This is a genomic window from Maricaulis sp. (genome assembly GCF_030149235.1).
GTDB lineage: Bacteria > Pseudomonadota > Alphaproteobacteria > Caulobacterales > Maricaulaceae > Maricaulis.
The window spans coordinates 54,664-109,813 of record NZ_JASBRW010000004.1; the positions used below are offsets into that span (position 1 = coordinate 54,664).

Annotated in this window: 56 protein-coding genes (2 of these 56 running past the window's edge); 28 read left to right on the plus strand and 28 right to left on the minus strand. The window is 62.7% G+C overall.

Annotated elements, in window-relative coordinates; genetic code table 11:
• Nucleotides 1–440: the 3' portion of a PfkB family carbohydrate kinase gene (locus tag Q1V51_RS00550; protein ID WP_300551683.1), read on the plus strand. Its footprint begins 427 nt before the window's first position; 440 of the gene's 867 nt are visible here — the last part of the coding sequence; the start codon falls outside the window, past its left edge; it ends in the stop codon at nucleotides 438–440.
• 39 nt (nucleotides 441–479) lie between these two features.
• Nucleotides 480–1,619, plus strand: coding sequence for a serine hydrolase domain-containing protein (locus Q1V51_RS00555; protein ID WP_300551685.1), 1,140 nt, complete (start codon nucleotides 480–482; stop codon nucleotides 1,617–1,619).
• Here Q1V51_RS00555 and Q1V51_RS00560 read toward each other — a convergent pair.
• The 6 genes from Q1V51_RS00560 to Q1V51_RS00585 all read right to left on the minus strand — a co-directional run bounded on the left by Q1V51_RS00560 (nucleotide 1,616) and on the right by Q1V51_RS00585 (nucleotide 6,054).
• A complete protein-coding gene (locus tag Q1V51_RS00560) occupies nucleotides 1,616–2,047 on the minus strand; it encodes a hypothetical protein (protein ID WP_300551686.1) in 432 nt (143 codons plus the stop codon). The two genes, Q1V51_RS00555 and Q1V51_RS00560, sit on opposite strands and share 4 nt — an antisense overlap.
• A 77-nt stretch (nucleotides 2,048–2,124) precedes the next feature.
• Entirely contained in the window at nucleotides 2,125–3,090 is a 966-nt protein-coding gene (locus tag Q1V51_RS00565; RefSeq protein WP_300551688.1) for an alpha/beta hydrolase, read from the minus strand.
• Nucleotides 3,091–3,145: 55 nt separating this feature from the next.
• Nucleotides 3,146–4,051 (minus strand): EamA family transporter RarD, encoded by a 906-nt coding sequence (gene rarD / locus Q1V51_RS00570; RefSeq protein ID WP_300551690.1) that lies wholly within the window; start codon nucleotides 4,049–4,051, stop codon nucleotides 3,146–3,148.
• A 23-nt stretch (nucleotides 4,052–4,074) separates the two neighbouring features.
• Nucleotides 4,075–5,094, minus strand: a complete 1,020-nt coding sequence (locus Q1V51_RS00575; RefSeq protein WP_300551692.1) for an aspartate-semialdehyde dehydrogenase — start codon at nucleotides 5,092–5,094, stop codon at nucleotides 4,075–4,077.
• A gap of 76 nt (nucleotides 5,095–5,170) precedes the next feature.
• On the minus strand, nucleotides 5,171–5,479 hold the full coding sequence (locus Q1V51_RS00580) for a hypothetical protein (RefSeq protein ID WP_300551693.1): 309 nt from the start codon (nucleotides 5,477–5,479) through the stop codon (nucleotides 5,171–5,173).
• Nucleotides 5,476–6,054, minus strand: coding sequence for a hypothetical protein (locus Q1V51_RS00585; protein ID WP_300551694.1), 579 nt, complete (start codon nucleotides 6,052–6,054; stop codon nucleotides 5,476–5,478). The genes Q1V51_RS00580 and Q1V51_RS00585 overlap by 4 nt, the downstream gene beginning before the upstream one ends.
• 278 nt (nucleotides 6,055–6,332) lie before the next feature.
• On the opposite strand from Q1V51_RS00585, the gene Q1V51_RS00590 reads away from it, so the two are divergent.
• Entirely contained in the window at nucleotides 6,333–6,545 is a 213-nt protein-coding gene (locus Q1V51_RS00590; protein ID WP_300551696.1) for a cold-shock protein, read from the plus strand.
• A 68-nt stretch (nucleotides 6,546–6,613) separates the two neighbouring features.
• Here the strand turns inward: Q1V51_RS00590 and Q1V51_RS00595 are convergent, their stop codons facing one another.
• Both Q1V51_RS00595 and Q1V51_RS00600 read right to left on the minus strand, forming a co-directional pair.
• Complete coding sequence (locus tag Q1V51_RS00595) at nucleotides 6,614–7,612, minus strand: glycerophosphodiester phosphodiesterase family protein (protein WP_300551698.1); 999 nt, start codon at nucleotides 7,610–7,612, stop codon at nucleotides 6,614–6,616.
• A 70-nt stretch (nucleotides 7,613–7,682) separates the two neighbouring features.
• On the minus strand, nucleotides 7,683–7,940 hold the full coding sequence (locus tag Q1V51_RS00600; RefSeq protein ID WP_300551700.1) for a hypothetical protein: 258 nt from the start codon (nucleotides 7,938–7,940) through the stop codon (nucleotides 7,683–7,685).
• A gap of 74 nt (nucleotides 7,941–8,014) precedes the next feature.
• On the opposite strand from Q1V51_RS00600, the gene Q1V51_RS00605 reads away from it, so the two are divergent.
• Nucleotides 8,015–9,853, plus strand: coding sequence for a sodium:proton antiporter (locus tag Q1V51_RS00605; protein WP_300551702.1), 1,839 nt, complete (start codon nucleotides 8,015–8,017; stop codon nucleotides 9,851–9,853).
• Here the strand turns inward: Q1V51_RS00605 and Q1V51_RS00610 are convergent.
• Nucleotides 9,850–10,041 (minus strand): hypothetical protein, encoded by a 192-nt coding sequence (locus Q1V51_RS00610; RefSeq protein WP_300551704.1) that lies wholly within the window; start codon nucleotides 10,039–10,041, stop codon nucleotides 9,850–9,852. The genes Q1V51_RS00605 and Q1V51_RS00610 overlap by 4 nt on opposite strands.
• A gap of 129 nt (nucleotides 10,042–10,170) precedes the next feature.
• On the opposite strand from Q1V51_RS00610, the gene Q1V51_RS00615 reads away from it, so the two are divergent.
• The gene (locus tag Q1V51_RS00615) at nucleotides 10,171–12,153 is read left to right on the plus strand and encodes a PBP1A family penicillin-binding protein (protein WP_300551705.1); all 1,983 of its coding nucleotides are present in this window, start codon (nucleotides 10,171–10,173) and stop codon (nucleotides 12,151–12,153) included.
• Nucleotides 12,154–12,237: 84 nt separating this feature from the next.
• Complete coding sequence (locus Q1V51_RS00620; protein ID WP_300551707.1) at nucleotides 12,238–13,851, plus strand: hypothetical protein; 1,614 nt, start codon at nucleotides 12,238–12,240, stop codon at nucleotides 13,849–13,851.
• Here the strand turns inward: Q1V51_RS00620 and phaZ are convergent.
• Together phaZ and Q1V51_RS00630 are read right to left on the minus strand one after the other, a co-directional pair.
• A complete protein-coding gene (gene phaZ / locus Q1V51_RS00625) occupies nucleotides 13,848–15,116 on the minus strand; it encodes a polyhydroxyalkanoate depolymerase (RefSeq protein WP_300551709.1) in 1,269 nt (422 codons plus the stop codon). The two genes, Q1V51_RS00620 and phaZ, sit on opposite strands and share 4 nt — an antisense overlap.
• A 38-nt stretch (nucleotides 15,117–15,154) precedes the next feature.
• Nucleotides 15,155–15,844, minus strand: coding sequence for an SCO family protein (locus tag Q1V51_RS00630; RefSeq protein ID WP_300551710.1), 690 nt, complete (start codon nucleotides 15,842–15,844; stop codon nucleotides 15,155–15,157).
• Nucleotides 15,845–15,979: 135 nt separating this feature from the next.
• Here Q1V51_RS00630 and Q1V51_RS00635 point away from each other — a divergent pair, with 135 nt between their 5' ends.
• Together Q1V51_RS00635 and Q1V51_RS00640 are read left to right on the plus strand one after the other, a co-directional pair.
• Nucleotides 15,980–17,311: an ActS/PrrB/RegB family redox-sensitive histidine kinase gene (locus Q1V51_RS00635; protein WP_300551712.1), complete on the plus strand. Its 1,332-nt coding sequence runs from the start codon at nucleotides 15,980–15,982 to the stop codon at nucleotides 17,309–17,311.
• A gap of 110 nt (nucleotides 17,312–17,421) precedes the next feature.
• Nucleotides 17,422–17,931, plus strand: a complete 510-nt coding sequence (locus tag Q1V51_RS00640; RefSeq protein ID WP_366522677.1) for an ActR/PrrA/RegA family redox response regulator transcription factor — start codon at nucleotides 17,422–17,424, stop codon at nucleotides 17,929–17,931.
• Here Q1V51_RS00640 and Q1V51_RS00645 read toward each other — a convergent pair.
• Both Q1V51_RS00645 and acnA read right to left on the minus strand, forming a co-directional pair.
• Entirely contained in the window at nucleotides 17,928–18,671 is a 744-nt protein-coding gene (locus tag Q1V51_RS00645; protein WP_300551715.1) for a DUF1223 domain-containing protein, read from the minus strand. The genes Q1V51_RS00640 and Q1V51_RS00645 overlap by 4 nt on opposite strands.
• Before the next feature lie 78 nt (nucleotides 18,672–18,749).
• Nucleotides 18,750–21,425: an aconitate hydratase AcnA gene (gene acnA / locus Q1V51_RS00650; protein WP_300551716.1), complete on the minus strand. Its 2,676-nt coding sequence runs from the start codon at nucleotides 21,423–21,425 to the stop codon at nucleotides 18,750–18,752.
• A gap of 156 nt (nucleotides 21,426–21,581) precedes the next feature.
• Between acnA and ccmA the strand changes: the two genes are divergently transcribed.
• From ccmA to Q1V51_RS00675, 5 genes are read left to right on the plus strand one after another with little or no spacing between them, the layout of a single operon-like run.
• Nucleotides 21,582–22,229, plus strand: a complete 648-nt coding sequence (gene ccmA / locus Q1V51_RS00655) for a heme ABC exporter ATP-binding protein CcmA (RefSeq protein WP_300551718.1) — start codon at nucleotides 21,582–21,584, stop codon at nucleotides 22,227–22,229.
• Nucleotides 22,226–22,897 carry a heme exporter protein CcmB gene (locus Q1V51_RS00660; RefSeq protein ID WP_300551719.1) on the plus strand — a complete coding sequence of 224 codons (672 nt, stop codon included), beginning with the start codon at nucleotides 22,226–22,228 and terminating at the stop codon, nucleotides 22,895–22,897. Before ccmA ends, Q1V51_RS00660 begins: the two co-directional genes overlap by 4 nt.
• Nucleotides 22,898–22,949: 52 nt before the next feature.
• On the plus strand, nucleotides 22,950–23,678 hold the full coding sequence (locus Q1V51_RS00665; RefSeq protein WP_300551720.1) for a heme ABC transporter permease: 729 nt from the start codon (nucleotides 22,950–22,952) through the stop codon (nucleotides 23,676–23,678).
• Nucleotides 23,678–23,833 carry a heme exporter protein CcmD gene (ccmD, locus tag Q1V51_RS00670; protein ID WP_300551721.1) on the plus strand — a complete coding sequence of 52 codons (156 nt, stop codon included), beginning with the start codon at nucleotides 23,678–23,680 and terminating at the stop codon, nucleotides 23,831–23,833. The genes Q1V51_RS00665 and ccmD overlap by 1 nt, the downstream gene beginning before the upstream one ends.
• Nucleotides 23,833–24,348 (plus strand): hypothetical protein, encoded by a 516-nt coding sequence (locus Q1V51_RS00675; RefSeq protein WP_300551722.1) that lies wholly within the window; start codon nucleotides 23,833–23,835, stop codon nucleotides 24,346–24,348. Before ccmD ends, Q1V51_RS00675 begins: the two co-directional genes overlap by 1 nt.
• Nucleotides 24,349–24,555: 207 nt before the next feature.
• On the opposite strand, the gene Q1V51_RS00680 is transcribed toward Q1V51_RS00675, so the two are convergent.
• The 10 genes from Q1V51_RS00680 to Q1V51_RS00725 all read right to left on the minus strand — a co-directional run bounded on the left by Q1V51_RS00680 (nucleotide 24,556) and on the right by Q1V51_RS00725 (nucleotide 34,696).
• Entirely contained in the window at nucleotides 24,556–25,164 is a 609-nt protein-coding gene (locus tag Q1V51_RS00680; RefSeq protein ID WP_300551724.1) for a MarR family transcriptional regulator, read from the minus strand.
• An 89-nt stretch (nucleotides 25,165–25,253) separates the two neighbouring features.
• The gene (locus Q1V51_RS00685) at nucleotides 25,254–25,895 is read right to left on the minus strand and encodes a septation protein IspZ (RefSeq protein ID WP_300551725.1); all 642 of its coding nucleotides are present in this window, start codon (nucleotides 25,893–25,895) and stop codon (nucleotides 25,254–25,256) included.
• Between the two features lie 12 nt (nucleotides 25,896–25,907).
• Nucleotides 25,908–26,762 (minus strand): EamA family transporter, encoded by an 855-nt coding sequence (locus Q1V51_RS00690; RefSeq protein ID WP_300551727.1) that lies wholly within the window; start codon nucleotides 26,760–26,762, stop codon nucleotides 25,908–25,910.
• A gap of 3 nt (nucleotides 26,763–26,765) precedes the next feature.
• Nucleotides 26,766–27,695, minus strand: coding sequence for a signal recognition particle-docking protein FtsY (gene ftsY, locus Q1V51_RS00695; RefSeq protein ID WP_300551728.1), 930 nt, complete (start codon nucleotides 27,693–27,695; stop codon nucleotides 26,766–26,768).
• Complete coding sequence (mtaB, locus tag Q1V51_RS00700) at nucleotides 27,692–28,939, minus strand: tRNA (N(6)-L-threonylcarbamoyladenosine(37)-C(2))-methylthiotransferase MtaB (protein ID WP_366522678.1); 1,248 nt, start codon at nucleotides 28,937–28,939, stop codon at nucleotides 27,692–27,694. The genes ftsY and mtaB overlap by 4 nt, the downstream gene beginning before the upstream one ends.
• A 249-nt stretch (nucleotides 28,940–29,188) precedes the next feature.
• Nucleotides 29,189–31,030, minus strand: a complete 1,842-nt coding sequence (locus Q1V51_RS00705; RefSeq protein WP_300551732.1) for a DUF885 family protein — start codon at nucleotides 31,028–31,030, stop codon at nucleotides 29,189–29,191.
• Between the two features lie 77 nt (nucleotides 31,031–31,107).
• Complete coding sequence (locus tag Q1V51_RS00710) at nucleotides 31,108–31,935, minus strand: hypothetical protein (protein ID WP_300551734.1); 828 nt, start codon at nucleotides 31,933–31,935, stop codon at nucleotides 31,108–31,110.
• A 6-nt stretch (nucleotides 31,936–31,941) separates the two neighbouring features.
• Entirely contained in the window at nucleotides 31,942–32,808 is an 867-nt protein-coding gene (locus tag Q1V51_RS00715; RefSeq protein WP_300551735.1) for a hypothetical protein, read from the minus strand.
• Between the two features lie 82 nt (nucleotides 32,809–32,890).
• Nucleotides 32,891–33,769: an SDR family oxidoreductase gene (locus tag Q1V51_RS00720; RefSeq protein ID WP_300551737.1), complete on the minus strand. Its 879-nt coding sequence runs from the start codon at nucleotides 33,767–33,769 to the stop codon at nucleotides 32,891–32,893.
• 63 nt (nucleotides 33,770–33,832) lie between these two features.
• Nucleotides 33,833–34,696, minus strand: a complete 864-nt coding sequence (locus Q1V51_RS00725; protein WP_300551739.1) for an SDR family oxidoreductase — start codon at nucleotides 34,694–34,696, stop codon at nucleotides 33,833–33,835.
• A 238-nt stretch (nucleotides 34,697–34,934) separates the two neighbouring features.
• On the opposite strand from Q1V51_RS00725, the gene sdhC reads away from it, so the two are divergent.
• From sdhC to Q1V51_RS00745, 4 genes are read left to right on the plus strand one after another with little or no spacing between them, the layout of a single operon-like run.
• Nucleotides 34,935–35,327, plus strand: a complete 393-nt coding sequence (gene sdhC, locus Q1V51_RS00730; protein ID WP_300551741.1) for a succinate dehydrogenase, cytochrome b556 subunit — start codon at nucleotides 34,935–34,937, stop codon at nucleotides 35,325–35,327.
• A 2-nt stretch (nucleotides 35,328–35,329) separates the two neighbouring features.
• Nucleotides 35,330–35,707 carry a succinate dehydrogenase, hydrophobic membrane anchor protein gene (gene sdhD / locus Q1V51_RS00735; protein ID WP_300551743.1) on the plus strand — a complete coding sequence of 126 codons (378 nt, stop codon included), beginning with the start codon at nucleotides 35,330–35,332 and terminating at the stop codon, nucleotides 35,705–35,707.
• A gap of 12 nt (nucleotides 35,708–35,719) precedes the next feature.
• Nucleotides 35,720–37,507, plus strand: a complete 1,788-nt coding sequence (gene sdhA, locus Q1V51_RS00740; RefSeq protein WP_300551745.1) for a succinate dehydrogenase flavoprotein subunit — start codon at nucleotides 35,720–35,722, stop codon at nucleotides 37,505–37,507.
• A gap of 11 nt (nucleotides 37,508–37,518) precedes the next feature.
• A complete protein-coding gene (locus Q1V51_RS00745; protein WP_300527004.1) occupies nucleotides 37,519–38,298 on the plus strand; it encodes a succinate dehydrogenase iron-sulfur subunit in 780 nt (259 codons plus the stop codon).
• Nucleotides 38,299–38,353: 55 nt separating this feature from the next.
• Here the strand turns inward: Q1V51_RS00745 and Q1V51_RS00750 are convergent, their stop codons facing one another.
• A complete protein-coding gene (locus Q1V51_RS00750; protein WP_300551747.1) occupies nucleotides 38,354–39,199 on the minus strand; it encodes a 1-acyl-sn-glycerol-3-phosphate acyltransferase in 846 nt (281 codons plus the stop codon).
• Between the two features lie 146 nt (nucleotides 39,200–39,345).
• On the opposite strand from Q1V51_RS00750, the gene Q1V51_RS00755 reads away from it, so the two are divergent.
• The 4 genes from Q1V51_RS00755 (at nucleotide 39,346) to Q1V51_RS00770 (ending at nucleotide 41,600) form a co-directional block, all read left to right on the plus strand.
• On the plus strand, nucleotides 39,346–40,005 hold the full coding sequence (locus Q1V51_RS00755) for a hypothetical protein (protein ID WP_300551748.1): 660 nt from the start codon (nucleotides 39,346–39,348) through the stop codon (nucleotides 40,003–40,005).
• An 82-nt stretch (nucleotides 40,006–40,087) separates the two neighbouring features.
• Nucleotides 40,088–40,435 carry a helix-turn-helix transcriptional regulator gene (locus Q1V51_RS00760; RefSeq protein ID WP_300551750.1) on the plus strand — a complete coding sequence of 116 codons (348 nt, stop codon included), beginning with the start codon at nucleotides 40,088–40,090 and terminating at the stop codon, nucleotides 40,433–40,435.
• Nucleotides 40,432–40,929 (plus strand): arsenate reductase ArsC, encoded by a 498-nt coding sequence (locus Q1V51_RS00765; RefSeq protein WP_300551751.1) that lies wholly within the window; start codon nucleotides 40,432–40,434, stop codon nucleotides 40,927–40,929. The genes Q1V51_RS00760 and Q1V51_RS00765 overlap by 4 nt, the downstream gene beginning before the upstream one ends.
• A 17-nt stretch (nucleotides 40,930–40,946) precedes the next feature.
• Nucleotides 40,947–41,600 (plus strand): MIP/aquaporin family protein, encoded by a 654-nt coding sequence (locus Q1V51_RS00770; protein ID WP_300551753.1) that lies wholly within the window; start codon nucleotides 40,947–40,949, stop codon nucleotides 41,598–41,600.
• 216 nt (nucleotides 41,601–41,816) lie between these two features.
• Here the strand turns inward: Q1V51_RS00770 and Q1V51_RS00775 are convergent, their stop codons facing one another.
• Complete coding sequence (locus Q1V51_RS00775; RefSeq protein WP_300551755.1) at nucleotides 41,817–45,413, minus strand: autotransporter domain-containing protein; 3,597 nt, start codon at nucleotides 45,411–45,413, stop codon at nucleotides 41,817–41,819.
• A 343-nt stretch (nucleotides 45,414–45,756) separates the two neighbouring features.
• Here Q1V51_RS00775 and Q1V51_RS00780 point away from each other — a divergent pair, with 343 nt between their 5' ends.
• Complete coding sequence (locus Q1V51_RS00780; RefSeq protein WP_300551757.1) at nucleotides 45,757–47,256, plus strand: CoA-acylating methylmalonate-semialdehyde dehydrogenase; 1,500 nt, start codon at nucleotides 45,757–45,759, stop codon at nucleotides 47,254–47,256.
• A gap of 28 nt (nucleotides 47,257–47,284) precedes the next feature.
• On the opposite strand, the gene Q1V51_RS00785 is transcribed toward Q1V51_RS00780, so the two are convergent.
• Together Q1V51_RS00785 and Q1V51_RS00790 are read right to left on the minus strand one after the other, a co-directional pair.
• A complete protein-coding gene (locus Q1V51_RS00785; RefSeq protein WP_300551758.1) occupies nucleotides 47,285–47,632 on the minus strand; it encodes a hypothetical protein in 348 nt (115 codons plus the stop codon).
• Nucleotides 47,633–47,755: 123 nt separating this feature from the next.
• Complete coding sequence (locus Q1V51_RS00790; RefSeq protein WP_300551760.1) at nucleotides 47,756–48,181, minus strand: hypothetical protein; 426 nt, start codon at nucleotides 48,179–48,181, stop codon at nucleotides 47,756–47,758.
• A gap of 290 nt (nucleotides 48,182–48,471) precedes the next feature.
• Between Q1V51_RS00790 and Q1V51_RS00795 the strand changes: the two genes are divergently transcribed.
• The 5 genes from Q1V51_RS00795 (at nucleotide 48,472) to Q1V51_RS00815 (ending at nucleotide 53,586) form a co-directional block, all read left to right on the plus strand.
• Nucleotides 48,472–49,617, plus strand: coding sequence for an iron-containing alcohol dehydrogenase (locus tag Q1V51_RS00795; RefSeq protein WP_300551762.1), 1,146 nt, complete (start codon nucleotides 48,472–48,474; stop codon nucleotides 49,615–49,617).
• A complete protein-coding gene (locus tag Q1V51_RS00800) occupies nucleotides 49,614–50,042 on the plus strand; it encodes a thioesterase family protein (protein WP_300551764.1) in 429 nt (142 codons plus the stop codon). Before Q1V51_RS00795 ends, Q1V51_RS00800 begins: the two co-directional genes overlap by 4 nt.
• 140 nt (nucleotides 50,043–50,182) lie before the next feature.
• Complete coding sequence (zapE, locus tag Q1V51_RS00805; protein WP_300551766.1) at nucleotides 50,183–51,328, plus strand: cell division protein ZapE; 1,146 nt, start codon at nucleotides 50,183–50,185, stop codon at nucleotides 51,326–51,328.
• Nucleotides 51,329–51,432: 104 nt separating this feature from the next.
• The gene (locus tag Q1V51_RS00810; RefSeq protein WP_300551768.1) at nucleotides 51,433–52,857 is read left to right on the plus strand and encodes a S41 family peptidase; all 1,425 of its coding nucleotides are present in this window, start codon (nucleotides 51,433–51,435) and stop codon (nucleotides 52,855–52,857) included.
• 51 nt (nucleotides 52,858–52,908) lie between these two features.
• Entirely contained in the window at nucleotides 52,909–53,586 is a 678-nt protein-coding gene (locus Q1V51_RS00815; RefSeq protein WP_300551770.1) for a class I SAM-dependent methyltransferase, read from the plus strand.
• Here Q1V51_RS00815 and Q1V51_RS00820 read toward each other — a convergent pair.
• Nucleotides 53,583–54,449, minus strand: coding sequence for a LysR family transcriptional regulator (locus Q1V51_RS00820; protein WP_300551772.1), 867 nt, complete (start codon nucleotides 54,447–54,449; stop codon nucleotides 53,583–53,585). The genes Q1V51_RS00815 and Q1V51_RS00820 overlap by 4 nt on opposite strands.
• A gap of 125 nt (nucleotides 54,450–54,574) precedes the next feature.
• Between Q1V51_RS00820 and Q1V51_RS00825 the strand changes: the two genes are divergently transcribed.
• A protein-coding gene (locus Q1V51_RS00825) for a hypothetical protein (RefSeq protein ID WP_300551774.1) crosses the window boundary here: on the plus strand, nucleotides 54,575–55,150 show its 5' portion. Its footprint extends 36 nt past the window's final position; 576 of the gene's 612 nt are visible here — the first part of the coding sequence; its start codon is at nucleotides 54,575–54,577; its stop codon lies beyond the right edge, outside the window.

A 55,150-nucleotide genomic window follows, 5' to 3' on the forward strand; every position in this document is an offset into this window, starting at 1 on the left:
CGATCAAGGACCAGCTCCTGCCGCGCGCCGACCTGATCACGCCCAATGCGTTCGAGCTTGGAGAATTGACCGGGCGTAACCTGTCCGACCTCGCATCGATGGTGCGCGCGGCGCAATCGCTTGAACGCCCGGTACTGGTTAGCTCTCTGCCCCGCCATGGCGAGATCGGGGTGATGTATGTCGATGCCGGCGAGGCTTGGATTGTGACACATCCCCGCGCGCCCACGGCGCCCCATGGAACCGGAGACCTGCTCACGGCCAGCTTCGTTGCCCGTATCGTTGCCGGCGACACGCCGAAAGCCGCGCTCGAACATGCGACGGCGGCCACGGCGAGTGTCGTGATGCGGGCCAATGAATGGGGCGCGCCGGAATTGCCGCTGGTTGCCTCGAGAGACGTCTTGTCCACGCCCCTCATTGAAGTTGAGGCAGAGGCGCTGTGACCGCTTGAAGCGGCCTGCGGAACAGGCTAGCCCAGAGCCATGAGTACAGACACGCTTCCCCAGATTCACGGAACGGTCGCGCCGGGCTTCGAGCATGTGCGCGACGTATTTGCCAGCAATTGGCGCGAATTCGATGAAATCGGCGCCGGATTTGCCCTGCGCGTTAATGGCGAGCGGGTGATCGATATCCATGCCGGCTGGGCCGACCGCAAGAAGACGCGGCCGTGGACTGCAGAAACCCTGATTCCGGTCTATTCCTCCGGCAAGGCGATCGCGGCCCTTGTTGTCGCCAAGCTGGTTGATCGGGGACTGCTCGACTATGACGCCCCGGTCGCGGACTACTGGCCTGAATTTGCTGCTGGCGGGAAATCCGGGGTGACGGTCGCCCAGGCCCTGTCGCATCAGGCCGGACTGTCGGGAATTTCCGAGGAGATGGACCCGGGCGACTGGTTTGATGCGGCGCTGATCGAGGACAAGCTCGCGCGCCAGGTTCCCCTCTGGCCGCTTGGCGAGGGGTCCGGCTATCATCCGGTAACCTTCGGCTTCATCGCGGATGCGCTGGCGCGTCGCACCGATGGCCGGTCCATCGGCGCTATTCTGCGGGAGGATATTTGCGGCCCCAAGGGGATCGACTTCCATGTCGGCCTGCCCGAGGAAGAGCACGCGCGCACTGCCGAACACGCCATGCCGAAACAATTGCCGGATCTGGGTGAAATGAACAAGGCGACCGAGCTCGCCTTCCTCAAGCCCTGGTCCTCGCCTGGCCGACGGGGCGCCGCTGAGTGGCGCAAGGCAGAATTCCCGGCCGCCAATGCGCATGCCACGGCGGGTGCGCTGGCCCGGTTGATGTCAGTCTATGCGCTGGATGGCGAACTCGATGGCAAGCGCTTCCTGTCTGAGGCGACGCTCGATGCCCTGACCCGTGAACGCGTTAGTGGGCAGGACAGGGTTCTGCCCTTCGATCTGTCGCTTGCGGCCGGTATAATGCGCAATTCCCATGCCCGTCTGTTCGGCCGGACGCCGGAGACCGTTGGCCATTCCGGATGGGGCGGATCATGTGCTTTCGCCGACCCGGTCAAGCGGATTTCTGGTGCCTATGTGATGAACCGGCAACAGCACTATCTCGCCGCCGACCCGCGCGCCGTGCGTTTGATCGAAGCGGCCTATAGCTGCCTCTAGTCGACGCTTTCCGGCTCGTCCTGCTTTGCCGCCAGCGGCTCTGTCAGCCAGGCGAGGGCCTTTTCGCGTGAGGACATGACGCGGGTTTCCACCATCCAGCCAGTCGGGTTGAGGGCGCTCCACAGGCTGGCGACGAACAGCGCTACGGCTGGATGACAGACAATGGCGGTGCGGGGGTGCTCGCTATTGCGATGTTCGCGGTTCCAGGCCTTGAACGTGTCGCCATAGGCGATCAGCTCAGTCGGCAAAATGGATGTCAGGGCCGTGTCGAATCCAAAGCTGGCAAGTAGCTGCGTGTCTGGGCGCCAGCGCGGATCATCGGGCAGTTGGTTCATGGAGTGAAACAGGCCGGCGACCGTTATCCGCCCCGCTGTCGTCAGCTCTGCGACATTGGCATCCGGCAGAAAATCCCACTCATAATGAGCCATATACACCTCTCGGAACCCAAGAAAACCGAGTCACAAATATAGCGTAATGCAACCAGAAGAGAGGGCAAGCGAAATGCTTATTTTCGCGCGGGAAAGCGCCGGGTCAGCCATTCCAGCATAATGACGTTGAGCATGTCGGGTTGCTCCCACATCGTCCAGTGTCCGCAGCCTTCCAGCGTATTGAATTCAACGTCCCGGCACAGCGCCGGCATCCAGGCCGCGAGCTTGGGCGGCAGCATGAAGTCGGCATCGGCCGACACCATCAAGCAGGGCATGGTCAGGCGATGATCGACCCCGCCCATGCGTTCCCAGTTGCGGTCGAAATTGCGATAGAGATTGATGCCGCCAGCGAAACCGGACTGGCGATACGCCTCCGCATAGACCTTGCGGTCTTCCGGCCCGACCACGATGCGGTCCTCACTGCGACCGGTGAATTCCTCGAACAGTTTGGGAATATGGGTGATGCCGGGATAAAGGCCGTCCAGCTCATCGGCGGTTGGCGGCCTGCCGAACATGAAGGCAAAGAAGTCGTCTTCGCGCCCGGTGAAGACGCCCTCGGCATAGCCCTGTTCCTGGAAGCGCAGGATGTAGTGGTCCGGCCCGCCCATCGCCATGAAGGCAGCGCTCGGCGGCTCTGATCCGCGCGGCAGGTGTGGGGTATTCACGCCAATAACGCCGGCGACCCGCTCCTTGGCCAGCATGGCGGCGTGCCAGACGATGATTCCGCCCCAGTCATGGCCGACAAAGACCGCGGTTTCATGCCCGAGCGCATCCAACAGACCGGTCAGGTCGCTGACCATGGTGTCCATGGTGTAGCTGTCGACATCGGTCGGGCAATCCGATGCCCCGAACCCGCGCAGATCCGGTACGATGACCCGATAGCCGGCATTGGCGAGGGGTTCGATCTGGTTCTTCCAGGAATAGGCGATTTCCGGCCAGCCATGGGCCAGCAGCAAGGGCTGCCCGGTTTCCGGTCCGGCCAGGTGTACCGAGAGCGTGACGCCATTGGTCTCGATGCGGGTCGGGGCGGGAAAATCGGTCATGGAGCCTCCAGTTCTGCGCGCAGTTGAACCTTGTTGGCAGCGGCGCGCAAGCCGCTTACTCGCTAGCCGCCGAGGCCGGCCGGAGCTGGCGCCGGACCTGGCTCCAGGTGAAAGCGGCGACACCCGACCAGATCAGCCCGAAGGTGATCATGTGTACGGTGGTGAAGGGCTCACCACCGATCACGCCAATGATGAATTGCAGCGTCGGGGCAGTGAACTGCATCACGCCCATGGTCGACAGACGCAGGCCGCGGGCGCCGATTATGTAGAATAGCAGGGGTACGATGGTGACGCCGCCGCCGAGGAAGAGCAGCAGGGCTTCGCGCCAGCCAAGAAAGAAGTGTCCGCCACCCTGCGTATGCAGCCAGACCAGGCCGATAACCGCGAAAGGCAGGATGAAGACCGTTTCCCAGAACAGCCCGATCCGCCCGTCCACCTCGATGGTCTTGCGCAGATAGCCATAGGCGGTGAAGGAGCTGGCGAGGAAGAGGGACAGCCAGGGCACGGTCCCGCCGGCAATGATCAGGGTCAGCACGCCCAGCGTTGCCAGAGCGATGGCCGCGATACGCCAAGACCCGAGCGGTTCCCGCAGGACTACCACGCCCACCGCGACGCTCATCAGCGGGTTGATATAATAGCCCAGCGAGGCTTGCAGGACCTGTTCATTGGTGACGGCGTAGATGAAGCCCCACCAATTGCACGAGATCAGCGCGGCGGTGAGGATCAGTGTGTAGAGCGCCTTGCGATTGCGGAATACCGCGAACATTTCGCGCTGCTTGCTGGCGACCAGCAGCACGCCGGCCAGCAGCGGAACCGCCCAGATCACCCGGTGCATGACGATTTCCAGCGCCGAGGCGAAATCAACCAGCTGGAAGAAGAGCGGCGAGAGTCCCCAGAGCAGGTACGCCGACAGGCCCGCCGCCATGGCGGGCCGGATATCCGATTGCGGGGTGTTGCTCATGGGTGGGCGCCGCGCCTCAAAGCCTAGGCTTTGAGGTGGCCCCGGTTGAGCAGCAGCTCGGCGATCTGTACCGCATTGAGCGCAGCGCCCTTGCGCAGATTGTCCGCCACGACCCAGAGTGCCAGCCCATTCTCGACCGTCGGGTCTTCACGCACGCGTGAAACGAAGGTCGCGAACTCGCCAACACTTTCGACCGGCGTCACATAGCCCTCATCATCCTGCTTATCGACGACCAAGAGACCCGGGCTGGACCGCAGGAGGTCACGCGCTTCGTCGGCGCTGAGCTCATTGTCTAACTCCAGGTGCGCCGCGATAGAATGGCCGACAAAGACCGGCACCCGCACACAGGTGGCAAAAAGCTTGATCGACGGGTCGAGGATCTTCTTGGTCTCGACCACCATCTTCCACTCTTCCTTGGTGGCGCCGTCTTCCATGAAGACGTCGATATGCGGAATGACGTTGAAGGCGATCTGCTTGGTGAACGCGTTCGGGTCGACGCTGTCATTGACATAGATACCCTTGGTCTGGGTCCACAACTCGTCCATCGCCGCCTGGCCGGCGCCGGACACCGACTGGTAGGTGGCGCAGGACACGCGCTTGATCCCGGCCCGGTCATGGATCGGCTTCAGTGCGACCATGAGCTGGATGGTCGAGCAGTTCGGATTGGCGATGATCTTCTTGGCGGCAAAACCGTCGACCGCGTCCGGATTGACCTCGGGGACGATCAGCGGGACGTCGGGATCCGTACGCCAGGCCGAGGAATTATCGATCACGACAGCGCCGGCTTCGGCGATCTTCGGCGCCCAGGCCTTGGAGACATCGCCGCCTGCTGACATCAGGACCAGGTCAACCTTCGAAAAATCAAATGTTTCAGCGTCTTTGCATGTCAGGGTCTTTTCGCCGTAGGACACTTCCACGCCCATGGATTTGCGGCTGGCGAGGGCAAAAACCTCTTCCGCAGGAAACAGGCGTTCGGCCAGGATTTCGAGAATTTCCTTACCCACGGCGCCGGTGGCACCGAAAACGGCGAGCTTGAGTGACATGGATGCGTCCTTCTTTCGCGGGGCGATGGGCCGCCCCGTGCTTCTACCCGGAGATAACCGCTCGCGGACGCGGACGCTAGCTCCGACCCTGCATCTTTCGCCAGGCGCGCCAGGCAATCAGCCCGACCAGTAGTAGGGCGATGAGTTCGAGGGCGTTGGAACCGAATATCAGTGGACGCGTCAGCCGTTCCATCACACCCCAGGAGCCGCCATAGGAGGTGGCACCCTGGCGATGAAAACCGATATAGACGGCGACAAAAACGATCAGGGCCGCGCCGAATCCGGCCAGGCGGATCATGGACGCCGGATCTAGACCGCGACGATCCTGGTCGCGTTGCTTTTCGCGGGCGCGCAGGGTGCGCTCAAGCAGTCGGCGGCGCCTCATGGCGTCTCCTCGCTGTTGCGGTGGGCGGGGCCAAAGGCATCGAGCGCCCGTTCCGCGCCGTTATCCTGCAGGCTGCACTGGTTCACCGGGGTACGGAATGATGTCGACCCGGTATTGTTCCAGCAGGCCTCATTGATCGAGCAATAGCAGATCTGGATTTCAAGATCGCGCACCAGGCTCGCCATGTCGCCGCCGATACCCTCACCCTCGAAGCGGAAGGCGTTCACGACATCGCCGGCAGACATCACCGACTGGGTCAGCGAGGTCGTCGAGGATGAGGTCATCTGCTCGCCGGTCCCGGCCAGTTCGATTAGGGCCAGCGGCTCGATGTCGCCGTGCTCAGGATGAGACAGGCGGAATTCGTGGATAAAGGCCGGCCCAATACCCTTGTTCTCGACATCAAGGGCCATGACGTCTTCACTCAAAGAGATGGTCAGATCGACATAGGGCCAGACGCTGGTGTCGAATTGCCGGTCAGAAGATCGCATCTCCATGAAGGCAAAGAACATGGCCAGGGCCGACATGCCCAGGGCAGCAGCAGACAACAAATACTGGTTTCGGTCGTGACGCGTCATCCTGGCATCGAGTCCATGCAAACGGGCGGTTCCCGTCCGGGTATATAATAGTTTCATTTGCCAGTGCGCGAAAAACCTGCGCATATCGCCGGAACGGGCGGCCTTTCGGCCGGACGGAATACTGATTGCCTGCCCCGGCTAGCGCGTGTGCTGTTTGCGCTCCGGTTTGAATGACTTCAGCCTTCCCCGACTTCCACGTCCGTACTGCCCCGCCGGGACGCCGGTGGGTATCGCATATTTCGCCCGGACGCGGCGCGCATCAGGGAAGGTATCCCACCATGGCCAACGGTACGGTCAAATTCTTCAACCAAAGCAAAGGCTTTGGCTTTATCACTCCGGATGAGGGCGGCGCTGACGTCTTCGTTCACATCACCGCAGTCCAGGCTTCCGGTTTGCCGGGCCTCGATGACGGCCAGAAAGTCTCTTTCGAGACCGAGCCGGATCGTCGCGGCAAGGGCCCGAAGGCCGTCAATCTCCAGCTCGCTGACTAAGCGACGGATCGATTGACCGACAAGGCGCGCCGCAAGCAATTGCGGTGCGCTTTTTCTTTGCCTGCAGCTTATTCGCCGGCGAGTTGACGGCGAACGTCTACAGCTGTCGCCGGAAAGTCCGTGAAAATCCCGTCTGCGCCCAGCCGGTAGATCCATTCCAGCTCGGTGGCGGCATCAATACCCGGTGCCACCGGCTGATCATCGCGGAAGGTCCAAGGGTGGACACTCAGGCCCAGCGCATGCGCGGCGCTGATGAAGCCGGTATCGCTGCCATGGGGGCCCATGACGAGGGATTTCGCCGGCCCGACCCCGTCCGCGAAGGCCGCCATGTCGGCCAACGACACTGTCGGCATCAGCGGGTCAACACTCGGGTCGAGCTCGGCCATCGGGAAAACCAGCATCAGGAGCGGCGTATCGACTTCGCCATCGAGCCGGGCAAGAAAATCCGGCTCGAAACACTGGATACTCGTCATCGCATCGGCACTATCGAGACCGCGCTGGCGCAGGATCCGCACCAGTTCCGGCAAAGGATCAAGCCCGATCGAGACGAAATGGCCGGGGGATTTGACCTCCGGTTCTGTCGGGATTCCGGCCTCGGCCGCGAGGTCGAGAACCTCCTCAAACGTCGGGATGAGGAATTGGCCGTTGAAGTCCTGGGGCCTATCGGCGCGGGGTTGTCGGGCGCGCAGCGTGCGTAGCTCCTCGAGGGTGAAATCCTCGATCCACCAGTCATTGCGATCACCCTGGATACGCCGCCGGTCGGCGAATTCTGGCTTGTCGGCCACATCCGTCGTTGTTGACAGGTAGCGGTCATGCCGTGCGACCAGGACACCATCGGCCGTCATCACGAGGTCGGGTTCGATAATATCCGCACCCTGTTCGATGGCCAGGCTGTAGGCTTCCAGCGTGTGTTCCGGCAGTGCGCCGCTCGCCCCGCGGTGGGCGATCACGAGGGTGGGTTCGCCGCTCAGCGTCTGCCATTGGAAGGGCTCGGCCTCTTCAACGGGTGGAGTACAGGCCGTGAGGCACAAGGCGGCCAATCCCGAGCCGATCATCCGGTAAAGCATGCAAATCCCCCTCGCTAATGCGACAGCAATCTAGACTGCGCCGCCGGTCAGCGGGAGAGCGAAAATGCGATCAGGCGAAAAATCCCGACAGACCCGCCATCATGGCCTGGCCGGCTTCGCCAAACAGTCCGCCCATCCAGGCCCCACCTGCCCCCGCGGCACTGACCCCGAGTGTTGTCAGCATGCGATGCCGGACTACCCAGGTCGCAACGGATCGTGCGGTGCCGAAAACGGCCGGTGCACCAAACATGCTGACGCTGCCGCCGACGATGAGTGCAGTTGCCAATGACACCAGTGCGGTTTGTACTTCGTGCGGAACTGTGTCCATCTTAGCCTCCCCTGCCGCGCCGGTTCTGCCGCTGCGGCTCTGTCCAAACTGAAACGACGCGGCGAAACTAATTCATGCAGGCTGACCTTACCCTGACCATCGCGGTCATCGCCGGTTCAGGCATTGCTGCCCAATGGCTCGCCTGGCGTCTGCGCTGGCCCTCCATTGTCCTGATGATGGGCGCGGGGCTGATCCTCGGGCCTTATGCCAGCCTGGTACTCGGCCAACCCTTGCTCGACCCGTCTGCGAGTTTCGGTGAGTATCTGCGCCCGATGATCGCCCTCGCGGTCGCCGTGATCCTGTTCGAGGGCGGGATCACGCTGAATTTCCGCGAACTCCGGGACGTGTCCGCGCCGGTCCGCCGCATGGTCTTTCTCGGCTTTCCGCTGGGCTGGGGGCTGACGACCGCAGCGCTGTATTTTGTCGGCGGTCTGGCCCTCGATCTGGCGGCCATGATCGGGGCGCTCTTGACCACGACAGGCCCCACCGTCGTCCTGCCCCTCTTGCGCCAGGCAAAGCTGCCGCCGCGGATCGCCGCAGTGTTGAAGTGGGAAGGCATCGTCAATGACCCGATCGGGGCGCTCGCGGCGGTGTTCCTGTTCGAAGCCATACGCCAGACCGCTTTGGGGCATGACTGGGCTGCAGCTGCCGGCTTCCTGGCGCTGGGGGCGTTGGTTGGCGCCGTCCTCGGCTTTGCCTCCGGCTTTGCCCTGTCGCAGGCCTTCCGGCGTGGCTGGGTACCCGAGCCGATGAAGGCGCCGATGGTGCTGGCCGCGGTTCTCGTCTGCTATGCCGCGGCCGAAACCCTGGCCGATGAGACCGGCCTCGCGGCTGTCGCCATTTTCGGTCTGGTCGTGGCCAATTCCCGCCTCGCATCGATTGAGGAAATGCGCCGCTTCAAGGAGGGCATTGCCGCCATTCTCGTGGCCAGTGTTTTTGTGGTCCTCGCTGCCGATCTCGCACCGTCGGACTTGCTCGCGCTGAACTGGCACCATGCTGCTTTCATAGCGGCTTTCATGCTGATTGTCAGGCCTTTGTCAGTAGTTCTGGCGACCTTTGGGTCCGGGTTGAACTGGCGGGAGACAGCGTTCGTCGGGCTCATCGGACCGCGCGGAGTCGTTGCCGCCGCGGCGGCCGGGCATCTGGCCCTGACCCTGGTTGATGCCGGGCGGGCCGATGCGGCCATCCTCGCACCGCTGGTGTTCGCCACGATATTTGCCAGCGTCTTTGGTTGCGGTTTTGCCGTCCAACCCCTGGCCAAGGCCCTGAAACTGTCTGAGGATGGGCCCGACCGCTTGCTTATTGTCGGGGCCAATCCGTGGACGCTGGGGCTGGCTGATGCGCTCAAGAGCGCCGGCGTGCCTGTGACCATCGCCGACACCGGCTGGCGGCGGCTGCGCGCGGCTCGCCTGGCTGGCCACGATGTCTATTACGGTGAGGTCCTGTCGGAGGCGGCGGATTGGCGGCTTGAGCCGGCGCGGTTCTCGGCCCTGCTCGCTGCCAGCCCGAATGATGCCTATAATGCGCTCGTCTGCGTCGAATACTCGCCGGAACTGGGTCGGAGCTATGTCTTCCAGCTCTCAGGCATGGATGCTGAGGACAGCGAAACCAAAGATAGCGAAGATCCGCGCGCCATCGTCTACACGGCCCGTGGACGCACGCTGATCCGGCGCGGTCGCGGCTATGAGGGGCTGACGCGGGACTGGTGGGGTGGCTGGCGTTTCAAAGCCACCAAGCTGAGCGAGAGCTACACGATGGCCGATTGCCTCGCCGACGCGAACGGAGCCGGAGACCTCGTCCTGGCACGTATGCCCAACGGGAAGTTCGCGCTTCTGGGGCCGGGAAAGGAACCGCCGGCCGGGGCGGGCACGGTGATTATCCGCTTCGCCCCGCCAGAAGCTACAGACACCTAGTAGTAGACCGGGTCGTCGCCCGGCTGGCTGCCGCCTGGCTCTGCCGTGCCGCAATAGGGCCAGTTGCCCGCATTCGGATCGCCGTTCGGGCAAACCGCGTCGGTACCGTCATAAATCGCCATGCAGCCGGCCAGGCTTGCCGCACCGAGAAGCGCGGCGAGTACCAGAAATGAACGCTTGATGGTCATGATATTGTCCCTCTCTGCACCCATCGTGGCTCTGGACGGTCACAAGGGCAAGCGCGAAAGCGCGTGATTCATGGCGAATTAACCCCGATTGGCCAGTTTTAAGCCTTCGGTTTCCGTCGGGGATTAAGCATGCCGCGCTCAGCAAACGCCGACCGTTCGCAACGGCGCCGCCCAGTCGCGCCGCGCCGGCGCAAGCCGGGCCGGCGCAAGGGCGGTGTTGGCTGGTTCAAGGCACTTTTCGTGCTCGGTGCGGCTGTTGCCCTGGTCCTGGCGGTCTGGATTGTGCTGATCGCCCGGGATCTGCCCGACACGTCGGGTCTCGCGGATGTGGAACGAACCGCATCCATCAGCTTCTATGACCAGACCGGCCGACTGATCGCGCGCCGCGGCTCGGCCCATGGTCGCGCGGCGACGATTGATGAAATCCCTCCGGCTCTGATCGATGCCGTCCTCGCCGTCGAGGACCGGCGTTTCTATGGGCATTTCGGTGTCGACCTGATCGGTACTGTCCGTGCCCTGCTCGCCAACTTGCGTGCCGGCCGTGTGGTCCAGGGCGGTTCGACGCTGACTCAGCAGCTGGCCAAGAACCTGTTCCTGACCCCAGAGCGCACCATCCGCCGCAAGGTGCAGGAAGTGCTGCTCGCTTTCTGGCTCGAGCGGCGTTTCAGCAAGGATGAAATCCTCGAGCTCTATCTCAACCGCGTCTATTTCGGTGGCGGGGCCTGGGGTGTCGAGGCCGCCTCGGCCCGCTATTTCGGCAAGACGGTCTCCGAACTCAATCTTGGTGAGGCCGCGCTCCTCGCCGGCCTGCTCAAGGCACCGTCACGCTACAGCCCCGTCAATGATGCCGACCGGGCGGCAGCCCGTGCCACGGTTGTGCTGGATCTGATGGAGCAGACCGGCCGCATCAGCGCCCAGGAGCGCATTGATGCAGCCTCGACGCCGATTCGCGTGTCGCGCGGCGCCTCCAGCCCGGGTGCGCAATACTTCATCGACTGGATTGCGCCGCAAGTGCGTGAGCTGGCTGGCCCGGATCATGGCGATCTGCGGGTGACGACGACGCTCGACATTGTTGCTCAGCGGGCTGCGGAAGAAGCCCTCGCGCAAACCATGGCTGACCCGGACCAGGCGCGCGGGGCGAGTGAAGCCGCCCTGGTGTCGCTGGCCCACGACGGCGCTGTGCGGGCCATGGTCGGCGGCCGCAGCTATGCCGCATCCCAGTTCAACCGCGCCGTTCTGGCCCAGCGCCAGCCCGGCTCGGCCTTCAAGGCCTTCGTCTATGCCTCCGCTTTCGAGGCCGGCCTGACGCCGGACGATGTCCGCTCCGATACACCGGTCGCGGTCGGTGACTGGGCCCCGGCCAATTACAATGGTGAATACAGGGGCGATGTGACCCTGCGCGAGGCCTTTGCCCGCTCCTCCAATGCGGTTGCCGTTCGCATCGCCGAGGAGACCGGGCGCGGCCACATTGCGCGTTTGGCGAGCCGGCTCGGTATTGAGAGCCGCCTGCGGGTCGACCGGTCACTGGCGCTGGGGGCCTATGAGGTCAACCCGCTGGAGATGGCCGGTGCGTATGCCGCGTTTGCCAATGGAGGATACCGGGCCCAGCCGCACGGCATATTGCTGATCGAGGACCGTGCCGGCGAGGTCATCTACGAAGCCCAGCCCGTTGGGTATGAACGCGTACTCGATGAGCGAACCTATCAGCGCATGCGTCAGCTCTTCCGCTCCGTCGTGAGCTGGGGCACCGGGCGACGGGCCGCGGCCGACGGTATGACCGAGGGTGGCAAGACCGGCACAACGAATGATTTCCGCGATGCCTGGTTCGCCGGTTTTGGTGGTGAGCTGGTGACCGTCGTCTGGGCGGGGAATGATGACAATGCGCCGACCGAACGCGCAACCGGTGGCGGGCCGCCGGCCGCGATTTATGCCGGTTTTGTCCGCAATGCACCGCAATACGGTCTCGCCTCGGAGCCGGCCGGCGCCCCCCTCGCGCTGATGCCGGAGGCCAGCGAGCCGGTTGAGCCCCTGGCCGAACCGGTCGAAGAACCGCCCGTCGCCGAGGAACGCGATCCGATCGCAGCCTTCCTTTCAGGTCTTGGCGGCGACTAGACTCTAATTCCCGGCACAAGCGTCTGGCCACACCCTGTTGAACTCGCTAGTTATTTCACGAACGAATTCAACAGGGGGTTGCTTGTGCGCGTACTCGATCAGATTTTCATCGCCGGCTCGGCTTGCCTCATTCTCACATCGGTCGGCTGGACGCAGGCAGAGCCCTCGCGCAACGAAGCCCTGGCGGCCCTGGCCGCGATCGAGCTGGACCGGTCCCGTCCGGGTGTGCTGAGCTTTGACAGCACGCGCTATGAGGCGGGCAGCGTGATCCTGTCCAATGTGGTGATCTACAATACCGGCGCGGATGAAATCGAGCGCGACGCCAAAGGTCAGCCGCTCGATGACAATCCCTATCTCGGCGCCGACCTGCATATCGAGGAATTGCGTCTCGATGGCCCGCGCCTGAGCTCCGATGACAGCCTGCTGCTGGACGGTCTGGTGATGACGGGCTTTGCCCTCCTGGGGCACGAAAGCAGCGCGGTGTTGAGCCTTGAATCCATCCGTGTGGATGCACCGAGTCCTGACCTGGCAGCGGTGATCGGCGAAGCCTTGCGGGCTCCGAGCGTCGGCGGTGATGACGCGCAATTCGAAGGTGACGAGGTCTCCGCCCGCGAAGTGGTCTTTTCCGGTTTCGTCATGGAGGGCGTGGACGCGGAAGGAACGGATGTCCGCATGCGTATCGAGGACACGCGCCTGACCTATGACGCCGATGCAGCGGCCAGCGGCTTCGTGCTGCGTGACTGGCGTGTTGATACCGAGACCGCGGAGAGTGGCGCGCTTGCCTTCAATGTCGCGGAAATTCGGCTGGACGGTATCGGAATTGATACGATTGGTGGCTGGGGCGAATTCATTGATCAGGATGACCAGGCCGGCTTTATCGAAGCCTATTTCCAGACCTTGATGCTGCAGCCGGGTGAGCTCTACCAGGTCCTCAATATTCGCGATGTCTCGCTCAGCACCAGCGGTGTCGAACTGGCTCTGGACGCCCTGACCGTCAACAATCAGGTCAATGGTGCCCTGACTCGCTCACGGACCCGCTTGAACGGGCTGAGCCTGGTGCCCGATGCCGAGAATGAGGAAGGTGCGACCGTCGCCGCTGGGCTCGCCCAGATGGGTTATGACCAGATCACGCTGCAGGCTGAATTCAACACCAATTACGATGCTGAGACTGGCCGGGTCTGGACCGAGGGCGAGAATTTCTATCGCCTCGAAGACGGGTTCCGGCTCGATGTCGCCTCGGATACATCCGGCTATGACCAGCTCTCTCAAGTCATGGCAGTGGCCGCTGAAGCCGACCGGGATGACGAAGCCGTGGCCCAGGCCATCGGCCAGGATGCGCTCAGTGCGATCCGGATCAATGAGCTCGCGCTGACGCTGACCGATGAAAGCCTGCTGTCACGCTTCTTCACGCGCATGAGCGAGGAGCAGCAAATGCCGGTAGCAGACGCGCGATCCCAGATGGCCGGCGCCGCTGGCCTGATGGCGCTGGGCATGACCCAGTCTTTGGGGCCGGATCTCGGCATGCAGGTGAACCGGGCCCTGACGCGCTTCATCCAGGAAGGCGGGTCGCTGACCGTACGGGTCGCTCCGGATGGTACGCCCACGGTCATGGACATGTTGACGCCGGATGCGAAGAGCGGGGGCTTGAATGTGGCGGCGATGGGTTTGTCCGTGACCCACACGCCGCCGTCGGACTAGCCTTTTCGGGCGGCCAGGGCCTCTGCGCCCTGCTCGTCCCAGAAACCGCGCATTTTCGGCGCGATATGTTCGCGGAAACGACGCCCGTTGAACACGCCGTAATGTCCGACGGAGGGCTGAATCCAGTCCATTTGCAGCGCCTCCGGCAAGCTGGAGCATAAATCGTGCGCGGCCTGGGTCTGGCCGATGCCGGAGATATCGTCCTTCTCGCCCTCGACGGTCAGCAGGGCCACATCCTTGATGGCGGCCGTGTTGACCCGACGGCCATGCACTTCCTGCTCGCCCTTGGCCAGTTTGTGCTCCTGGAAGACGTCCTTGATGGTCTGAAGGTAGAATTCCTCCGACAGGTCCATCACGGCGAGATACTCGTCATAGAAGGTGCGGTGTTTCTCGGCGCTGTCGCCATCACCCTCGACGAGGTGATTGTAGAAATTCCAGTGCGCATCAACATGGCGGTCGAGATTCATGTTCATGAAGCCCGCCAGCTGCAGGAAGCCCGGATAGACCCGGCGCAGCGCGCCTGGATTGGGAGCTGGCACTGTGTGGATCAGGTTCTTGGCGAACCAGTCATAGGGTTTTTCCTCGGCCAGCTTGTTCGGCACGGTCGGTGATTTGCGCGTATCGATCGGCGAACCCATGAAGGTCATCGAGGCCGGGCGGCACGGATCATCATCTTCCGACATCAGGGCAATAGCGGCCAGAGTCGGCGGACCCGGCTGACACACGGCGACGACGTGCACATCAGGACCCAGAAGCGCGATCATCTTACGCACATAGCTGGTGAAGTCGTCGAGGTCGAAGCGGCCATCGGCCAGCGAGACCATGCGGGCGTCCTGCCAGTCGGTGATGTAGACCTCGCTGTCCGGCAGGAAGGTCTCGACCGTGCCGCGCAGCAGTGTAGCGTAGTGACCGGACATCGGTGCGACAAAGAGAACCTTGCGGTCCTGTTTGGGTCCGCGGATCGCGTCGAGGGCCTCATAGTCGCGGCGGAAATGCAGGAGATCACACCAGGCTTCTGACCAGACTACTTCCTCGCGTACGGCGACACGGTGGCCGTCAACGATGGTGTGGTCGAGCATCCATTCAGGCTTGCCATAGCGCCGGGTGACGCTTTCGAACAATTCTGCGGCTGCGGCCATGGTGCGCCCGGCGACAGTATCGCCCATCGGGTTCCACGGTGCCCGGATCATGCGGCGGGTCGCATTGGCGGCGGCGCGCCAGGGCGTCATCGCCATCCGGTTCATTTCATACATGCTGTAGAGCATAAAGCCTCCAGGGCGCAGCCGGCGGGATTACCTGTCCGTCAGGATGCGCCTTCTTCCTCAAGGAAGTCTTGCAACCCCCTCGCCACGGTTTCCGGATCTGTGCCGTGTGCGAAGATGTTGTAGAACTTACCTTCGAAATCCATGAAATAGATGATGGACGAATGATCCATCAGATAATCGTCACCTTCGCCCGAGCGGCGATAAGCGACGCGGTATTCTGCAGCGGCGGCCGCAACCTGTTCCTGCGTGCCGGTCAGCCCGATCAGATTGTCGGGGAAGGCGGGTGAGGACACGTATTGCGCCATTTGCTCGACGGTGTCGCGCTCCGGATCGATAGAGATCAGGATAGGCTGGAAATATGCCCGCTCCTCTTCGGACAGGCGCTCCAGCGCCAGGTCCATGATCTGCATTGAGAAGGGGCAAACATCGGGGCAATAGGTGAAGCCGAAATAGACCAGCATCGCCTTGCCGCGGAAATCCTCGTCGGTGACGGTCTCGCCGAGATGATTGACCAGGGTGAAGGGGCCGCCGATATCGGCCTCGCCGCTGACACGGACGGGTGCCGGACGGTTGACCGTATCGCCGCTTTCCATGGCCATAAGCGTGAAGAAGGTCAGCATCATGACCATTGGGGCGGCGAGGACCAGCAAAACCCAGGCGCGCTCGCGGGCCATCCCGCGGAGGAGGCGGCCAAGAGCCGATCCCTGCTTGTCACCATTTTCGGACATCAGAACTCCATGAGCTGTTCGCCTGTCGGCGAAGCATGATATGCGAGGTCCCCGCGCAAGCATGCTGCGGGTGCGAAACTAGGTTCGGCGAGTTGATATGTCCATCAAGTATGACGAATTTGTGCAGGGTTTCTTATGAGTGATGCGGATTGGGACCCTTATGGCGGGGATGCACATCTGACCCCGGTCTTCGGCCGTTTGCGCCTGCGTACACTGGTTATGTTGCGCTGGCTGGCGGTCACGGGACAGACACTGACCGTGCTCAGCGTGCACTTCATTCTCGGCTTTGAGCTGCCGCTCGGATTCTGTCTCGGCGTCATCATCGCCAGCGCCTGGATCAATACCTGGCTGACCCTGTCCGTGCGGCCGCAGCAATTCGCCAAGGACTGGCAGGCTTTCGCCCAGCTGGTCTACGATGTGCTCCAGCTCTGCGCGCTGCTGATGCTAACCGGCGGTTTGCAGAACCCGTTTGTGGTCATGCTCGCTGCGCCGGTCACCATCGCCGTCGCCGCCTTGCCGCCCCGCTGGTCGGTCGCGATCGCCGTTATTGCCATGCTCGGGACCGGCGCCATGTGGCTGTGGAGCCTGCCTCTGCCCTGGATTGATGGTCAACCGGTGCAATTGCCAGCCTTCTACATCCTCGGCCTGTGGTCCGCGATCTTCATCGCCGTGGCTTTCACAGCTGTCTATTCCTGGCGCGTCAGCCGTGAGGGGCGCTCGATGGCGACGGCCCTGGCGGCAACGCAAAGCGTTCTCTCACGCGAGCAGCGGCTGTCGGCACTTGGGGCCTTGGCTGCTGCCGCAGCGCACGAGCTCGGCACACCTTTGGCCACGATCCAGCTGACCGCCAAGGAAATGCTGCGCGAGCTGCAGGATAACGACCTTCTACGTGAGGACGCGGAGCTGCTGGTGACGCAAGCCCGACGCTGCCGTGACATCCTCAAGCGGTTGAGCCAGGAGCGGACCGCCTCTGACCAGCGCCATGACCGGGTGGAATTCCTGGCAGCGCTCGAGGAAGCGGCGGCGCCTTTGCGGGGGCTCGGACCAATGGTGGATGTCCACCTGGAACAACCCGGAAGCGCTGCTGCGACGGCGGAGCCGGTCCTGCGCCGCATGCCGGAATTGCTTTATGGCGTTGGCAACTTCATCGAGAATGCGGTGGACTTCGCGGAGACCCGGGTCGTGGTCGAGGGGACGTGGGATGATGATTACATCATGATCCGGATCGAGGATGACGGTGCCGGGTTTTCGCTCGAAATCCTGTCCAAGATCGGCGAGCCCTACGTCACCTCCCGTTCCGGTACGCCGGGTCAGGGCGGGCTGGGCCTGGGTGTATTTATTGCCAAGACGATGATTGAAAAAACCGGCGGCGAGGTCAGTTTTGACAATGCCGGTAGCCAGGGCGGCGCTGTGGTGCGTGTGCGCTGGCCGCGTAAACAGGTAGAGGCCGCGCCGATTGTCCGCTAGGACAGGGGCCGGCGACGCACCGGGGCCTTCCCGGGGCAAGACGTGCGATTGAAAACGAGGATTTGAGCGTGAGCGATTTCGAATTCGAGCTTCCCGAAGACAAGACGCTGATGATCCTGGACGATGATGCGCCTTTCCGCACGCGTCTGGGTCGGGCCATGACCGGGCGGGGCTTTATCGTCTCGGCCGTGGGAACTGTCGATGAAGCCCGGGAAATTGCACGCTCTAACCCGCCTGCCTTTGCCGTCCTGGATCTGCGCCTCGAAGACGGTGATGGGCTTGAAGTGGTGAAGGCGCTGCACGCCTCGCGACCGGACTGCCGTGTTGTCATGCTCACAGGGTATGGAAATATCGCCACGGCTGTTGCTGCCGTGAAGGCCGGTGCCGTCGACTACATGTCCAAGCCTGCCGATGCCGACGACATTATAAAGGCTCTCCTGGCGCATCCGGAGGACAAGCCGGAGCCGCCGGAAAACCCGATGTCGGCAGATCGTGTCCGCTGGGAGCATATCCAGCGCGTCTTCGAACTCTGCGATCACAACGTTTCGGAAACGGCGCGTCGCCTCAACATGCACCGCCGGACGCTGCAGCGCATCCTGGCCAAGCGCGCGCCGCGTTAATCCGTCTCGGCTTCGCCGGCAAAAGCAAAGCCGTAAACCGGGCCGCCATTGGCGCCCTGTACGATCGCCATGGTGCCAAGATCACGATAGCTCTCGCCGGTAAACTCCGCCGCGCCACCTTCCCAGCTGCCAATACGGTTCAAGCTCTTGACCATGTTGTAGTGGAGCATGTCGGTACCGGCATTTTCGCCAGCCTGGATTTCCACCGTGGCCCAGCCCGGCGCATAGGAAACCAGCCAGACGTCGAGCGGTTCATCGGGCGTCTCGCCATCAATATTGACGACGAAGGACCCGAAAGGCCCGTCTTCGATAGTGATTTCAGGCGTGTACGGCATGGCGGTTAGGCGCTCGTCCACCGCGTCAGAGACCTTGTCCTCGTTCCAGCCTGGCGCATTGATCGCGCCATCGACGACAAATTGCGGCGTGTAGAGCCGGTTGAGGCCCAGTCGCGGCAAATAGGTGCGCTGACGGGTGACATATTCCGGGCGGGCATAGGTGTCCGCCCAGCCATACATGTCCCAGTAAGATACTCCGAACGCGAGCACGAAGACATTCTCGCGCTGATCCAGCTCGCCGAGATAGCGGTTGGCATCGGGACACAGCCCACAGCCCTGGCTGGTGAAAAGCTCAACCAGGACCGGGCGCGTCTCGCTCGCTTCATCACCCGCAATGGCGCCAGCATGGGCGGATGCGGGGAAAACCAGGCTGATCGCAAAGAAGAAGGCGGCATACATTCGCATGCCGCCTAGATAAGCACTCCCGCCCGGATCGGCCAATCACTTGGCTGTGACACGGGCCGGAGGTTTATGTCGGTCGCATTAATCGCGGGCCAGATTGCGCAGCACGTAATGCAGGATGCCGCCGTGGCGGAAGTATTCCAGCTCGTTCTCGGTATCGATCCGGGCGCGGACTGGGGCGGTCTTCCTGGTTCCGTCCGGGAAGGTGATCTCGACCGTCATGGACGCGCGCGGCTCGAGCTCGGAAACGCCGGTGATAGTCACGGTCTCGTCGCCCTTCATGCCGAGGCCTTCCCAAGAGACGTTCTCCTCGAACTGCAGCGGCAGCACGCCCATACCAATCAGGTTCGAGCGGTGAATCCGCTCGAAGCTCTCGGCAATCACGGCTTTGACACCGAGCAGGCGCGAGCCCTTGGCCGCCCAGTCGCGCGAGGATCCGGTGCCGTACTCCTTGCCGCCAAAGACGACGAGCGGCGTGCCCTCGGCCTGATACTCCATACAGGCGTCGAAAATATCGACCCGCTTGCCGTCTTTCAGCGTGTAGCCGCCTTCAACCCCGTCGAGCATTTTGTTCTTGATGCGGATATTGGCAAAAGTGCCGCGCATCATGACTTCGTGATTGCCGCGACGCGAGCCGTAGGAGTTGAACTCGAGAACCGGAACCTGGCGTTCCTGCAGATAGCGGCCGGCGGGGCTGTCGGCCTTGATCGATCCGGCCGGGGAAATGTGGTCGGTGGTAATCGAGTCTCCGAACAGGCCCATGATCTTGGCGTCAATGACATCACCGGGCGCTTCCGGTTCCATCGTCATGCCTTCGAAATAGGGCGGGTTCTGCACATAGGTTGAAGTGTGATCCCAGGCATAGGTCAGGCCGCCTTCGACCTGGATGGACGCCCAGGCTTCATCGCCCTTGAAGACGTTGGCATAGCGCGTGGCGAACATGTCCGGCGTGACCGAGGACCGGGTTGTGTCGGCGATTTCCTGCGCGCTCGGCCAGATATCCTTCAGATAGACATCATTGCCGTCCTGGTCCTGGCCGATAGCGTCCTTGGTGATGTCGATCGTCATCGAACCGGCAATGGCATAGGCCACCACCAGCGGCGGCGAGGCCAGGTAATTGGCGCGTACATCCGGGCTGATCCGGCCTTCGAAATTGCGGTTGCCGGAAAGCACCGAGGTTGCCACCAGGTCATTGGCATTGATGGTTTTCGAGATCGCAGGCGGCAGCGGGCCGGAATTGCCGATACAGGTGGTGCAGCCATAGCCCACCAGGTTGAAGCCCAGCGCATCAAGATCATCCTGCAGGCCGGCGCGTTCGAGATAATCGGTGACAACCTGGGAGCCCGGGGCCAGCGAGGTCTTCACCCAGGGCTTGACCTTCAGTCCCTTGGCCACGGCGTTGCGGGCCAGCAGGCCGGCGCCGAGCATCACGGACGGGTTGGAGGTGTTGGTACAGGAGGTGATCGCCGCGATGGCGACATCGCCATTGGTGAAGGCGAAATCCTCACCTTCGACCGGTGCCGATTTACCCATTTCATCGCCCTTGCCGTATTCGCGCTCCATGGCCTCCGCAAAGGCCGGCGCGGCTTCGGTCAGGATCACGCGATCCTGTGGCCGTTTCGGACCGGAGATCGCGGGCACGACCGTGGTCATGTCCAGGTGCAGCGTATCGGTGAAGACCGGGTCGGCCTCATAGTCCGGGCGGAACATGCCCTGGGCCTTGGAATAGGCCTCGACCAGGGCGACGCGTTTGTCGTCGCGACCGGTGGCGCGCATGTAGGCCAGGGTTTCATGGTCGACCGGGAAGAAACCGCAAGTGGCTCCGTATTCCGGCGCCATATTGGCGATCGTGGCTTCATCCTCGAGCGAGAGATGGTCGAGGCCGGAGCCGTAGAATTCAACAAACTTGCCGACAACGCCGCGGGCGCGGAGCATTTCCACCACGCGCAGAACGAGGTCTGTGGCCGTTGAGCCTTCCGGCAGTTTTCCGGTCAGTTCAAAGCCGATGACCTCCGGGATCAGCATCGAGACCGGCTGGCCGAGCATGGCGGCCTCTGCCTCGATACCGCCGACACCCCAACCGAGCACAGCGATACCATTGATCATGGTGGTGTGGCTGTCCGTGCCGACACAGGTATCCGGATAGGCGATGGTTTCGCCGTTTTCCTCACGCGTCCACACAGCCTGGGCCAGGTTCTCCAGATTGACCTGGTGGATAATGCCGGTGCCCGGTGGGACAACGCGGAAATTATCGAAGGCCTTGGCGCCCCATTTGAGGAATTTGTAGCGCTCGCCATTGCGCTGGTATTCGCGCTCGACGTTTTTGCTGAAGCTCTGCTCGCCGCCGAAATAGTCGACCATGACCGAGTGGTCGATTACCAGGTCGACGGGAACCTGCGGGTTGATGCGCTCGGGGTCGGCGCCGAGCTTGCCGGCCGCATCACGCATGGCGGCCAGATCGACGACGGCGGGTACGCCGGTAAAATCCTGCATCACCACACGGGCCGGGCGATAGGCGATCTCGTGCGTCGAGCTCTTGCTGGTCAGCCAGGCCGCCATGGCCTCGATATCGTCCTTGGTTACGGTCTTGCCGTCTTCAAAGCGCAGCAGGTTTTCCAGCAGAACTTTGAGCGAGGCGGGGAGCCGGGAGATGCCGGCCAGGCCGTTTTCTTCAGCGGCTTTGAGATCGAAATAGGAATAGGTCTCGCCGGCTGCGGTCAGCGTGCGCTTGCAGGAAAAACTGTCGAGAGAGGCCATTGAGATCGTCCTCGGCTGTAAAGGGCGCGCCTGCGCCGTGGGGGAGGGGAACCGTTTCGGGTTCAGTGCTGCGTGCGTTTTAGCCGCACACATGCTGCGGTGCAATGCGGCCCCAACGCGTTGACGCGAGCCCGGCAATTGGGCGACATGCGGTGAATGACCCAGATTGTCGAAGTCTTGCCGGATCTTGCGCCCTTTGAGAGCTTTGCGCTCAAAGTCGCGGACTTGACCCTGTCCCGGGGGGATTTGCGCCTGGTTGAGGGGCTGAACCTGTCCCTGTCCAGTGGCGATGCGGTGTTCCTGATGGGCGCCAACGGTACCGGCAAGACGACCTTTCTGCATGCTCTCGCCGGCCTTGTCCGGCCCGACCGGGGCCAGATCATGCTGGGCGATACGCCGCTCGACCCTGAAGCCTCCGAATGGATCGGCTGGCTCGGGCATGTCGACGGGCTCAAGCCGAACGAAACCGTACGGGAGACCTTGCGCTTCTGGGCCGGGCTGCAGGGGGAGCGCAAACCGCCGATCATGCCGGTCCTCAAAGCGCTGGATATCGGACATCTCATTGACCGCCCGACGGGGCGTCTGTCGCGGGGGCAACAGCGCCGTGTCGCCTTTGCCCGTGTGGCGGTCGCCAACCGGCCGCTCTGGCTGCTCGATGAGCCGGCAGGTCCGCTGGACCAGCGGGGCCGTGACCGCTTGGCTGAGCTGGTGGCCTGGCATCGGGGGCGCGGCGGTATCGTGATCGCGGCGACGCACCAGACCCTCGATTGGCCCGGAGCGGAAACGCTGGAGCTGATCCGATGAGCGCGCTGCTGCAAGTCTTTGCCCGCGAGGCCCGTCTGGCCTGGGCCGGAGGCGGGGGCGCTGCCGGACCGGCGGCCTTCTTCCTGGCGTGTATCTCCATTGTCCCTCTGGCTGTCGGGCCGCAGGCGGAACGCCTCGTCGCCATGGGCCCGGGCATTGCCGCTATCGCTGCCCTGCTCGCCGTGGTCCAGACCGCTGAGCGCCTGTTTGCCGATGACGCTTCGGACGGAACCCTTGAACTCTATGTTCTGATGCCGGTCAGCCCGGCGCTGCTGGCCCTGGCCAAGGTGCTGGGTCAGTCTGCTGCCACACTGGCACCGCTTCCGTTTATCGCGATGGTCGGCGGGATCATGTTCGGACTCGATTTTGCCCAGTCGGCCCTCGTTGGGCTGGCCCTGTTCTGCGCGCTGCCGGCGCTGGCCCTGATCGCAGGGTTTGCCGGTGCTCTGGCAGCGGGGGTGAAGCGCGGCGGCTTGCTGATCGCCCTGATCGCCATCCCGATGATGATCCCGGCCCTGATCTTTGCCTCCGGTGCGGGCCGGGCAGCGCTTGAGGGCGAATGGGACCGGGCCTGGGCCACCGTCTTGCTCACCTTGGCCGTGTCGCTTGGCACCATGGCGCTGATGCCCTTTGGTATCGCCGCCGCAATGCGGGCCCGGACGGGCTAGTGCGACCGCATGTCAGTTGCCCTTTGTCTGCCGTGTGAGTAAGGGAGCGAGCATGCTGTCCTACTTTTCCAACCCCCAGCGTTTCGACCAGCTCGCCCGCATTGCCATCCCGGTTTGCGGTTTCGGCGGATTGGTCCTGGCCGTGATCGGGGTCTACATCTCCTTCTTCGCCTCGCCTCCGGACTATCAGCAAGGCGATACGGTGCGGATCATGTATGTCCACGTGCCCGCCGCCTACATGGCATCAGCTATCTATGCCGGCATGGCGGTGGCGAGTTTCATCTTCTTCGTCTGGCGCCATTCCCTGGCTGATGCGGCTGCGGACGTCATGGCGCCCATCGGCGCGATCTTTACCGCCCTGGCCCTGGCTACCGGTTCGCTCTGGGGCAAGCCGATGTGGGGCACATGGTGGGAATGGGATGCGCGGATGACCTCCGTCCTGGTCATGCTGTTGATCTATCTCGGCTATATCGCCCTGCGCGGGGCCATTGAGGACCGCCAGCTTGCCGCCCGCATGGCCGCCATCCTGGCCATGATCGGCGTCATCAATCTCGTCATCGTCCGGTTTTCGGTTGAGTGGTGGTCGAGCCTGCACCAGCCGGCTTCGATCATCCGCATGGACGGGCCGACCATTGATGGCAGCCAGCTGACCCCGCTCTTCCTGATGATGGGCGCCTACACGCTTCTAACCGCCTGGCTGGTCTTCTACCGCTTGCGCTCGCGCGCCCTTGTCCAGCGGGCCCGCTCGATCCAGAGCCGCCGTGAGCGGGAGGGCATGTGATGCAGGATTTTCTGAGCATGGGCGGCTATGCGTTTTACGTCTGGGGCTCCTGGGGCGTTTCCGCCCTTGCCATTATCGGTCTGATCGTCTTCGCTCTTCTGGAACGCGCCGGGGCCAGGTCCCGCCTGCGCGAACTGGAAGAGGATGCCGGGTAATGCGGGTATTTCAGGTGCTGGCGCTGGTGGCGATCATCGCCCTGGCGGGTCTTCTCGGCTGGCGCGAATACCAGCTCAATTATGCCCCGCGTCCGGCCCTACCCGCGCTTGAGCTGACCGGGCTGGAAGCCCGCGCTGGCTTTGATCCTTCCGGGCAATCCCAGGCCTATCTCATCAATGTCCTATCGCCCGATTGTCTTGATTGTAGAAGCCAAATGCCGGTGCTGAGCGCCCTGGCGGCTGAAGGCATAACCCTTTACGCCCTGTTCCACGGCGAAGATGCGGATGCCGCCAACCTGTTTCTCGACGAATATGGCGATCCGTTTGCCGGCGTCATGCTGACGACCGGCGACGAGCTGCTCGCCGATTTTGGAACATCCGACCTGCCCTTCACGGTTATCGTGTCCAATGAAGGCGAGATCATCGCTTTGATCGAAGGAGCGATCGATCTGTCGGTGTTGCAGTCGAAAATCTACCCGGCCCTCGAGCGCGAGGCGCGGCGAAACCGCGGCTGACACGGGAGGCAAATGCCATGGATTGGCGATATGAGACGTGGCGCCGGACCGGCCTTGTCCTGATCGGGCTCTTCTGCGTTTTTGGATTGCTGGCCGTGCTGTTGCCCAACCCAGCTTGGGAGCGCGGGGTGGTTACCGTATGGTTGGTAGGCGCTGCCAATATCCTTGGCACCCGTTTGCTCCGCCGCCGAGCAGGCCTCTAGCGGGCTATTCCGCGGCGACCGTACTGTCGGGATTGTTCAGCTTTTTCGCCGCTTTCTTGGCGGCTTTCTTGGCTTTGGCCTTGGCTTTTTCCTTGGCCTTCTTCTTGGCCTTCTTCTTTTTCTCTTTTTCCTTTTCGCGCGCCTTTTTGGCGGCTTCCTCGCCCTTCTCCAGCGTGATCGCGATGCGGCGCAGGGTTTCCAGGAAGCTGGCCCGCTTGTTCTTGGGCAGAGATGACAGGATCGCTTCGTCTGCTTCCATGGCACCGAGCGTGGCGACCTCGAGCAGGGTGCGTCCCTCGGTGGAGAGTTTCACAGCGTTGGCCCGCGCATCGCCCTCGAGCTTTTCCCGCTCCAGCAGCCCGTTCTTGACCATGCGGGCGACGAGCTCGGCCAGGGTCGAACGGTCGATGCCCGTCGCTTTCACGAGATCAGTCTGGGTCAGGCCTTCCTGCTGTGCTGTTGCGTGCAGCACGGCGAACTGGCGCTGGGTCAGGCGCGCTCCGGCCATGGCATTCGTAAAGCGCTCGGAGGCGAATTGCTGGGCCCGATGGAGCAAGTGGCCCGGCGACTCGGCGAGATTGAATCCCGACGTATCAGGCAGTTCTCTCGACATGGTCCACTCCGCGTATGCCCCTGCTCACCATAGGGCCGATTTATAACGCGAAAATGACGATTGTCCGAGCACGGATTTTCACAATCCGATCAGGCCTCGTCCGCTTCGGCTTTCTGGTATTTGAACAGCAGCGGTAATTGCGCCGCGGCGAACAGCATGGAGGCGACAAGCACGCCGAGCTTGGCGTTTGACCAGAAGGCTTCGGTCAGGACCAGACCGTCGAACCAGCGCGCGCTTTCCGGCACGACGGTATCGGTGATGTGGCGCCACATCACCTCATTGGCCAGGGCCAGGACCTGGAACCAGAGTGCCCAGCGGACAGCCAGCAGCGTCCAGGCTTCATCCGGCAGGTCGAAAATATGTTCGAAGAAGATCTTCCAGACATTATGCCCGGCTGCGATCGAGCCAAGGACGAGGAAGGACAGGAAGATATTGATGATGGTCGGCTTGATGTAGATGAAGATCGGGTCCTGCAACCAGATCCCCATGGCCCCAAAGCCCAGCACGATAATCGTGGTGAAGACCAGCATCGGCGGAATGCGGTTCTCGATCCGGATCGACGCGACCAGGGCGATGGTGACCGCGATCATATAGGCCCCGGTGCCAATATAAAGCGCCTGATCCGGCACATAGAAACGGCACACATTGTAGACGAGGATCCAGACCGCGATCGGGCCGGCATCAATCATCAGGCGGGAGGATTGCTCGGTAGTGGACTGGGACTGGCTCACATTTTTCTCCCGTCAGGTCGACATCATACGCATTACTACGAGCCCGAAGGCCAAAAGGATTGCCAGGGCGATGCGTCTTGGGCCGAAGGGTTCTTTCAGGACCCAGGCCGCGAGTAAAGCGCCAAACACGACAGAGGTCTCGCGCAAAGCCGACATCGGGCCGACCGGGGCTACGGAAAATGCATATAAAGCAAAGCCGTAGGACCCGCTTCCAAAGATTGCCGCGACCGTGCCCCAGCGAAGCTCCTGGCGGATCAGACCGGGCAGGGAGCGGCCGCGCCGGATCGCGGCGGTTGCGGTGATCGGGATCGATGTGACGATCAAAAACCAGCCGACATAGACCAGCGGATTGCCGGCGGCGCGGGCTCCGGCGGCGTCATTGACGGAATAGAGCGCGGTCATCATCGCTGCGATGGCAGCAAAGCCCAGCGCAGCCAGTTTCGGTGCGCCGCCTTTCTCGGGCCAGCCAAACCCCAGCACGGCGAGCGAGGCGATGGCGAGGCCCAGGATTTCCCAGGCCGACAGGCTCTCGCCGAGAAATGCCAGCGCGGCAATGGCGGCCAGCGCCGGGGCGCCGCCCCGCATGACCGGGTAGACCAGGCCCATATCCCCACGCTCATAGGCAGCGATCATCGCCATCTGAAAGACCCAGTGCAGCACCGCCCCGATCAGCAGAAAACGCCAGACTTCCCAATCGGGTAACGGGTTGAGGAGAACGATGGGCAGGTAGAAAATCGCTCCTGCCAACATCATGACAGCCCGGAAGGTCAGCCGGTCTTCGGCGCGTTTGGTCAGCAGCCCCATGACCGCGTGCAGGGAGGCCGAAGCCAGCATGGCAAGCGAGGCGAGCGGAAGGGCCTCGCTCAAACCCTAACCCTCGAGTCCGGCAAGGGCGCGGGAGAAGCCTTCGGCGTTGAAGGGCTGCAAGTCCTCTTCGCCTTCGCCGATGCCGATATAGTGGATCGGCAACTGGAACTTCTCGGCCACCTGGACCAGCGCCCCGCCTTTCGCGGTGCCGTCCAGCTTGGTCATGATGACACCGCTGACATCGGAGGCCTCCATGAAGGCCTGGGCCTGGGACACGGCATTGGAGCCGACCGTGCCGTCGAGCACCAGCAGAACCTCATGTGGCGCATCGGGGATTTTCTTGCGGATCACCCGGACGATCTTCTTGAGCTCTTCCATCAGCTCGGACTTGTTCTGCAGCCGCCCAGCCGTATCGATCAGAACGACATCGCGGCCCTCGGCCTGCGCCTGTTCCAGGGCGTCAAAGGCCAGCCCCGCGGCATCGGCACCGATCTCGCGCTTGACCACAGGCGCCTTGGCGCGCTCGGCCCAGACCGACACCTGTTCGATGGCCGCCGCGCGGAAAGTATCGCCGGCGACGAGCAAGGGATTGCGGCCCTCGCGTTTCAGCTTGACGGCGATCTTGCCGAGCGTCGTGGTTTTGCCCGAGCCGTTGACGCCGACGAAGAGAACGACGCGGGGCTGTTCGCCGTCGAGGGCCAGCGGGCGTTCGAGCGGTTCGAGGGTTTCTGCCACCACCTCGGCCAGGGCCTCGCGCACTTCCTCGTCGGAGACTTCCTTGTCGAAACGGTCCTTGGCCAGGCGTTCGGTGACGCGCATGGCAGCCTGGGCGCCCAGGTCTGCCGCAATCAGCGTGTCTTCCAGCTCCTCGAGCGCTTCAGCATCCAGCTTGCGCTTGGTGAAGATCGCCGTGACGCTTTCGCCGAGCTTGGAGGAGGTGCGCTTGAGGCCGGCGGCCAGTCGGGAAAAGAAACCCGGCTTCTTCTCACTCATTGAGACAAAATCCCGTGCAGTTCACGCCCGTCATGGCGCGAAACCTCAATATTCACAAGAGCTCCCGGTCGAGGGGCCGTATTTTCGTCAAACCGGATGGCGGCAAAATTGGCGGCCCGGGCAAAACCGGGGCGCTCTACCAAAGCGCCCTCGATACGGCCGATCATGCCGTCGAGATGCTGTTCCAGCGCCGCTTCCGCCCTGGCTCGCAATTGCTGGGCGCGATCCTTGATCAGGGCGCGGTCGAGCTGCGGCATGCGGGCTGCCGGTGTGCCCGGGCGCGGCGAAAACGGGAAAACGTGCAGATAGGCCAGGTGGCATTCATCCACCAGAGCCAGCGAATTGGCGAACATCGCGTCGGTCTCGGTGGGGAAACCGGCAATGATATCGGCGCCAAAGGCAATCTCGGGACGCTTGGCTTTCAATCCCTGGCACAGGGCGATGGCATCTTCGCGCGAATGACGCCGTTTCATGCGCTTGAGGATCATATTGTCGCCGGCCTGGAGCGAAAGATGCAGATAGGGCGCGATCCGTGCCTCACCGGTGACCGCGTCGAACAGGGCGTCGTCGATCTCGATGGCATCGATGGAGGACAGGCGCAGTCGCGGCAGATCCGGTACCTGGGTCAGGATCGCCTGAACCAGCCGGCCCAATTGCGGTTCGCCTGGCAGGTCGCCACCCCAGGAGGTCAGGTCGACCCCGGTCAGCACCACCTCGCTATGGCCCTTGTCGACCAGTGCCTTGATCTGGTCGACGACCTCGCCGGCCGGGACCGAGCGGGAATTGCCGCGGCCATAGGGGATAATGCAGAAGGTGCAGCGATGATCGCAGCCGTTCTGAACCTGGACATAGGCGCGGGCGCGATTGTCCATGCCGTCGACGAGATGGCCGGCGGTTTCACGCACGCTCATGATGTCGTTGACGCGCACTTTCTCGCTGCCGCCGAGCAAGGTTGCCGGCTCGAAGGTCTCGGCCTTGAGCTTGTCATCATTGCCGATCACGCGATCGACCTCGTCCATCTTGGCGAACATGTCCGGGTCGACCTGGGCGGCACAGCCGGTGACGATGATCTTCGCGTCCGGGTTTTCGCGGCGGGCGCGGCGGATCTGCTGGCGTGCCTGGCGCACGGCCTCATTGGTCACGGCGCAGGTATTGACCAGAATAGCGTTGGTCAGCCCCTTTTCGCGCGCATGCTGACGCATCACCTCGCTCTCCCAACCATTGAGGCGGCAGCCGAAAGTCATGATGTCGAGGCCTGGCTCCCCGGGCGTTTGCACCTGGGACGGCGTGTCGGCTCCGGACGCGGCAGGATTGTCGTCACGCGCTTGGGTCATGGCCGCTGGATAAGGGGGCTGGAGGGCGGATTGTCAAGCAGGACGGCTCAGGCCGCCGGTGTGAAGCGCTACCCCGGGGTCGGCCATCAGGCCAGTGCCAACGAGAACGGGCGGCTCATTGAGCCGCCCGTTGATCATCTGGCTACGGCAGGCAGGCGATCACTCCGCCGCAGCGGCTTCCTGCTCGTCCATCCAGCGCCGCATCTTGGCTTCCAGCGCGGAGAGCGGCATGGCGCCGTCTTGCAGCAGGGTGTCGTGGAAATCGCGGATGTCGAAATTCTCGCCCAGGCGTTCCTCGGCCTCGGCGCGCAGATCGCGCATCAACAGCTCGCCGGTCTTGTAGGCCAGGGCCTGGCCCGGCCAGGCGATATAGCGCAGGACCTCGGTGCGCACATTGTGCGGAGCCAGGGCGGAGTTCTCGAGCAGGCAGGCTTCGGCCTCCTCGCGCGTCCAGCCCATATAGTGCATGCCGGTATCGACCACGAGGCGGCAGGCGCGCCACATCTCATAGGTCAAGCGGCCGAAATGCTCGTACGGCGTGCGGTAGAGGCCCATATCGATGGCGAGGTTCTCCGTGTAAAGGCCCCAGCCCTCGCCGAAGGCCGTGATATAGGTCTGCTGGCGGAAGGCCGGCACGTTTTCCAGCTCGCGGGCGATGGCGATCTGGTGGTGATGGCCCGGTACCGCCTCGTGCACGGTCAGTGCCGGCAGGACGTAGAGCGGGCGCTGGTTGAGGGCGTAGGTGTTGACCATATAGCCTCCGGCAATGCCGCGTTCCGGATCGCCCGGCCAGTAGCGGCCGGTCGTGTAGGTCGGCGCCATGGTCGCCGGGACCGCGCGCACGCCATAGGGCAGCCGCGGCAAATTGCCGAAGAAGCGCGGCATGGCGTCGTCCGCCAGCTTGGACAGGTAGGCCGCGTGCATCAGCAGCTCTTCTTCCGTCTCGGCGTAGAATTGCGGATCGGTGCGCAGGAAGTTGAGGAAGTCGGCGAACGACCCTTCAAACCCGGTCTCGGCGATGACTTCTTCCATCTCGCCACGAATGCGGGCGACTTCGGCGAGGCCGCGCTGGTGCACTTCCTCTGGCGAGGTGTCCAGCGTCGTGTGATAGCGCGTCACGGACTGGTAGTATTCGCGGCCCCCCGGCACGTCGGAAATACCGATCGTGTCGCGGGATCCCTCGTAATACTCGCCCTGGAAGAAGTTCAGCAGGTTTTCATAGGCCGGCAGAACCGTTTCATTGATGGCGGCCATGGCTTCGTCGCGCAGGCGGGTGCGCTCGCCCTCGTCGAGTGCCTCGGGCAGCGCATCGATTGGCGCGATGAGCATGTCGCGCAGCGTTTCCGGATCGTTGAGGCTCTCCATCTGCGAGATGACACCGTCGACGATGATGCGTGGCTGGGTGAAGCCGGTCTCGATGCCTTCGCGCATCCAGGTGATATTCTGGTCGAACACGCCGGGAATGCCATTGAGGCGCTGGATCCAGGCCTCGCCCTCCTCGATCGTCCGCGGACGGGTGGAGGAGGCGGCATAGGTCGGCCCGGTGAAGAAGCCGCTATCGGACATGAAGGGCGTGCGCGAGGTGTCGAACTGGGCCAGTTCGACCTGGAATTTGAGCAGGTAGTCGAGAACGACATAGGAAACCTGCTCGCTCTCGGTCAGCGTAGCTACATCGATGGCTTCCAAGCGCTCCAGGAATTCCGCTTGGCGTGCGGTCTGGGCGGCTTGCGCTTCGCGGGAGATGTCATCCCACTGGCCCATGGCCTCGACATCGCCCCGGCGGGCGCGGGCATTCGTGCTGTTCTCCACCCGATAGGCTTCGAACTCCTCGATCAGCGCATTGAAGGCGACAGAGGCTTCGCTTTCTGCCACAGCGGCTGCTTGGGCGGCCGTGCTCTCAGCAGCGGTCTCGGGCGCCTGGTCGGCCGGAGCAGGCGCTTCAGTGGCGGGTTGGCAGGCGGCGACCAGCAGGCTGGCGGCGGCGATTGGAACAAGACGCATGAGTTCTCCCCTTATTACCGGTCTCGGCAATTCCTGTGTCGGCGCACACTGTGTAGCCGGACAAGTCGGGGAGCAATCTAGTTCAATGGACGTCCGGCGATAAGGGCCGCGCAGCCATTGGTCTGTAAATCGCCCTCTCCGGGGATGATGTGCTGGCCGCGTTCAACAGAGCCATCGGTCGGCCTGTAGGACATTTCCGTCACCGTCCCATCTTCCAGACGCACCCGGAAAACACTGTCGACGCTGGCATTGCCATAGCTGCCGCCAATGCGGCCTTCGAACGTCATGCCCGGCGCGAACCCGGCTGCTGCCGCCGGCCCGTCCGGGTCGACAGAGACGAGAACAAACTCGCCCGCCTCATTGCGCATGCCTTCCATGCCATAGACGAAGCGCGGCCGCTCGAATTGTTCGACCGTACCGCAAGCACCGAAACTGTCCTCTGGCAACGCGACCGGCTCGCCCTGCATGATATGGCGCTCTACGAGTTCGCTGATATCGAGGCCGGTGACCTCCTGGGTGACCCGTGTGAGGCGTCGAGCCGGAGCTCCCTCCTCCCCCGTTTCGCGTAGGGCGAACATGACATCGTCGAGATCCTGCGACCCGTCGCTGTGCATGCGGATCAGGTGATCGAGCAAACCGGCGAACACCATGCCGCGGTGATAGGCGAGGCGCTGATACGGTGCGCTCGACCAGAATCCGCCAACAATGCCGCTATTCGGGGCTCCGCGGACCGGCGAGAAACTGTCCTCCAGCAAGGCTTCATTCCAGTTTGCGATGGCCGTCTGTGCATCCCAGACCCCGCCAAGGACGCCGGCCCGCTGGGTCAGGAAGTCGGTGAAGCCTTCGGAGAACCAGTAATCGGCAATCTGTTCTTCTGAGCCCTCAATAAACCCGCCCAGCCGCACCGGGTTTCAGGTGTGGACGTGCTCGTGCTGGAGAATGCGCAACAGTGTCATGGCATCGCCGTTATCGGTGGCGAAAAAGGCAAAGCTGTCGGCCAGGTTGGTGCCGCCGAGGGTGGAATAATTGGGCTGCGAGATCAGCGGCAGGGCTGTGACCAGGAAGGGCTCGCCCTGTGTGCCCCAATAGGTCTGGTTGGCGCGGAGAACGCCTTCAACGCCGGAGAAGAAGTCCGCATCGGAGAAACCGATATCGCCGCGCATGGCCACGCGGAGGGGGGCACCCGCGATATCGGCTTCGGACAGGCGGAAGTCACCGGCGACGATAACCGAGGTGAGGAAATCCTCCGCGTCCGGCTCGCCTTCGTGCTGCAGGTCGGAAATCAGAGGCCAGGCCTCAGTGTTGTCGTTCTGCCAGAGGCCGAAGCGGTAATCGGTCAAATTCTGTGGATAGATGAAGACGGTATGTCCGATCATGTGGACATAGTCCTCAGTGACCACCGGGCGGTAATAGTCATGGGCCAGTGCGTCCGGATCGCCGGGACGGTCTGGTATGATGCGCCATTGCAGTGCGATGCGTGCGCCTGGTTCGTGCCGGATCAGTCTTTCGCTGGCGCTGTCACCGTCGGCCAGTTCGCCGGCACTCAGAAGGGTAAGGTCCGAGACGTTTTTCCAGAGGTCCGCCTCGCCGCCCCACTCATTGGGCAGGATGACAGCCGTTTCGCCGTCCTCTTCGCCGGTGAATACCAGGCTCATGCGAACATCGGCGATCTCACCGGCGCGCGGCGTCACCTCAATCGTATAGAGCGCCATGTCCGCCGCTGCGGTCATCGGGCTGGTCTGTGCTGCAAGAGCAGCCGCCAAGGCGGTGAGTGTCATTCTGGTCCCCGGTCCATATCGCTTTTCGATAAATGCCTTCTCGCAGAGAAAGCGAATCGGGGCCAATTAAGCTTTGGAAAGATTAGTTCTTGAGGCGGAATCTCTGCGTCAGGCCGAGACGTTTGGTGACAAGCTCATCGACTTTCCGGGCTGGCAGGAGTTTCGGCAGCGTCCAGTTGGTGAAGCGCTGGGGCACGATGGCATAACGGAAATTCGGCTTGGCGTCGGTGAAGGCGCGATAGACGCGATCGGCGATCTTGGACGGCGGGAAACCCTTCTCGCCCATGCTTGACATGTAATTCCGAAGGCCGACCAGGGCATCGTAGAAGACCGACTTCTCATAGCCGGAGACATCCACCTCGTCCGACTTGGCCCAAATCGGGGTCGACACCGCGCCGGGGCCGATCACGATGACCTGGATGCCGAAGACATTGAGTTCGCGGCGCAGGGATTTCGACAGGCCTTCAAGACCGTGCTTGGAGGCGGCGTAAGGCGCGAGGAATGGAGCGCCCATCTCGCCGGCCATGGACGACATCATCACGATCCGGCCCGGCGGCCCCTCCAGTGCAAGATCAGCCCCGAGAAGCGGTCCGAAAGCCTGGGTGACGCGCAGCTGGCCGGTCAGATTGATGGCAATCTGGCGCTCGAAATCCTCGATTGGCAGTTCCAGGATCGGGCCGGCCACGGCGACGCCCGCATTATTGACCAGACCATTAAGCGTACGACCGTCCAGCGCGTCGCGGACCTGGGCGGCGGCCTTGTCGATCGCCGGCTGATCGGTCACGTCCATGAAGAGCGGGGTGACGCTGTCGCCGAAAGCATCGGTGAGTCGCTTGGCGTCTTCCGGCTTTCGCACGGCGGCGAAGACATGCCATTTCTTGGATACGAGTTTTTCGACGCAGCCATAACCGATACCGGTCGATGCGCCGGTGACGACGGCGGTTTTCTGGGTCTTGCTCACTTGGATCTCCCTCTTTGGCGGGGAAGTTAGCGCCTTTTGACGCTTTGGCCATGGCCGGGTGAGCTAGTCCTCAACAATTCCCGCCCGGCGCGCGATGATACGGTCGAGCATGCGTGCCGGCATCAGCTTGGGAAGGGTCCAGTTGTTGAACCGGTCGGGCACTACGGCATAGGCCAGGCGCGGCTCGGTCTCGGTGAGGGCGCGGAAGATGCGGTCAGCGATGATTTCCGGCTTGAGTCCTTTCGGGCCCATCGCGGTGAGGAAATCGCGAAAATGCGTCATTGCCGGATAGAGCGGGGAGTTGTGATAGGGCGTCGCATCAACCTCGCCGGCCTTTTCCCAGATCGGTGTCGCCACCATACCTGGTTCGATCATGATGACCTTGATACCGTAATGCTGCAGCTCAATGCGCAGGCATTTCGACAGGCCTTCGACCGCGTGCTTGGAGGCGAAATAGGGCGCCATGAAGGGAGAGCCGAGCTGCCCGGCGACCGAAGACAGCATGACAATCCGGCCCGACTCGCCCGTGCGCGCCTTGTCGGTCCCCAGCAGCGGCCCGAAGGCCTGGGTGACGCGCAGGACCCCGGTGACATTGATGTCCATCTGCTGCTGGAATTCCTCGATCGGCAATTCCATCGCCGGCCCGCCCATGGCGACGCCGGCATTATTGACCAGCCCATCCAGGCGCCTGCCGCCCAGGGCTTCCGCGACCTGGCTGGCCGCCCGGGCGATGGAGGCGGCGTCCGTGACGTCCACCATCAGAACTGTGACGGCTTCGCCGAAAGCTGACTGGACCTCATCAGCTTCGGTTTGCGTCATCACGGTTGCGAAGACATGCCACCCCTCGGCCACGAGACGCTCCGTTGTCGCGCGTCCAATCCCCGAGACGGTACCAGTGACGACGGCGGTTTTTGAGTTTTGATGCATCAGTTATGGCCTCCTGGAATCTTACGCTAAAGCGCTGTTGGGGCAGGACCAATCCTTAAGACGGTATGAAAAGTGTCGGCAAGTTGTCAGCGGGGTGCGCCGGGGCGCGTTGACCCTGACATTTCCCGGCCTATTGTGCCATCCCGATACTTATTCCTGTTGCGTGACGGGGCTTCACGCGACGTTTCGCCGAACAAGAGACCGGCCCTCCCGGCCGATCAGAAGGAAGGGGCACCGCATGTCTTCCGAGTGGTCTGACCCGCGTCCGATGTCACCGCACCTGCAGGTGTGGCGCTGGCATGCGACGATGGCGTCTTCAATACTGCACCGCGCCACGGGCGTGGCCAATTATGTCGGCGCTGTCGCCATCGCTGTCTGGATCATCCTGCTGGCGGTCGGCGCCGAGTCGAGCATCGGCTTCTTGTTCGAAGGCTGGATGGCCTGGGTGACCCGTTTCGGCCTCATCGCCCTGACCTATTCGGTCAGCTATCACTGGCTCAACGGCCTGCGCCACCTGTTCTGGGATTTCGGCAAGGGTTATGACGCCAAGGGTTCAAACCAGCGTTCCATCCTGATCATGATCGGTGCCGTAATCCCGACGGCTCTGCTCTGGCTCAATCTGGGGAATTGATCATGTCGGATTATCGTACCCCTACCGCCAAAGTCCGCGGCCTCGGCGCTTCCGGTCATGGTGCCGGTCACTGGATCGCACACCGCGTGTCCTCGATCGCCATGTTCCTTCTTGCACCTGTCTTCGTCTGGATGCTGGCCACCTCCGGTGCTCCTGATGCCGATGCGATGCGCGCCTTCCTCGCCTCGCCGGCCGGTTCCATTGTGACCCTGCTGACCCTGACTGCGGCGTTCTATCACATGCGCATGGGTATGCAGGTGATCATCGAGGACTACATCCACAAGCCGGGCACGAAGGTGTTGCTTCTGGTCGGCAATACGCTGCTGACCATGGGCCTGTGGCTGGTCACCGCCTTCTTCCTGGTCAAATTCGCGCTGTAACGGACGTTTCTCATGGCTGAATACAACTGGATCGATCACACCTATGACGTGGTCGTCGTCGGCGCCGGCGGCTCCGGCCTGCGCGCCGCCCTCGGGGCCTCCCAGGCCGGTCTGAAGACCGCCTGTATCTCCAAGGTTTTCCCGACCCGCTCGCACACGGTCGCAGCCCAAGGCGGTATCTCCGCTTCGCTCGGCAATATGGGCGAGGATGACTGGCGCTGGCACATGTACGACACCGTCAAGGGCTCCGACTGGCTCGGTGACCAGGATGCGATCGAATATCTCTGCCGCAACGCGCCGGCAGCGGTTTACGAGCTGGAGCACTGGGGGGTGCCCTTTTCGCGCACCGAAGACGGCAAGATCTACCAGCGTGCCTTCGGCGGCATGACCCGTAATTTCGGCGAAGGCCCGGTCCAGCGCACCTGCGCAGCCGCCGACCGTACCGGACACGCCATCCTGCACACTCTTTATGGCCAGTCGGTCCGTAATGAGACCGAGTTCTTCATCGAGTATTTCGCCCTCGACCTGATCATGGACGAGGACGGGGCCTGCCGCGGCATCACCGCCTGGAAGCTGGACGACGGTACGCTGCACCGTTTCCGGGCCCAGAAGGTGATCCTGGCGACCGGCGGTTATGGCCGGGCCTATTTCTCCGCCACCTCGGCTCACACCTGTACCGGTGACGGCAACGCCATGGTGCTGCGCGCCGGCCTGCCGCTGCAGGACATGGAGTTTGTCCAGTTCCACCCGACCGGCATTTACGGCGCCGGCGTTCTCATCACCGAGGGCGCGCGCGGTGAGGGCGGTTATCTGACCAATTCGGAGGGTGAGCGCTTCATGGAGCGCTATGCGCCATCGGCCAAGGACCTCGCCTCGCGTGATGTTGTCTCGCGCTCGATGACGATCGAGATCCGTGAAGGTCGTGGTGTCGGCGCTAATGGCGACCACATCCACCTGCATCTCGACCACCTCGACCCGGCCGTTCTGGCCGAGCGTCTGCCGGGTATTTCCGAAAGCGCCAAGGTCTTCGCCGGCGTCGATGTGACCAAGGCGCCGATCCCGGTCCTGCCGACGGTCCACTACAATATGGGCGGTATCCCGACCAATTATCACGGCGAGGTCCTGACCAAGACCGGCGATAATGAAGACACCGTCGTGCCGGGCCTGATGGCCGTCGGCGAGGCCGCTTGCGTGTCCGTACACGGGGCCAACCGCCTCGGCTCCAATTCCCTGATCGACCTCGTCGTCTTCGGCCGTGCGGCCGGTCTGCGTGTCGGCGAGACGGTGGAAGCCGGTGCGACCCAGAAAGAGCTTACCGCCAAGGACGGCCAGCTTTCGCTCGATCGCCTCGACAAGTTCCGCCACGCCAAGGGTGGCACCCCGACAGCGAAATTGCGTCTGGAAATGCAGCGGGCGATGCAGGAAAACTGTGCCGTCTTCCGCACCGGCGAAGTGCTCGACGAGGGCGTGGAGAAGATCAAGACGGTCTATTCCGGCCTTCCGGATGTCTCCGTGACCGACCGCACCATGGTCTGGAATACAGACCTCATGGAAACGCTGGAGTTTGACAACCTGATCGCCCAGGCGGCGGTGACGGTGAATTCCGCCGCCAACCGTGAGGAAAGCCGCGGCGCGCATGCCCGCGAGGACTATCCGGATCGCAATGACGAGACGTGGATGAAGCACACCCTGGCCTGGGCCAGCGAAACCGGCGAAGTCAAAATCGACTATCGCTCGGTGCACACCTACACCATGTCCAATGACATCGCTTATATCGAGCCTAAGGCCCGGGTTTACTAAGGACGAAACGCATGGTTCAGCTCACACTTCCCCGCGGTTCGCAGCCCAAGAAGGGCAAGACCTGGCCGAAGCCGGACGGCGCCAAGAATACGCGCACTTTCCGCGTCTACCGCTATGATCCGGAAGGCGAAGAGGGTCCGCGCTGGGACACTTACAAGGTCGATATGGATGATTGCGGGCCGATGGTGCTCGACGCCGTCCTGTGGATCAAAAACAATATCGACAGCTCGCTGGCCTTCCGCCGCTCCTGTCGTGAGGGCGTGTGCGGATCCTGCTCGATGAATATCGGCGGCCGCAACACCATCGCCTGCACGTCCGGTATCGAGGACTACCAGGGCACGATTACTATCGCGCCGCTGCCGCACCAGCCTGTGGTTAAGGACCTGATTCCGGACCTGACGACCTTCTACGCCCAGCACGCGGCAGTGAAGCCCTATCTCAAGACCGATACCCCGGCTCCTGAGAAGGAGTGGCGCCAGTCGCCGGAAGAGCGCGAAGAGCTTGATGGCCTCTATGAGTGCATCATGTGCGCCTCCTGTTCGACGGCCTGCCCGTCCTATTGGTGGAATGGCGACAAATACATGGGCCCGGCGGCCCTGCTGCAGGCCTATCGCTGGCTCGCGGATAGCCGCGATGAAGCCAAGGGCGAGCGCCTGGAAGAGCTCAACGACCCGTTCAAGCTCTATCGCTGCCACACCATCATGAACTGCACGCAGGTCTGCCCGAAAGGTCTCAACCCGGCCAAGGCGATCGGCGAGATCAAGAAAATGATGGTCGAGCGCGAAGGCTAGATCTTCGCTCCAGACTGTATAGGAAAAGCCCCGCCGGCTTCCGGCGGGGCTTTTTCTAATCAGCCTCCCACGGTGCAATTTCGCACAGATCGCGTAGCCTGTCGGTCAGTTCGACGTCGGTTCCCGGCTCATTGACCGCGTCCAGCGGACGGCCGAAATGCAGGCGGTAACGGGCGCCGGCCTTGCCCATCAGGCCGTGGAAGATGGTCATGTCCTTGAGCTCTTCATTGACCTGGGCCAGTGCGTAGTAGAGCAGCGGCATGCGCTGGCGCACAGCGAGCGGTATCACCGGGGCCTTGAACTTGCGGGCCAGGCTCGCCGCTGTCGGATGCCAGACCTTGTCCTTGAGGCGCCAGTCTTGCCAACTCCATTCGGCCATGCGCCCGGATGGGAAGACGACAACACATTTGCCGGCCTTGAACTCGGCGAAGGCACGCTTGAGCAATTCGCGTGACTGGCTGCGATTGCGCTCTTCCTCGCGCCATTCCACCGGGATGATCCGCTCTTCCAGGCCCGGGCAGACTTTCAGCGCATCCCGATTGGCGAAAAACACCGTGTCGGGTCGGCGCTGCTTGATCGTTTCCCACAGGGCCAGCCCGTCAGCGATGCCGCCAGGGTGATTGGCGACGATGACGCAGGGGCCGGTTTCCGGCACGCGGTCGAGCCCCAGGGTCTCGACATTGAGGTGCAGGTAGTTCGCGGTCCAGTCGAGGCATTCAGTCCCCGTCATGGTGGCGATCTGGTCTGCCATCCATACTGCCTTGCGATAGCCGAGCAGCGGATAGCCCACGAATTTGATCAGGGGCCAGAAAGGGGTGTGGATCAGCTTGGGCGCGCGGTCCTCGATCAGCTCATCGACAATGTGCTGCTCGCGGACGGCGACGGAATCAGTCTCGGTCATGCGTTGAGAAAACTCCCTACTCGGCCGTCACGCAATGTCGAAAAGCTTGCTGCAGGCGCGAAGGGTTAACGGGGCTTTACCATTTGGCCCGCTGTTTGCGACGCATCGGTTCGGTATTAACGGACTGTTCACGATCGGGACGCGCCATGACCCTGACTGACACTGCACCTGCTGGAACCCTGCGCAAGCTGCCCACCAAGCGGCGGCCTATTGTTGATGACCTGGCCGCCGACTTTCTCAGCGTGGCGGTCAAATCCGGGGATCGAAGTCTGCAGCTCGGGCAGTCGTCACTGGGTGCGGTATGCCTGCGCAGCGGTGCGTTCCATGAGTGTATTGCCGACAAGGCCGGAATGGACGCGCTTGAAGCCGATTGTCTCAAGCGCAAAATCGATACACCGCGCCTGAGCTTTCCGGAGCGGGCCGGGGAAAGCTTTGCGCAGCAGGATCTGGACCTCGCGGTTATCGGCGGTGGAACCGGTTTCGCCCTGCTGGCCGCCAACTGGCGTGACATCTCCCAGCGTCTCAAGCTGGGTGGCGTACTGTTGCTGAGCCATTGCAGTCCCGGTGCGGTCGCTCGCCTCGCCGACACGCTCTACACCGACCCGGCCTGGGCTTTCCAGGACATGATCGGTGGGGAAATCGCGGTTTATCGCAAGGTCCGTATGAGCGTCGATGACGGGCCGGCCGAGCACATCGACCCGGATGCACCCGCAGTCGCGTCGGAGCCGGGGGAAACAGCACCGGGCTTGCTGGCGGGCGTATTGCGGACGCTGTTTGGCTCAAGGCCGCTGGCTCGGCGCTCCTGAGCCTTGTCACAGCTCCGCGATGTCGCAAAATTTTCATCAATTTAGTACGTGACGGTCATGGTTAGGGCTTAACCGAGGCGCTATGACGCCGCGTATCGCCCTGTCCGGGTTCTCTGCCCTGTCTCACCCCGTCCGCCTGGCCCTGTTCCAGACGCTGTGTAGGCGTGCGCCTGAGCGCGTGGCAGCGGGCGAGCTGGCCGATGGTTTTGACGTGCCACCCTCGACAATGACCGGGCATTTGCAGGCACTGGAACGCGCCGGACTGATCCGTTCGGAACGTCGTTCGCGCTTCATGCTCTATTCGCTTGATGAAGCTGGTGCTCAGCGTTTTATTCGTTACCTCATCGAAGACTGCTGCGCCAACCGCACCGATATCTGCGGCGGCGCGCCGTCTGAGCCCAAGACCAACGACTTGCAGCACGCCTCATGAGAGACACGCCCTATACGGTGCTCTTTCTTTGCACCGGTAATTCAGCCCGTTCGATTCTCGGTGAAGCCATTCTTGCCCGTCAGGCCGGAACACGTTTTGTCTCGCTCTCGGCAGGATCACAGCCGAAAGGCGAGGTTCATCCGCTCGCGCTCGATCTCTTACGTCAGAAGGAATATGACGTTTCCGGTTTGCGCTCGAAGAGCTGGGACGAGTTTGACGAGAGCCAGATGGGTGACGGGATCGACTTCGTTTTCACCGTCTGCGACAGCGCCGCCGCTGAGGTCTGCCCGGCCTGGCCGGGCCAGCCTCTGAGTGCGCATTGGGGCATCCCCGATCCGGCTGCAGCGACGGGCACGGAAGCAGAGCGAAGGCTGGCCTTCGTGACCGCCTATAATCAGATGAAGGCGCGCATCGACGCCTTCATCGCCCTGCCGGATTTGAGCATCGACCGGTTGACGCTGAAGTCGAAGCTGCGGGATATCGGTCGTCTTTAGGCCTCGCGGGGGATGTCATGATCAAGCGATTGGCCGGTGAGGCCATCGGTACCGCTTTTCTGCTCATCGCTGTCGTCGGTAGTGGCATAATGGCAGAGCGGCTGACGGGTGATGTCGCTCTGGCTCTGCTCGCCAATGCGATCGCGACCGGCGCGGCTCTCTATGTGCTGATCACCACTCTGGGCCCGGTTTCCGGTGCCCATTTCAATCCGGCCGTCACATTGGCGATGGCGGTGCGTGGGCGGATCGGTTTCAGCGAAGGGCTTGTTTACGCGCTTGTGCAGGTCGTGGCCGCCATCATTGGTGTCTGGATCGCCCACTTCATGTTCGAGACGGACATCATCCAGACCTCGATGAAGGTGCGCGAGGGCTGGCCCCAGCTAGGCTCGGAGGCGCTGGCCACCTTCGGTCTGGTCTTTTTCATTTTCCTGGCCGTGCGTTATCGCGGCGAGGCCGTCGCCACCACCGTGGCGCTCTATATCACCGGGGCTTACTGGTTCACTGCATCGACCAGTTTCGCCAACCCGGCGGTGACGATCGCGCGCTCGCTGACGGACACGTTTTCCGGTATCGCACCGGGTAATGCGCCGGGTTTTATCCTGGCCCAGCTGGCAGGCGCCCTGTGCGCGGCCGGCGTGGCGGCGTGGCTCTCACCGGATGAGCAAGACTAGATCAGGCCGAGTGCTGCCGGCACAGGGCTTGGCGGCGTGCGGGAGAGCGAGGACGTAAGTCCCGCCGGGGGCTTTGCGATGTGCCAGCAGTACCCCAGCAACGCACGGCCCGGCCGGCATCCGTCGCGTTCCTGCATGAAAACTTGGTAGGGCTCAGCGCAAAAGAAAACGCCCGGCCAATCGGCCGGGCGTTTCCCTTGATGCGTTTGCCGTTGATTAGAACGGCAGGGCGAAGGAGACGGAGACCGTCTCGCCGTCCGCATAGTCACGGTCGAACGTGCTCTCATAGTTGAGGGCCAGAACACCACCGCCGACTTCGGCAGACAGGGAGCTCGCGAACTCGAACCAGATCGTATCGCGACCATCTTCCTCGACGGCGAAGGCGCCGACATTCGGAGCGTCGGAGAAGACGGCGCTGAACAGTTCAGCATCGTCGTTAAACTCCTTGGCCGCACCGGTGTAGAAGCCGAGCTCGGTCGAACCGCCCAGGTTCAAGGCGAAGGCCGCACCGAAGCGCGCTGCCAGGCTCTCGTAATCGCGTGCTGCGATATCGAGACCGGCCACGGCACCGGTCGTGCTCGTCGCATCGAAGTCGACCTGGTTATAACTCAGGCCGGCCACGGTTGCGGCGCGATAGCGACGGTCTTCCGGGCTCAGATCGTAACGCCAGGAGGCGTCGATGCCGAAGCCGTCAGCTTCGTAGCGCGCAGCGCTCGGAGCGGTGGAGCCGACATTGACGATCCGCGTGCTGTCGCTGGAGTGCTCGCTGTAGTGCAGGGCGACGGATGCGTGCGTACGGTTTTCCTCGTAGGACACGAAGGCGCTGTACTGGTCGGTTTCCACGCTGGCCATGGTGGAACCGTACATGGCGCCAAGGGTGTTGTCGGTGTCAGCGAAACCGATTGCAGCACCGGCCCGCATGTTGTGACCGAGCGGCATGTCGAAACCGACGAGACCGTAATCACCCTCAAGATCGCTCTGCTCGGCACCGACAATGGTTTCCGCATCGCCGGAAATCAGACCGAAGGAGCCGAAGACGCGGCTTGCGCCATCATGATCGCCGTGACCTTCCTTGGCGGAAGCCGCCATGGCCAGGTGGGACAGATCCTGATCCAGCGTCGAGCCCGTCGCCTGCTTGGCAGCTGCCATGGTCGTGTCACCGGCACCGGAGTAACCCCAGTATTCACCGATCTGGTTACGCAGGGCGCGGTTGAGGACCTGGTCATGCATGCGGGTGGAGCGGTCGAAGAGGACCGATTCCCACGGGGCCAAGCTGTTCAGGCTGGACAGCAGCTGATTGCCTTGCATCAGGTCGAGGCCACCGAAGACGTCAGCCAGGGCCGCATAGTCGGTGTCGCGTGCTGCATCGAGCTCGGAACCGATATTGGTCTGGAACGCATTGGTGAAGTCCGCCTGCGTCGAGAAAGCGTCAGCTTCCAGGGTCAGGCCGACGGTGGAGGCACCGTAGCTGACGACAGGGCGCAGAACACCCGGCAGGTCGGAGACAGCGGCAAAGCTGCCGATGCCGACACCTGTCGAGGTGATGATCTCGAAGCTGTCGCCATAGCGCGGCAGATAGCCCGCCACCGGGTTCACGACCAGTGCGCCGTTGAGCGAGTAGTCGCCATCGATGAGCAGGTTGTCGGACGCACCGCCTGCATCAATGTCGGCCATGAACACGCCGCCAGAGGCCTGCACGTAATTGCCGGACATTTCCAGCGTGCCGGTCGCACCCATGGCACCCGGATTGACCACACCATTCAGGTTGAAGAGCGTGCCGGCCTGGGAGACGCCATTGCCGAACAGCAGGTTGGTTTCGAACAGGTCAAGCTCACCGGAACCGGTCAGCAGGCCGCCCCAGAGCACGACTTCGCGCGTGCCGAGCAGGCCGTCGACATTCAGCGTGCCGCCGAAGACTTCGACATTGATCATCGACAGGATGGTCGAGGTGTCGAGGATGTCGAGGGTCGCGCCGGTGCCGCGGATGTTCAGCTTGTCGATCTCGACAAACGGAAGGTCCGCGGTCGTGGTGCCATTGGCATCCAGGGTGACCTCGAAGAACTGCGCTACAGCCGCGCCGAAGCCATAGTTGTTGTCCGGAACGAAATCGGTCGAGCCCGGGCCGGTCGCTGCGCCGCGGGTGCCGGTGCTGCCGGACTGGCCAGCCCAGCCGCCAGCCGGAGCCTCGGCCACGCCGGCATCGGCGACAAAGCCGGTGGCGACGAAGTCGGTGAAGACGCCGGCGACATCATCCTGGACCGGGGCTTTGCCGGTGATGGACGCAGCCGTGTTGGACGCGGTCGCGCCGGTGCCGATCACCAGGCCGTTGGCCGAGTCGTCAGCCGCCAGATCACCGGAGAGGGTCTGGAAACCGCCGGCTGCTTCAGTGGCATCGGCCACTGCAAAGCCATTGGCCTTCTGGCTGTCGAGCGGCTCTTGCACAGACGGAGCGCCGCCGGAAGTCGTGAAGGTTTCGGCCGGGGTGTCGAAGACAATGCCTTCCTGCGGGCCGGTGCCGCCAAGACCCGGTTCCGGGCCGGTCGGCAGGCCGTTCACGAGATTGCCGGAGCCGTCATAGATGAAATAGTTCGGGTCCATGGTCTGGACCCAGTGCGTGGCGTCTGACCAATTGCCGTCACCGGCGACAGCCGAGACGTACTTGTACGGGTTATTTTCGGCAATGAACTGGTGGAAGTTGAACAGCGGGTTGTAATAGCTCACTTCGCCATAGGTCTGGCCAGCCGAGTGGAAGAAACCGCCGACGAAGCCACCGGACAGAACGCCGAGAATGAGCGGATTGTCATGGAGGTTCATCGCCATCAGCGGACCACCGGAGTCACCGCCGCCGGTGGCAACTTCATTCGGCAGGGCGTCGCCCGGGAAGTAGTCAATGCTCGGGCTCGGCAGGATCAGCGTATCGCCGTCGATAAAGCCGCCATCGAAACCGTTATTATCGTCACAGACGATGGAATTGGTGGCGCCGAGCAGGAACGGGTCGGGGCCGCGCACACAGGTGCCGGTGCGGCCCGGCAGGTCGAAATCGGTCCAGTAGAGCGATTGATTGCTGCTGGTCGGCCCGGTGTAGAGTGCGTTCTGGGCGAGCGCGTTGAAGAAATCGTTCTGTGAGCCCATCAGGCCGAGCATGTTCTCGCCGGCACGGCGCAGGCCATTGATGCCGCCGACATCGGTCGAGCCCGGGTGGAAGGTGCCGTAACCGATCTGGTTTACCAGAACGCCGGCATCGAAGATGTCGGTCGGGATCGGGCTGAACAGCATGCCATAGGTCGGCAGGGTGTAGAGCGGGTCCTGCAGCGCCAGCAGGGTGACGTCGGCGCCCGGGAAGTCCTCAACGCCGAATTGGCCGTCCGGATGGTTGATGGTGTCGACAGCAAAGCTGAGGCCCTGAGTGTCGGACAGGAATTGCTGACCGGTGCCGATCCAGTTGAACAGGGCGTCGAACGTATCCGTGCCATAGGCGACGATCGGAACCGCCGACTGGCCGAAACCGTAGGTGCTGTCCGGCTGGCTGTTGAAGCAGTGTGCCGCAGTGACCACCGTACGGGCATTGATCATGGAGCCGGTGCAGTTGAAGAAGATCGAACCGGTGCCCTGGTCCCAGTAGAAGATCTGGACAACGCCGTCCCAGCCGGCCGCGAAGGCCTGGGCGCCGGCATCGCCAACATCGTCACGGAACGGAATAGCTTCTGCCGGAGCCGCCGTCATGGCGGTCACACCGGCCAGTGCCAGCACCATGGCCGACGTGGTCGAGGTCAGCGTTTTCTTGAACGCGGATTTTGCGGTTTCGAGTTTCATCAGAGGTCCCCTCCTTGAGCAAACACGGAGCGAGCGCAAGGAGAGACTGAAATTCACCCCCCGCACCCTGTTTTATAATTCTAGTAACCGTAGATACACATTAAGCGGGGCTTGGCCGCAAGCACTCCACTCCCGGTTTAGACAGAAAACCCTGTTACGCGACCGAACTGTTGCGCAAAGTCCACATGTATAGACTATTACCTGTGACGACGGTCACGGCGGCGGGATGCGCCCAATCCGCGCAGCGGCTCGACAGGCGCGCGCCGCCATACTAATTGAGCCCCAATTCCTTCCGCGGGAGCGTATCGAAATCCCGCCCAGCCATAACCGGGGAGACCGCGCCATGAGCCGCGACATTCATCACTTTCTGAACGGCAAGAGCTTTGAGGGCCAATCGGGCCAGTATGGCGATGTCTACAATCCGAGCACGGGCGAGGTTCAGACCCGCGTCCAGTTCGCCACGGTCGACGAGGTCAATGCCGCCGTTGCCGGTGCCAAGGCTGGGCAGCAGGCCTGGGCCGCGATGAACCCGCAGCGCCGCGCCCGCATTCTGATGAAGTATAAAATGCTGGTCGAGGCGGAGATGGACAGCCTGGCCGAAATGCTCTCTTCCGAGCACGGCAAGGTTATTGCCGACGCCAAGGGTGATATCATCCGCGGTCTTGAAGTGGTCGAGTTCGCCATGGGCGTGCCGCACCTGATGAAGGGTGAGTACACGGAAAGCGCCGGCCCGGGCATCGACGTTTTCTCCATGCGCCAGCCGCTCGGCGTGGTCGCGGGCATTTCCCCGTTCAACTTCCCGGCCATGATTCCGATGTGGTTCATGGGCATGGCGCTGTCGACCGGCAATGCCCTGGTGCTCAAGCCGTCGGAGAAGGGCCCGTCGGTTCCGGTCCGTCTCGCTGAGCTATGGATGGAAGCGGGCCTGCCGGAAGGCGTGCTGCAGGTGGTGCACGGTGACAAGACGGCCGTCGACGCGCTCCTGCACCATGACGACATCAAGGCCGTATCCTTCGTCGGCTCCTCCAATATTGCCCAGTATATCGCGGCGACCTGCGCCAATAACGGCAAGCGTTTCCAGGCCATGGGCGGTGCCAAGAACCACGGTATCATCATGCCGGACGCGGACATGGACCAGGTGGTCAAGGACTTCCTCGGTGCCGCCTACGGCTCCGCCGGCGAGCGCTGTATGGCCCTGCCGGTCGCGGTTCCGGTCGGCCAGGACACGGCTGACGAATTCGTCGCGCGCATGAAGGAAGAGGCCCAAAAGCTCCAGGTTGGCGTCTCCACCGATCCGGATGCGCATTACGGCCCGGTTGTCTCCTCGGCGCACCGCGCGAGCATTGAGAAATGGATCCAGACCGGTGTTGATGAGGGCGCTGACTTGCTGCTCGACGGTCGCGGCTTCGCGTTACAGGGACACGAGAAGGGCTTCTTCATCGGTCCGTCACTGTTCGACAAGGTGACGCCGGAGATGACCTCCTACCAGGAAGAGATTTTCGGCCCGGTTCTTCAGGTGGTGCGTGCCAATGACCTGGAAGAGGCGGCCAGCCTGCCGAGCCAGCACAAATACGGTAATGGCGTCGCGATTTTTACCCGCAATGGTCTCGCGGCACGCGAGTTCGCGGCCAAGGTGAATGTCGGTATGGTCGGCATTAATGTGCCGATCCCGGTACCGGTTGCGTACCACTCCTTCGGCGGCTGGAAACGTTCGGCCTTCACCGATACCAACCAGTACGGGACTGACGGCATCCGTTTCTTCACCAAGGTCAAGACCGTGACCCAGCGCTGGCCGTCGGGTGAAATCGGTGATCAGGCCTTCGTTATTCCGACAATGCGGTAAGTTCCAGACCGGCGCAGACCGGGGGCGATCAGCTGTCGTCTTCGGTCACGCCGGCGTGCTCGCGGAGCCAGTCGAGGGCCGCGGCGCGGTCCTTGAGCACCTTGATGCGCAGATTGCCAGCCTCGAAAACCGGCCAGGTCGTCGACAGATCCCATGTCCGCGAGATTTGCGAGGGCACATAGGCCAGGGTGATGGGCTGGTCCATCGCCAGCATGAAGTCCTCGGCGATATTCTCGACCTTGTTGCGCGACAGCGAGTTATCCAGACGTGAGCTGTCGACAGGGATATGCGTTGCCTCGGTTTCGGCCACCAGCTCACGCACCCGTTCGATCGCCCAACCCGTTTCCTGGTTGGTGATGTCACCGACACTCGTCACTTCTAGGGTTCTGGAATATCCAGTGGCCCAACCCGAATTGGCATAACGCACCCACACATATTTTGAATAGTATTCTAATTATATTTGCATTCACGACCCAGATTCAAGTCATGCGAAATGATCTTAAGTTATTGTTCTAGTAAAGTTAATCTGTGATAACCTTGATCTGTTTGGGGTTGATTTAGGTGGGCTGGATTGAGCCCGTAAGCCTTGTGCGGGTGAACGTGTCTCCGAGCGCAGCCATTCCAATGCCAGTTCGGAGGTCTTGAACACACCGCAACGATTTTCGATCTGGCGCGACAGGGCCCAGGCGGCTTCGTGGTGCTCCTGGCTCCATTGCCGGGGCGGCAGGAAGCCGATGGGAAGCGGTCGCTCGAGCGTGTAGATGAAGTCCTCGAGTACTTCGACACAATGCCGGGCCGAGGTGATCACCTCGATCTCCCGCATGTCGACCAGCACGCCGCGCGCACCGGACGAGATGACAAGCTCGCGGACCGTCTCATTGGCCGCACTGGTCTGGACGCGGGTCGCCAGACCGGAACGCGTCATGGATACAATTCTATCCCGCTCGAGAAGGCTGACCCTTACCGACATACTCACCACACACACTCGTCTTGTTGTTCATCGCTCTTCTGGCGACGGGGCTGACATATAAGTGTCACACGGTCTCGGCCAGTATTTGAAAATGAGAATCACCAACCCTTCCGCGACCTGATTGCGGCATGCACGGTATGAGTTTGCTTAATACCGGATTTAGCCTGGAGCGCGCGCCAGCGTCTCCTATTGCCTGATCCGGTAGGCGCGGGCATGGTCCGGTCGCGATTGAAAGGACCTGCCGCATGACCGCCTCCGCCTTCTCCTTCCGCACCGTGCCGCACATTCATGCCGGCGCCGGGGTCACACGCCAGCTGGCCCGTCTGGCTGCACCGCTGATCGGTGCCCGCAAACGGGTCTTCCTCATAACCGACCCCGGCGTTCGCAAGGCCGGGCTGATCGATTCGGCCGTGACCTCGCTGCAGTCAGCCGGGCTGCAGGTGCAGGTCTTCGACCGTGTGTTCGCCGATCCGCCGAAAACGATTGTCCTGGAGGCGGAGGATCAAGCGCGCGGCTTTGGGGCCGAGGTCGTGCTTGGCCTGGGTGGAGGGTCGTCGATGGACACGGCCAAGGTGGTAGCGCTCCTGCTCGGCTCCTCGCAGCGCCTTGAGGACATGTATGGAGTCAATAATGCCACCGGCCCACGCCTTCCACTGGTCCTCATCCCCACGACCGCAGGGACCGGGTCCGAAGTGACACCGATCTCAGTCCTGACGATCGGCGAAAGCACCAAGATGGGGATCAATGCGCCAGCGCTCTATCCTGATATCGCCGTGCTCGATGCCGAGCTGACCTATGGTCTGCCTCGCGCAATCACGGCCGCGACAGGCATTGATGCAATGGTACATGCAATCGAGGCCTATACCTCCAAAATCGAGAAGAATCCGGTATCCGACGCGCTCGCTCTGGCGGGGTTGAAGAAGCTGCATGGCGCGATTGAAACCGCCTGCCGCGATGGCGCTGATCGCCAGGCGCGCGAAGACATGTTGCTGGGCGCCCTCCTGGCCGGTCAGGCATTCGCCAACGCGCCGGTCGGGGCCGTGCATGCCCTCGCCTACCCGCTTGGTGGCGTATTCCACGTACCGCACGGGCTCTCCAATTCGCTGATGTTGCCGCCAGTGCTGCGTTACAACGCTCCTGAAGCCGAGCCGCTCTATGCCGAGCTGGCGATCCATCTCGGCCTGCATGCCTCCACCGATGGACTGGTCACGGAAATGGAGCGCATCGCTGACAGTGTCGGCATCGAGACCCGGTTGAGCCAGGTCGGCGTCAGCCATAATGATCTGCCGCGCCTGGCTGAAGAGGCGATGGAGGTCAAACGCCTCCTGGTCAACAACCCGCGCGAAATGACACTGGAGGCCGCCCAGGCCTGTTATGAGGCTGTATTGTGAGCGAGAAACGAATCCGTTCTGATTATGCACGCTGGCGCGACCTGCCGACCCGTTGGGCCGATAATGATATCTATGGTCACATAAATAACGCCGCCTATTACGGCTTCTTCGATACCGCGGTGAATTGCTTCCTGATCGAGGAAGCGGGGCTGGATATCCATGCCGGTGACGTGATTGGCCTCGTCGTGGAGACCGGCTGTGCCTATTATGCGCCACTGGCCTATCCCGAAACCGTCCAGGCCGGCATCCGCGTGGCGCGTCTGGGCAATTCCTCTGTGAGATACGAGATCGGTCTGTTCAAACCCGGTGAAGACGAGCCGGCGGCCCAGGGTCATTTCATTCATGTCTATGTTGATCGTGAAACCCGACGTCCCGTTACCCTGCCAGCCTCGATGCGATCGGTCCTGGAGACGCTTCATGCGTGAGATCCGACGTCCCGGTCTGTTGCTTGCCGCCGGTCTTGCAACCTCGCTCCTGCTGGCCGCCGCGATCTGGCGGCTTTGGCCGGCGGGATGAGTTGTTCGGCATTGACCTGACAGCAAGGCTTCTGGTTTAGGCTGATCCCATGGCCACCCCGATTGACCGTCTCAAAGCGCGTATTGCCTCCGGCGAATTATCGCCCGATGCCGACCAGGAACGGGCGGCACAGGCGCTTGGTGCGCTACAGCAGCGGCTGGCGAATTGGAAGCCGGGCAAGCGTGGCCTGTTCTCGAAACCGAAACCGGCACCGAAAGGCTTGTATCTCTGGGGCGGGGTCGGACGCGGCAAGTCCATGCTTATGGACCTGTTCTATGACGATGCCCCGACTCAGCCGAAGCGCCGGGTCCACTTCCATGAATTCATGCAGGACGTGCATGCCCGCATCGCCGAATGGCGGGGTCTGAGCGAGCGCGAGCGCCGCCGCCGGTCCGAATACGTCAAGGGCGCCGGTGATGACCCGATCCCGCCGGTGGCGCGCGCTTTGATTGCCGGATCGCGCCTGCTATGTTTCGACGAATTCCAGGTTACCGACATCGCCGACGCCATGATTCTCGGCCGCCTGTTCGAGGCGCTCTATGCTGAGGGTATCGTCGTTGTCGCCACGTCCAACCGCTTCCCGGACGACCTCTACAAGGATGGCATCAACCGCCAGCTCTTTGTGCCTTTTATCGAGGAGCTGAAGTCCCGCATGGATCTGTTCGAGCTCAATGGCGGCGTGGATCACCGCCTGCGCCAGCTTGAGGCTGCGCCGGTCTATTATTGTCCGCTCGATACCGATGCCGAGCTGGCCATGGAGGATGCCTGGGACCGTCTGACCCATTGCGCGGCGCCGCAGCAGTGCACGCTGATCGTCAATGGTCGTGAGCTGATTGTGGAGCGTGAGGCGGCCGGTGTCGCTCGCTTTGGATTTGAGGAATTGTGCGCCAGACCGCTGGGGGCAGCGGACTATCTCGCCATCTCCCGGCGTTTCCACACGGTCCTGTTGGAGCGCACCCCCAGGCTCTCGCCCGACAAGCGCAATGAAGCCAAGCGCTTCGTCACCCTGATCGATACGCTTTACGAAGCGCGCACCAAGCTGGTGATGAGCGCCGACGCCGAGCCCCAGGACCTCTATCCGGCCGGTGATGGTGCCTTCGAGTTCGAACGTACCGTGTCGCGGCTGATCGAAATGCGCTCGCACGACTATCTCGCCGCTGAGCGGCGCGAGGTCGATGACGCCGCCGAGGCGTGATCTCCATTTCCTGAGCTATCCGTAAGCTTCCCGCAATAGACCGGTTTGCCGGTCTGGGTATTTTGCCGCCTGCAAGCACAACGGAACTGAAATCAGGGGGATCCATGCTGACGGTTATGACGGCGATGGCCGCGGCGACGCTGGCACAGGCAGATATGCCGGACTGGGGCGCACTGGCGCGCAGCGATATCGAATTCATGCACGCGCAGACCCAGGCGCATCACCCCGGTCCCGTCGATGACGAGAACCCGGGTTTCGGCACGCAGATGGAGATCGCGCTGGAGCGCGGGCTCGATCTGGCGGCGCGGGTTGATAGCCAGGCCGGCTATGCCATGGCGCTTCGAGCCTATGCCGCACACTATCGCGACGGTCATTACGGTGTCGGGGCCCGGTCCGGTGTCGAGACCTATCAGTGGCCGGGCTTCGTCACCATCCGGACTGGCGGGCGCTGGTTCGTCCGCTCTGGTGACGCGACTGCGGCCGCTTTGGATGGCTATGAACTGCTCGATTGCGATGGCCGCACTCTGGACGACTGGATGCGCGAGCGGATCTTCGATTTCGCCGGCAACCCCAACCTGGTCGCTGACTGGGCCCAGCGGGCGCCGCGCCTGATGGTCGAGCGTGGCAATCCCTTCATCGAGCGGCCCGGCAGCTGCCGCCTTTCTGACGGCGAGAGCACTGAGACGGTGGCTCTGGAATGGCGGGACATTGATGCGGACACCTGGTGGGAGGTCTCCGATGCGCTGTCCCAGCCGGCGCCGGCGCCCTGGGGGCTGCACGAGTTTGCCCCGAACGCCTTCTGGATCGGCACGCCGACTTTTGCGCCGCAAGGTGAAGACCTGGCAACCATGCACGCCCTGATCGACGAGCTGAAAGAGCGTGCCGATGATTTGCGGGTCGCCGATATGCTGGTCTTCGATGTGCGCAGCAATAATGGCGGTGCCAGCTCCTGGGGTGATGCCATCGTCAACGCGGTGTGGGGCGAGGATTACGCCGCCTATCGCGCGCCGGCCCGGTCCGATGGGGTGGACTACCGCATCTCCGAGGAGAATATTGACCACGCCCGGTTCATCATCGATTTCACGGTCGAGCAGAATATGAGCGATGCCGAGGCCTATTTCCGTGAGGTTCTTGCCGGCATGCTCGCGGCCAGCGAGGCCGACGAGGATCTCTACCGTGAACGCCGCGAGGCCCAGGAGGTGGCCCCGGCGGCGGAAAACCCCGTCGCGGCCCGCGTCTATTTCCTCACCGATTCAGCCTGTGGCAGCGCGTGTCTCGACTTCGCCGACCGCATGTACGCGCTTGGGGGCGTTACCCATGTTGGCGGCGAAACCTACGCCGACAGTGCCTATATGGAATTGCGCACGCTCGACCTGCCATCGGGCTATGGCAGCTTGGGGCTTCCGATCAAAGTTTATCGTGGCCGCCCGCGCGCCTCGGGTGAGACCTATGTGCCTGAGCGTGCCTATCCCGGAACCGACTGGAGTACGCCGGCGCTCCAGACCTGGGTGGCTGGTCTCGGGGACTAGCGAAACCCGCAAGCCACACGGTATCCTCGGCGTGCTAGCCGGGGATACCGCATGTCCAGATCGATCGGTCTCGATGAGACCCTTACCGCCTATGTCCGCAACGCTAACCGGGCCGAGCATCCCGCTCTCGAGGCCTGCCGGACCTTCACAGACAATATGGGCCAGATCTCGCGCATGCAGATCTCGCCGGAGCAGGGCGCCTTTCTGCAAATGTGCGCCCGGCTGGTCCAGGCCCGGACCGTGGTCGAGATCGGGGTCTTCACCGGCTATTCCTCGACCGCAATGCTCCTGACCATGAAGGAGCTGCATGGTGAGGCGGCCAAGCTGTATGCCTGCGATATCAACGCCGACTATTTCCGACAGGCCACGCGCTTCTGGGACCAGGCTGGTGTGACCGGGCAGGTCGATATGCGTCAGGGCGACGCCACGGAGACGGCCAAGCAATTGGCCACCGAGATTCCCGGGCAGGCGGATTTGATTTTTGTCGATGCCGACAAGGCGAATTACGACACCTATTACGAGGCCGGGCTGGCGATTCTGCGACCGGGCGGGTTGTTCCTGTTCGACAATGTGCTCTGGTCCGGCGATGTCGCCGATCCGCGCAAGCGGGAGGGAGATCGCGATACGGCGGCGCTGTATCAGCTGGCCGAGAAAATCCGCGAAGATGAACGGGTTGATATGGCTTTCACGGCAATTGGTGACGGCATCCTGATGGCGACCAAGCGCTAGCCGGGCTGACGGCCCTCGATCAGGTCGGCGCGCTCACGCAGCCCGTCCGCGAGGAAGTTGAAAAGGGTGCGGATGCGCGGAGCCGCGATCAGGTCGCGATGCGTCAGCACCCAGATTTCCCGGCTGGGCCAGCTTCTATCGCCGCAGATGCGCTTGAGCCCGGGGTCAGGGTCGCCGATCGAGCAGGGCAGGATTGCGATGCCCATACCGCGCTGTGCCAGGTTGAGCTGGGCATCTGGCGTGTCGGCGCGCCAGAGGCGGCGGGAAATCCGCAGATCACGGTGCGTGGCCCAGTCCTCTAGCTCTCCCGGCTCACCCCATCCAATCCAGGGCAGATCAAGGCCCTGATCGGCGATCTCGGCTGCGGCGTAGAGGGTGACATGCAGGGTCGCAACCTGACGGCCGACAAGATGTTCGGGCGGCGTATTGGAGCCGCGTACGGCAATGTCCGCCTCGCGCTTGGTCAGATTGGCCTCGCCCATTGTTACATCAAGGTCGATATGGACATCCGGATAGCGCTGATGGAATTGCTGCAGCACGGTTCCGAGATATTCCGCCAGATAGAGCGGTGGCGCGGACAGTCTGACCTCGCCCTCCAGGTCCGGGCTGTCGCCGATGACCCGGCGTTCCAGAGCGTGGATCTCGCATTCCACACGGCGCGCCGTTTCGAGCATGACCGATCCGGCCGAGGTCAGTTCCAGCCCACTGGGGAGGCGGTCGAAAAAGCGCTGTCCCATGCGCTTTTCAAAGGCTGCGATCCGGCGTGAAACAGTACTCTGGTCAAGGCCCAGTTCACCGGCCGCGGCTTGCGTCGAGCCCGCTTCAGCCGTCGCCAGAAAGGTCTGCAGATCGCGCCAGTCCATGTCTTGCTCCTATGCGCTGGTGCATGTCCCTTACGCAGGTTCGCCCCAATCGCCTAGCGACAGTGCATAGTGTAAGCGCTGCGGCCCCACTTGCCGCAATGGCAGGCCTGGTTCAAAAGGCGGGCATGAAAGCGCGTCTCCTCATTAGCGGCCATCCGGACTTTCCCGGCCCGAATGCGCTGGAGGCCTTTGTCCGGGCTCATGCGCGGGGCGGCCTGACTATTCGTGATGCGGATATGTTCGCCCGCACCATGAAGGAGGGGGTTATTGTCGCCATTATCGATGACGATAATGCGCTCATCGCCATGTCCGCCATTTTGCCGCTCGAACATGGCGAGTTTGAAATGGGCGCTGCGCTGGTGCGCGGTGACATGACCGGATTTTCCCTGCAACGCTACATGATCGCGGCGCGCCTCGCCGCGGCGGCGGAGCGGTCTCTGGTGGCACCGGAGAAACTCTATGCTGGTGCGCTGCAAAGTGATGCCGGAGCCGGATCCCGCGCGATGATCGAAATCAACGGGTTCAGCCCCATAGATTTCGATGAGGTTCCGAAAATCCTGCAGGATGAATGCCTCACCTGCACCAAGACAGCGCACCGGCCCGACGGCGAACGTTGCTGCTACAAATACTACCGGGCCTGCGGGCGGCGACCGGAGTCGGCGGCACTGCCGGCCCGGGTCGAGCTGACAAACCGCCGCGAT

Coding starts and splice junctions, on each gene's coding strand:
- Q1V51_RS00795 (WP_300551762.1), top strand. CDS start 48,472: ATGACCGCCTCCGCCTTCTCCTTCCGCACCGTGCCGCACATTCATGCC.
- Q1V51_RS00585 (WP_300551694.1), bottom strand. CDS start 6,054: ATGACGCGTCACGACCGAAACCAGTATTTGTTGTCTGCTGCTGCCCTG.
- Q1V51_RS00645 (WP_300551715.1), bottom strand. CDS start 18,671: ATGCGAATGTATGCCGCCTTCTTCTTTGCGATCAGCCTGGTTTTCCCC.
- Q1V51_RS00600 (WP_300551700.1), bottom strand. CDS start 7,940: ATGGACACAGTTCCGCACGAAGTACAAACCGCACTGGTGTCATTGGCA.
- Q1V51_RS00760 (WP_300551750.1), top strand. CDS start 40,088: ATGACGCCGCGTATCGCCCTGTCCGGGTTCTCTGCCCTGTCTCACCCC.
- Q1V51_RS00555 (WP_300551685.1), top strand. CDS start 480: ATGAGTACAGACACGCTTCCCCAGATTCACGGAACGGTCGCGCCGGGC.
- Q1V51_RS00665 (WP_300551720.1), top strand. CDS start 22,950: ATGCTGTCCTACTTTTCCAACCCCCAGCGTTTCGACCAGCTCGCCCGC.
- sdhA (WP_300551745.1), top strand. CDS start 35,720: ATGGCTGAATACAACTGGATCGATCACACCTATGACGTGGTCGTCGTC.
- Q1V51_RS00680 (WP_300551724.1), bottom strand. CDS start 25,164: ATGTCGAGAGAACTGCCTGATACGTCGGGATTCAATCTCGCCGAGTCG.
- Q1V51_RS00790 (WP_300551760.1), bottom strand. CDS start 48,181: ATGACGCGTTCCGGTCTGGCGACCCGCGTCCAGACCAGTGCGGCCAAT.
- Q1V51_RS00705 (WP_300551732.1), bottom strand. CDS start 31,030: ATGCGTCTTGTTCCAATCGCCGCCGCCAGCCTGCTGGTCGCCGCCTGC.
- Q1V51_RS00580 (WP_300551693.1), bottom strand. CDS start 5,479: ATGAGGCGCCGCCGACTGCTTGAGCGCACCCTGCGCGCCCGCGAAAAG.
- Q1V51_RS00630 (WP_300551710.1), bottom strand. CDS start 15,844: ATGTCCGAAAATGGTGACAAGCAGGGATCGGCTCTTGGCCGCCTCCTC.
- Q1V51_RS00755 (WP_300551748.1), top strand. CDS start 39,346: ATGACCCTGACTGACACTGCACCTGCTGGAACCCTGCGCAAGCTGCCC.
- sdhD (WP_300551743.1), top strand. CDS start 35,330: ATGTCGGATTATCGTACCCCTACCGCCAAAGTCCGCGGCCTCGGCGCT.
- Q1V51_RS00610 (WP_300551704.1), bottom strand. CDS start 10,041: ATGACCATCAAGCGTTCATTTCTGGTACTCGCCGCGCTTCTCGGTGCG.
- Q1V51_RS00810 (WP_300551768.1), top strand. CDS start 51,433: ATGCTGACGGTTATGACGGCGATGGCCGCGGCGACGCTGGCACAGGCA.
- ccmD (WP_300551721.1), top strand. CDS start 23,678: ATGCAGGATTTTCTGAGCATGGGCGGCTATGCGTTTTACGTCTGGGGC.
- Q1V51_RS00565 (WP_300551688.1), bottom strand. CDS start 3,090: ATGACCGATTTTCCCGCCCCGACCCGCATCGAGACCAATGGCGTCACG.
- Q1V51_RS00745 (WP_300527004.1), top strand. CDS start 37,519: ATGGTTCAGCTCACACTTCCCCGCGGTTCGCAGCCCAAGAAGGGCAAG.
- Q1V51_RS00660 (WP_300551719.1), top strand. CDS start 22,226: ATGAGCGCGCTGCTGCAAGTCTTTGCCCGCGAGGCCCGTCTGGCCTGG.
- ftsY (WP_300551728.1), bottom strand. CDS start 27,695: ATGAGTGAGAAGAAGCCGGGTTTCTTTTCCCGACTGGCCGCCGGCCTC.
- Q1V51_RS00595 (WP_300551698.1), bottom strand. CDS start 7,612: ATGCTTTACCGGATGATCGGCTCGGGATTGGCCGCCTTGTGCCTCACG.
- rarD (WP_300551690.1), bottom strand. CDS start 4,051: ATGAGCAACACCCCGCAATCGGATATCCGGCCCGCCATGGCGGCGGGC.
- Q1V51_RS00640 (WP_366522677.1), top strand. CDS start 17,422: ATGATCCTGGACGATGATGCGCCTTTCCGCACGCGTCTGGGTCGGGCC.
- Q1V51_RS00715 (WP_300551735.1), bottom strand. CDS start 32,808: ATGACACTCACCGCCTTGGCGGCTGCTCTTGCAGCACAGACCAGCCCG.
- Q1V51_RS00770 (WP_300551753.1), top strand. CDS start 40,947: ATGATCAAGCGATTGGCCGGTGAGGCCATCGGTACCGCTTTTCTGCTC.
- zapE (WP_300551766.1), top strand. CDS start 50,183: ATGGCCACCCCGATTGACCGTCTCAAAGCGCGTATTGCCTCCGGCGAA.
- sdhC (WP_300551741.1), top strand. CDS start 34,935: ATGTCTTCCGAGTGGTCTGACCCGCGTCCGATGTCACCGCACCTGCAG.
- ccmA (WP_300551718.1), top strand. CDS start 21,582: ATGACCCAGATTGTCGAAGTCTTGCCGGATCTTGCGCCCTTTGAGAGC.
- Q1V51_RS00780 (WP_300551757.1), top strand. CDS start 45,757: ATGAGCCGCGACATTCATCACTTTCTGAACGGCAAGAGCTTTGAGGGC.
- Q1V51_RS00765 (WP_300551751.1), top strand. CDS start 40,432: ATGAGAGACACGCCCTATACGGTGCTCTTTCTTTGCACCGGTAATTCA.
- Q1V51_RS00605 (WP_300551702.1), top strand. CDS start 8,015: ATGCAGGCTGACCTTACCCTGACCATCGCGGTCATCGCCGGTTCAGGC.
- Q1V51_RS00560 (WP_300551686.1), bottom strand. CDS start 2,047: ATGGCTCATTATGAGTGGGATTTTCTGCCGGATGCCAATGTCGCAGAG.
- Q1V51_RS00675 (WP_300551722.1), top strand. CDS start 23,833: ATGCGGGTATTTCAGGTGCTGGCGCTGGTGGCGATCATCGCCCTGGCG.
- phaZ (WP_300551709.1), bottom strand. CDS start 15,116: ATGCTCTACAGCATGTATGAAATGAACCGGATGGCGATGACGCCCTGG.
- Q1V51_RS00575 (WP_300551692.1), bottom strand. CDS start 5,094: ATGTCACTCAAGCTCGCCGTTTTCGGTGCCACCGGCGCCGTGGGTAAG.
- Q1V51_RS00775 (WP_300551755.1), bottom strand. CDS start 45,413: ATGAAACTCGAAACCGCAAAATCCGCGTTCAAGAAAACGCTGACCTCG.
- Q1V51_RS00635 (WP_300551712.1), top strand. CDS start 15,980: ATGAGTGATGCGGATTGGGACCCTTATGGCGGGGATGCACATCTGACC.
- Q1V51_RS00615 (WP_300551705.1), top strand. CDS start 10,171: ATGCCGCGCTCAGCAAACGCCGACCGTTCGCAACGGCGCCGCCCAGTC.
- Q1V51_RS00815 (WP_300551770.1), top strand. CDS start 52,909: ATGTCCAGATCGATCGGTCTCGATGAGACCCTTACCGCCTATGTCCGC.
- Q1V51_RS00820 (WP_300551772.1), bottom strand. CDS start 54,449: ATGGACTGGCGCGATCTGCAGACCTTTCTGGCGACGGCTGAAGCGGGC.
- Q1V51_RS00590 (WP_300551696.1), top strand. CDS start 6,333: ATGGCCAACGGTACGGTCAAATTCTTCAACCAAAGCAAAGGCTTTGGC.
- Q1V51_RS00725 (WP_300551739.1), bottom strand. CDS start 34,696: ATGCATCAAAACTCAAAAACCGCCGTCGTCACTGGTACCGTCTCGGGG.
- Q1V51_RS00750 (WP_300551747.1), bottom strand. CDS start 39,199: ATGACCGAGACTGATTCCGTCGCCGTCCGCGAGCAGCACATTGTCGAT.
- mtaB (WP_366522678.1), bottom strand. CDS start 28,939: ATGACTTTCGGCTGCCGCCTCAATGGTTGGGAGAGCGAGGTGATGCGT.
- acnA (WP_300551716.1), bottom strand. CDS start 21,425: ATGGCCTCTCTCGACAGTTTTTCCTGCAAGCGCACGCTGACCGCAGCC.